General features: G+C 73.5%; 54 protein-coding genes and 1 rRNA gene (1 of these 55 cut by a window edge). 40 read left to right on the top strand and 15 right to left on the bottom strand.

Annotation, left to right across the window (positions count from 1 at the left end; all coding sequences use genetic code 11):
* Positions 1–652 carry the 5' portion of a HipA family kinase gene (locus ACIQVZ_RS05555; RefSeq protein ID WP_350880293.1) on the bottom strand. The gene continues 242 nt to the left of window position 1, outside the view, so only the first 652 of its 894 coding nucleotides appear in the window; the start codon lies at positions 650–652; its stop codon lies beyond the left edge, outside the window.
* Positions 653–774: 122 nt separating this feature from the next.
* On the opposite strand from ACIQVZ_RS05555, the gene ACIQVZ_RS05550 reads away from it, so the two are divergent.
* The 9 genes from ACIQVZ_RS05550 (at position 775) to ACIQVZ_RS05510 (ending at position 11,613) form a co-directional block, all read left to right on the top strand.
* Positions 775–1,215, top strand: coding sequence for an SRPBCC family protein (locus tag ACIQVZ_RS05550; protein ID WP_402447432.1), 441 nt, complete (start codon positions 775–777; stop codon positions 1,213–1,215).
* A 212-nt stretch (positions 1,216–1,427) separates the two neighbouring features.
* A complete protein-coding gene (locus tag ACIQVZ_RS05545; protein WP_402447430.1) occupies positions 1,428–2,582 on the top strand; it encodes a glycosyltransferase in 1,155 nt (384 codons plus the stop codon).
* Between the two features lie 378 nt (positions 2,583–2,960).
* Positions 2,961–4,484, top strand: coding sequence for a sugar transferase (locus ACIQVZ_RS05540; protein WP_402447428.1), 1,524 nt, complete (start codon positions 2,961–2,963; stop codon positions 4,482–4,484).
* 5 nt (positions 4,485–4,489) lie between these two features.
* Positions 4,490–5,803 (top strand): O-antigen ligase family protein, encoded by a 1,314-nt coding sequence (locus ACIQVZ_RS05535; RefSeq protein ID WP_350880285.1) that lies wholly within the window; start codon positions 4,490–4,492, stop codon positions 5,801–5,803.
* Positions 5,800–7,539, top strand: coding sequence for a lipid II flippase MurJ (locus ACIQVZ_RS05530; RefSeq protein ID WP_402447427.1), 1,740 nt, complete (start codon positions 5,800–5,802; stop codon positions 7,537–7,539). The genes ACIQVZ_RS05535 and ACIQVZ_RS05530 overlap by 4 nt, the downstream gene beginning before the upstream one ends.
* Positions 7,529–8,443, top strand: coding sequence for a polysaccharide deacetylase family protein (locus ACIQVZ_RS05525; RefSeq protein WP_402447425.1), 915 nt, complete (start codon positions 7,529–7,531; stop codon positions 8,441–8,443). The genes ACIQVZ_RS05530 and ACIQVZ_RS05525 overlap by 11 nt, the downstream gene beginning before the upstream one ends.
* Positions 8,440–9,555 (top strand): glycosyltransferase, encoded by a 1,116-nt coding sequence (locus tag ACIQVZ_RS05520; protein ID WP_350880279.1) that lies wholly within the window; start codon positions 8,440–8,442, stop codon positions 9,553–9,555. Before ACIQVZ_RS05525 ends, ACIQVZ_RS05520 begins: the two co-directional genes overlap by 4 nt.
* Before the next feature lie 49 nt (positions 9,556–9,604).
* A complete protein-coding gene (locus ACIQVZ_RS05515; protein ID WP_402447424.1) occupies positions 9,605–10,456 on the top strand; it encodes a Wzz/FepE/Etk N-terminal domain-containing protein in 852 nt (283 codons plus the stop codon).
* Positions 10,453–11,613, top strand: a complete 1,161-nt coding sequence (locus ACIQVZ_RS05510) for a GNAT family N-acetyltransferase (protein WP_402447422.1) — start codon at positions 10,453–10,455, stop codon at positions 11,611–11,613. Before ACIQVZ_RS05515 ends, ACIQVZ_RS05510 begins: the two co-directional genes overlap by 4 nt.
* Before the next feature lie 40 nt (positions 11,614–11,653).
* Here the strand turns inward: ACIQVZ_RS05510 and ACIQVZ_RS05505 are convergent, their stop codons facing one another.
* Complete coding sequence (locus ACIQVZ_RS05505) at positions 11,654–12,913, bottom strand: glycoside hydrolase family 26 protein (RefSeq protein ID WP_402447420.1); 1,260 nt, start codon at positions 12,911–12,913, stop codon at positions 11,654–11,656.
* Positions 12,914–13,273: 360 nt separating this feature from the next.
* On the opposite strand from ACIQVZ_RS05505, the gene ACIQVZ_RS05500 reads away from it, so the two are divergent.
* From ACIQVZ_RS05500 to ACIQVZ_RS05460, 9 genes are all read left to right on the top strand, one after another.
* Positions 13,274–14,290: a hypothetical protein gene (locus tag ACIQVZ_RS05500; RefSeq protein WP_402447418.1), complete on the top strand. Its 1,017-nt coding sequence runs from the start codon at positions 13,274–13,276 to the stop codon at positions 14,288–14,290.
* Positions 14,291–14,496: 206 nt separating this feature from the next.
* Positions 14,497–16,095 carry a ribosomal protection-like ABC-F family protein gene (gene abc-f, locus ACIQVZ_RS05495; protein WP_350880269.1) on the top strand — a complete coding sequence of 533 codons (1,599 nt, stop codon included), beginning with the start codon at positions 14,497–14,499 and terminating at the stop codon, positions 16,093–16,095.
* 327 nt (positions 16,096–16,422) lie between these two features.
* A complete protein-coding gene (locus tag ACIQVZ_RS05490) occupies positions 16,423–16,656 on the top strand; it encodes a helix-turn-helix domain-containing protein (RefSeq protein WP_030059940.1) in 234 nt (77 codons plus the stop codon).
* A gap of 232 nt (positions 16,657–16,888) precedes the next feature.
* Complete coding sequence (locus tag ACIQVZ_RS05485; RefSeq protein WP_402447415.1) at positions 16,889–17,695, top strand: enoyl-CoA hydratase/isomerase family protein; 807 nt, start codon at positions 16,889–16,891, stop codon at positions 17,693–17,695.
* Positions 17,696–17,901: 206 nt separating this feature from the next.
* Positions 17,902–18,420 (top strand): Asp23/Gls24 family envelope stress response protein, encoded by a 519-nt coding sequence (locus tag ACIQVZ_RS05480; protein WP_402447706.1) that lies wholly within the window; start codon positions 17,902–17,904, stop codon positions 18,418–18,420.
* Positions 18,421–18,472: 52 nt separating this feature from the next.
* Positions 18,473–18,664: a hypothetical protein gene (locus tag ACIQVZ_RS05475; RefSeq protein ID WP_063349611.1), complete on the top strand. Its 192-nt coding sequence runs from the start codon at positions 18,473–18,475 to the stop codon at positions 18,662–18,664.
* The gene (locus tag ACIQVZ_RS05470) at positions 18,664–19,011 is read left to right on the top strand and encodes an Asp23/Gls24 family envelope stress response protein (RefSeq protein ID WP_350880263.1); all 348 of its coding nucleotides are present in this window, start codon (positions 18,664–18,666) and stop codon (positions 19,009–19,011) included. Before ACIQVZ_RS05475 ends, ACIQVZ_RS05470 begins: the two co-directional genes overlap by 1 nt.
* Complete coding sequence (locus ACIQVZ_RS05465; protein WP_402447413.1) at positions 19,008–19,625, top strand: DUF6286 domain-containing protein; 618 nt, start codon at positions 19,008–19,010, stop codon at positions 19,623–19,625. The genes ACIQVZ_RS05470 and ACIQVZ_RS05465 overlap by 4 nt, the downstream gene beginning before the upstream one ends.
* The gene (locus ACIQVZ_RS05460; protein WP_350880259.1) at positions 19,622–20,263 is read left to right on the top strand and encodes an alkaline shock response membrane anchor protein AmaP; all 642 of its coding nucleotides are present in this window, start codon (positions 19,622–19,624) and stop codon (positions 20,261–20,263) included. Before ACIQVZ_RS05465 ends, ACIQVZ_RS05460 begins: the two co-directional genes overlap by 4 nt.
* 38 nt (positions 20,264–20,301) lie before the next feature.
* On the opposite strand, the gene ACIQVZ_RS05455 is transcribed toward ACIQVZ_RS05460, so the two are convergent.
* Positions 20,302–21,072: an SDR family oxidoreductase gene (locus tag ACIQVZ_RS05455; RefSeq protein WP_402447410.1), complete on the bottom strand. Its 771-nt coding sequence runs from the start codon at positions 21,070–21,072 to the stop codon at positions 20,302–20,304.
* Between the two features lie 181 nt (positions 21,073–21,253).
* Between ACIQVZ_RS05455 and ACIQVZ_RS05450 the strand changes: the two genes are divergently transcribed.
* Positions 21,254–21,679: a MerR family transcriptional regulator gene (locus tag ACIQVZ_RS05450; RefSeq protein ID WP_350880255.1), complete on the top strand. Its 426-nt coding sequence runs from the start codon at positions 21,254–21,256 to the stop codon at positions 21,677–21,679.
* 3 nt (positions 21,680–21,682) lie between these two features.
* The gene (gene trxA / locus ACIQVZ_RS05445) at positions 21,683–22,015 is read left to right on the top strand and encodes a thioredoxin (protein ID WP_063349617.1); all 333 of its coding nucleotides are present in this window, start codon (positions 21,683–21,685) and stop codon (positions 22,013–22,015) included.
* Between the two features lie 48 nt (positions 22,016–22,063).
* On the opposite strand, the gene ACIQVZ_RS05440 is transcribed toward trxA, so the two are convergent.
* A complete protein-coding gene (locus tag ACIQVZ_RS05440) occupies positions 22,064–22,870 on the bottom strand; it encodes an SURF1 family cytochrome oxidase biogenesis protein (RefSeq protein WP_350880253.1) in 807 nt (268 codons plus the stop codon).
* A gap of 31 nt (positions 22,871–22,901) precedes the next feature.
* Positions 22,902–23,897: a DEDDh family exonuclease gene (locus tag ACIQVZ_RS05435; RefSeq protein ID WP_402447408.1), complete on the bottom strand. Its 996-nt coding sequence runs from the start codon at positions 23,895–23,897 to the stop codon at positions 22,902–22,904.
* A gap of 158 nt (positions 23,898–24,055) precedes the next feature.
* On the opposite strand from ACIQVZ_RS05435, the gene ACIQVZ_RS05430 reads away from it, so the two are divergent.
* From ACIQVZ_RS05430 to moaA, 4 genes are all read left to right on the top strand, one after another.
* Positions 24,056–25,099 (top strand): zinc-dependent alcohol dehydrogenase family protein, encoded by a 1,044-nt coding sequence (locus tag ACIQVZ_RS05430; RefSeq protein WP_350880249.1) that lies wholly within the window; start codon positions 24,056–24,058, stop codon positions 25,097–25,099.
* Positions 25,100–25,360: 261 nt separating this feature from the next.
* Positions 25,361–25,717, top strand: coding sequence for a DUF485 domain-containing protein (locus tag ACIQVZ_RS05425; protein ID WP_063349620.1), 357 nt, complete (start codon positions 25,361–25,363; stop codon positions 25,715–25,717).
* Complete coding sequence (locus ACIQVZ_RS05420; protein ID WP_402447405.1) at positions 25,714–27,324, top strand: cation acetate symporter; 1,611 nt, start codon at positions 25,714–25,716, stop codon at positions 27,322–27,324. The genes ACIQVZ_RS05425 and ACIQVZ_RS05420 overlap by 4 nt, the downstream gene beginning before the upstream one ends.
* 92 nt (positions 27,325–27,416) lie before the next feature.
* Positions 27,417–28,406, top strand: a complete 990-nt coding sequence (gene moaA, locus ACIQVZ_RS05415; RefSeq protein WP_402447403.1) for a GTP 3',8-cyclase MoaA — start codon at positions 27,417–27,419, stop codon at positions 28,404–28,406.
* Positions 28,407–28,465: 59 nt separating this feature from the next.
* Here the strand turns inward: moaA and ACIQVZ_RS05410 are convergent, their stop codons facing one another.
* The 6 genes from ACIQVZ_RS05410 to ACIQVZ_RS05385 form a co-directional block, all read right to left on the bottom strand.
* A complete protein-coding gene (locus ACIQVZ_RS05410) occupies positions 28,466–28,684 on the bottom strand; it encodes a hypothetical protein (protein ID WP_350887676.1) in 219 nt (72 codons plus the stop codon).
* A gap of 277 nt (positions 28,685–28,961) precedes the next feature.
* Positions 28,962–29,357: a DUF3099 domain-containing protein gene (locus ACIQVZ_RS05405; protein ID WP_402447401.1), complete on the bottom strand. Its 396-nt coding sequence runs from the start codon at positions 29,355–29,357 to the stop codon at positions 28,962–28,964.
* A gap of 182 nt (positions 29,358–29,539) precedes the next feature.
* A complete protein-coding gene (locus tag ACIQVZ_RS05400; RefSeq protein WP_350887685.1) occupies positions 29,540–30,088 on the bottom strand; it encodes an RNA 2'-phosphotransferase in 549 nt (182 codons plus the stop codon).
* Positions 30,089–30,120: 32 nt separating this feature from the next.
* A complete protein-coding gene (locus ACIQVZ_RS05395) occupies positions 30,121–31,518 on the bottom strand; it encodes a metallopeptidase TldD-related protein (protein WP_350887670.1) in 1,398 nt (465 codons plus the stop codon).
* Positions 31,518–33,119 carry a TldD/PmbA family protein gene (locus ACIQVZ_RS05390; RefSeq protein WP_402447399.1) on the bottom strand — a complete coding sequence of 534 codons (1,602 nt, stop codon included), beginning with the start codon at positions 33,117–33,119 and terminating at the stop codon, positions 31,518–31,520. The genes ACIQVZ_RS05395 and ACIQVZ_RS05390 overlap by 1 nt, the downstream gene beginning before the upstream one ends.
* Positions 33,120–33,246: 127 nt before the next feature.
* Positions 33,247–34,392: an MBL fold metallo-hydrolase gene (locus tag ACIQVZ_RS05385; protein ID WP_350887668.1), complete on the bottom strand. Its 1,146-nt coding sequence runs from the start codon at positions 34,390–34,392 to the stop codon at positions 33,247–33,249.
* A 315-nt stretch (positions 34,393–34,707) separates the two neighbouring features.
* On the opposite strand from ACIQVZ_RS05385, the gene fabG reads away from it, so the two are divergent.
* Positions 34,708–35,427 carry a 3-oxoacyl-[acyl-carrier-protein] reductase gene (fabG, locus tag ACIQVZ_RS05380; RefSeq protein WP_350887665.1) on the top strand — a complete coding sequence of 240 codons (720 nt, stop codon included), beginning with the start codon at positions 34,708–34,710 and terminating at the stop codon, positions 35,425–35,427.
* Positions 35,428–35,429: 2 nt separating this feature from the next.
* Positions 35,430–36,197, top strand: a complete 768-nt coding sequence (fabI, locus tag ACIQVZ_RS05375; RefSeq protein WP_350887662.1) for an enoyl-ACP reductase FabI — start codon at positions 35,430–35,432, stop codon at positions 36,195–36,197.
* Positions 36,198–36,282: 85 nt separating this feature from the next.
* Here the strand turns inward: fabI and ACIQVZ_RS05370 are convergent, their stop codons facing one another.
* Positions 36,283–36,957 (bottom strand): FadR/GntR family transcriptional regulator, encoded by a 675-nt coding sequence (locus tag ACIQVZ_RS05370; protein WP_350887659.1) that lies wholly within the window; start codon positions 36,955–36,957, stop codon positions 36,283–36,285.
* A 135-nt stretch (positions 36,958–37,092) separates the two neighbouring features.
* Here ACIQVZ_RS05370 and ACIQVZ_RS05365 point away from each other — a divergent pair, with 135 nt between their 5' ends.
* From ACIQVZ_RS05365 to ACIQVZ_RS05355, 3 genes are all read left to right on the top strand, one after another.
* Positions 37,093–38,379 (top strand): MFS transporter, encoded by a 1,287-nt coding sequence (locus ACIQVZ_RS05365; protein WP_350887656.1) that lies wholly within the window; start codon positions 37,093–37,095, stop codon positions 38,377–38,379.
* A gap of 67 nt (positions 38,380–38,446) precedes the next feature.
* A complete protein-coding gene (locus ACIQVZ_RS05360) occupies positions 38,447–38,569 on the top strand; it encodes an SGM_5486 family transporter-associated protein (RefSeq protein WP_279634939.1) in 123 nt (40 codons plus the stop codon).
* Between the two features lie 169 nt (positions 38,570–38,738).
* Positions 38,739–39,266 (top strand): histidine phosphatase family protein, encoded by a 528-nt coding sequence (locus ACIQVZ_RS05355; RefSeq protein ID WP_350887652.1) that lies wholly within the window; start codon positions 38,739–38,741, stop codon positions 39,264–39,266.
* Between the two features lie 108 nt (positions 39,267–39,374).
* Here the strand turns inward: ACIQVZ_RS05355 and serB are convergent, their stop codons facing one another.
* Positions 39,375–40,631 (bottom strand): phosphoserine phosphatase SerB, encoded by a 1,257-nt coding sequence (gene serB, locus ACIQVZ_RS05350; protein ID WP_402447397.1) that lies wholly within the window; start codon positions 40,629–40,631, stop codon positions 39,375–39,377.
* A 212-nt stretch (positions 40,632–40,843) separates the two neighbouring features.
* Here serB and ACIQVZ_RS05345 point away from each other — a divergent pair, with 212 nt between their 5' ends.
* From ACIQVZ_RS05345 to ACIQVZ_RS05335, 3 genes are all read left to right on the top strand, one after another.
* Positions 40,844–43,426, top strand: a complete 2,583-nt coding sequence (locus tag ACIQVZ_RS05345) for an FHA domain-containing protein (protein WP_402447395.1) — start codon at positions 40,844–40,846, stop codon at positions 43,424–43,426.
* 237 nt (positions 43,427–43,663) lie between these two features.
* The gene (locus ACIQVZ_RS05340; RefSeq protein WP_363589454.1) at positions 43,664–44,821 is read left to right on the top strand and encodes a GAF domain-containing sensor histidine kinase; all 1,158 of its coding nucleotides are present in this window, start codon (positions 43,664–43,666) and stop codon (positions 44,819–44,821) included.
* Entirely contained in the window at positions 44,814–45,491 is a 678-nt protein-coding gene (locus ACIQVZ_RS05335) for a response regulator transcription factor (protein ID WP_350887561.1), read from the top strand. Before ACIQVZ_RS05340 ends, ACIQVZ_RS05335 begins: the two co-directional genes overlap by 8 nt.
* A gap of 34 nt (positions 45,492–45,525) precedes the next feature.
* Here ACIQVZ_RS05335 and ACIQVZ_RS05330 read toward each other — a convergent pair whose 3' ends face one another.
* A complete protein-coding gene (locus tag ACIQVZ_RS05330) occupies positions 45,526–46,329 on the bottom strand; it encodes a hypothetical protein (RefSeq protein WP_350887563.1) in 804 nt (267 codons plus the stop codon).
* 148 nt (positions 46,330–46,477) lie between these two features.
* On the opposite strand from ACIQVZ_RS05330, the gene ACIQVZ_RS05325 reads away from it, so the two are divergent.
* The 6 genes from ACIQVZ_RS05325 (at position 46,478) to ACIQVZ_RS05300 (ending at position 52,370) form a co-directional block, all read left to right on the top strand.
* Entirely contained in the window at positions 46,478–47,269 is a 792-nt protein-coding gene (locus tag ACIQVZ_RS05325) for an ABC transporter ATP-binding protein (RefSeq protein WP_063349636.1), read from the top strand.
* A gap of 155 nt (positions 47,270–47,424) precedes the next feature.
* On the top strand, positions 47,425–47,835 hold the full coding sequence (locus tag ACIQVZ_RS05320) for an NfeD family protein (RefSeq protein WP_350887590.1): 411 nt from the start codon (positions 47,425–47,427) through the stop codon (positions 47,833–47,835).
* A 10-nt stretch (positions 47,836–47,845) separates the two neighbouring features.
* Positions 47,846–48,895, top strand: coding sequence for an SPFH domain-containing protein (locus ACIQVZ_RS05315; protein WP_350887568.1), 1,050 nt, complete (start codon positions 47,846–47,848; stop codon positions 48,893–48,895).
* 176 nt (positions 48,896–49,071) lie between these two features.
* Positions 49,072–49,830, top strand: coding sequence for a sulfite exporter TauE/SafE family protein (locus ACIQVZ_RS05310; protein ID WP_402447392.1), 759 nt, complete (start codon positions 49,072–49,074; stop codon positions 49,828–49,830).
* A 160-nt stretch (positions 49,831–49,990) separates the two neighbouring features.
* Positions 49,991–50,296, top strand: coding sequence for a 4a-hydroxytetrahydrobiopterin dehydratase (locus ACIQVZ_RS05305; protein ID WP_350887574.1), 306 nt, complete (start codon positions 49,991–49,993; stop codon positions 50,294–50,296).
* A 94-nt stretch (positions 50,297–50,390) separates the two neighbouring features.
* Positions 50,391–52,370, top strand: coding sequence for a PQQ-binding-like beta-propeller repeat protein (locus tag ACIQVZ_RS05300; RefSeq protein WP_402447390.1), 1,980 nt, complete (start codon positions 50,391–50,393; stop codon positions 52,368–52,370).
* Between the two features lie 34 nt (positions 52,371–52,404).
* On the opposite strand, the gene ACIQVZ_RS05295 is transcribed toward ACIQVZ_RS05300, so the two are convergent.
* Positions 52,405–52,947, bottom strand: a complete 543-nt coding sequence (locus ACIQVZ_RS05295; protein ID WP_350887581.1) for an HNH endonuclease — start codon at positions 52,945–52,947, stop codon at positions 52,405–52,407.
* Between the two features lie 290 nt (positions 52,948–53,237).
* On the opposite strand from ACIQVZ_RS05295, the gene tyrS reads away from it, so the two are divergent.
* A complete protein-coding gene (gene tyrS / locus ACIQVZ_RS05290; RefSeq protein ID WP_350887592.1) occupies positions 53,238–54,509 on the top strand; it encodes a tyrosine--tRNA ligase in 1,272 nt (423 codons plus the stop codon).
* Between the two features lie 594 nt (positions 54,510–55,103).
* A 16S ribosomal RNA gene (locus ACIQVZ_RS05285) occupies positions 55,104–55,186 on the top strand; the annotation flags it as partial.

Below are 55,186 nucleotides of genomic sequence, written 5' to 3'. Positions count from 1 at the left end.
CGGCCAGCCACTCGTCCGGGACGAGCGCCAGCACCTCCTCCAGCAGGCCGACGGTGACCAGCGGGCCGAGCTCCTCGTCGGCCAGCCGGACGTCCGGGGCCGAGCCGCCCAGCGCGTGCGCGCTGAGGTCGTAGCGCTTGCCGACCGCCGCCTCGGCGGTGGCCCAGCGGTGGTGGAAGATCAGCGCGGCGCCGTTGTCGATCAGCCAGAGCCGCCCGTGCCAGACCACCAGGTTGGGGTTGTGGACGGTGCGGTCGACGTTGCCGGTGAGGGCGTCCAGCCAGACCACCCGCCCGGCCTCGGCGGAGTCCACCGGGATCATGCCCGGCCGGTAGTCCCGCGCGCCGGGCAGCAGGTCCATCCCGAGGTTGAGGCCGCCGCTGGCCTTGAGCATGTCCTGGATCTCGGCGTCGGGCTCGTCCGCGGCGACGGCCGGATCGAAGTCCACCAGCCGCAGTTCGGGGACGCGCAGGCCGAGCCGCCGGGCCAGCTCGCCGACGATCACCTCCGCGACCAGCGCCTTGCGGCCCTGCGCGGCGCCGGTGAACTTGACCACGTAGGTTCCCAGGTCGTCGGTCTCCACCACGCCGGGGACGGAGCCGCCGGACCGCAGCGGGTCGACGTAGCGCACTGCTGTCACCAGATCGAGCACACCGGCCACCCTATCCCGGCGCCCCGCCACCGCCGCGGGCCGTCCGGTCGGCCTGCGCCCCCGGCGCTGTGATTGGCTTGCCGGTGACAATCGGAAGACCACCGGACGAGGAGAGCAAGGCCATGGGACAGGTGCAGGCCACCACCGAGCGGGACTACGACGCCGCCCCCGAGCGGGTGTACGAGGCGCTGGCCGACTACCAGGTGACCCGCCCGAAGCTGCTGCCCCCGCAGTACAGCGAGTACGAGGTCCGGGTCGGCGGCACCGGCGCCGGCACCCAGGTGCACTGGAAGCTGCAGGCCACCGAGAAGCGCGTGCGGGACTGCCTGTTCACCGTCTCGGCGCCCTCGCCCGACCAGTTGGTGGAGAAGGACGCCAACTCCAGCATGGTGATCACCTGGACCGTCTCGGCGGCCGGTGAGGGCCGGTCGAAGGTCACCGTCTCGGCCACCTGGCAGGGCGCGGGCGGCATCGGCGGCTTCTTCGAGCGCACCTTCGCCCCGAAGGGCCTGAACCGGATCCACGACCAGGTGCTGGCCAACCTGGCCGCCGAGGTCCGCTGAGGTCCGCTGAGTCCGCGAGCTCACTGAGTCCGCGAGCTCACCGAGCTCACCGAGCTCACCGAGTTCGCCTTTCCCGCGGCAATTCGCCCGGGAATTCGAGCGGCCCGCCCACCCGTACGAGCGGAAAGCCGTACGGGTGGACGGCCCGCCCCCCTCCGGGTGACGAGGGCCGCCCGGCGCGGGGGAGCCACCCTAGGCTCGCCGCCGTGCATATGACGATCCTTCACATTTCACAGCCCGTGGACGGCGGAGTCGCCCGCGTCGTCGCCGATCTGGTCCGGGGGCAGCGCGAGGCCGGTCACCGGGTGCTGGTCGCCTGCCCGAGCGGCGGCCGGCTGGCCGAGGAGGCCGCCGCCGTGGGCGCGCTGGTCCATGACTGGCCCGCCGGGCGCTCGCCGGGCCCGGGCACCGCCGCCGAGGCGTGGCGGTTGCGCCGGATCGTCCGGGCGGCCGCGCCCGACGTGGTCCACCTGCACAGCGCCAAGGCCGGACTGGCCGGCCGGCTGGCGGTGCGCGGCGCGGTGCCGACCGTCTTCCAGCCGCACGCCTGGTCCTTCGCCGCCGTCGAGGGCCCGCTGGCCACCGCCACCCTGCACTGGGAGCGCTTCGCCAGCCGCTGGGCGCACCGCCTGCTCTGCGTCAGCGTCCAGGAGCGGGCCGACGGCGTCGCCGCCGGGGTGAGCGCGGACTGGGCGGTGGTGCCCAACGGTGTGGACGTGCGCCACTACGCACCCGCCGACCGCCGGGCGGCCCGGATCGCGCTGGGCCTGGACCTGGACGCCCCGCTCGCGGTCTGCGTCGGCCGGCTGTGCCGCCAGAAGGGCCAGGACGTGCTGCTGGCGGCCTGGCCGGAGGTGCTGCGGGCGGTGCCGCAGGCCCGGCTGGTGCTGGTCGGCGGCGGTCCCGAGGAGAACCGGCTGGCGGACCTGGTCCGGGAGTCGGCCGAGCCGTCCCGGGTCCGGTTGGTCGGGGACGTGCCCGACCCGAGGCCGTGGCTGGCGGCGGCCGATCTGGTGGTGCTGCCCTCGCGCTGGGAGGGCATGGCGCTGGCCCCGCTGGAGGCGATGGCGGTGGCCCGTCCGGTGCTGCTGACCGACGTGCCGGGCGCCCGGGAGTGCCTGCCCCAGGCCGAGCGGGGGCGGGCGGTGGTGCCGCCCGACGACGTGACCGCGCTCGCCACCCGAATGGCGGAAGCGCTGTCCGATTCGATCGAGTGTGAACGGCGCGGGGCGAGGTTGCGCGATCACGTGGTCGCCCGGCACGACGTCCGCACGGTGGTCGAACAGGTGGACGCGCTGTACCGCCATCTGCTGGGTGCCGGTCCGGCGGCCGGGCGGCGCCGGGCCCGTGTCCCAGAGCGGATCTGATCGTTTCACATGCCGTGAATGCCCGCCGGTCCGGCGCCGTCGTATTCGCACCCTCAACCGGATAGGGACGAGGCGTCAAATCCGAAATACCTATTAATGGGCGGCTGGAATGAAACGGCAAGTCAACTTCCAGCCTACGCAGCCAGGTTATGTATTGTCGGATTTCGCCTGCTTCGTTTCGATTTCATGCCGGGAATTCGCGACCGAGCCCTTCATGGCCGCGCCCCGCGCGGCCGGGCCCGGTGCGAGAGGACCGAAAGCCGCCAGCGGTAGCAGGTGCTGTCAGGACCGCGCCCACCGGGCCGGGACGGCCGCTCCGCGCCATCCGGTGCCGGGGCGCCGTCACCCCGGGCACACAGCAGGGGAGTTCGTGCGCTGATGACCATTGACCACGACAGCGTGCCGCGATCCGGTCGGCCCCTGTCCGGCCCGCGGCGGCCCGGCACCGGGCTGCTCGACCGCCCGGCCGGATCCGCCCGGACCCGGACGGTGCCGCCGCCCCGCCGGCACCGCGGGGCGGTCCGATCCCGGCTCGCCCTGCCGCTCGCGCTGGTCCAGGTCGACGCGATCGCGCTGTGCACCGCCACCGGCCTCGCCAACCGGGCCGTCGACCCGGCCGTCCCGCTCGCGCCGCTGCTCGGTGCCGCCGCCGTCCTGCCCCTGCTGCTCGTGCTCAACCTGGTCGGCGGCCTCTACCGCACCCGGCTCACCCTCTCCGTCCTGGACGAACTGCCCGCGCTGGCCGTCCGGGCCGTCGTCGCCACCGCCTTCGCCGTCACCCTGGCCGGCTGCCTGGACGGCCGCTGGCCCGACTGCGGCCCGGCCACCCCGGCCCGGCTCACCGTCCTGCTCGGCGTCCAGCTGCTGATCGCCGCCGTCGGCCGTTCCGTGCTCTACCACCTGGTCCGGCGGATCCGCCGCAGCCGCCCCAACCCCGTCCTGGTACTCGGCGCCGGCCGCCTCGGCCGCCGGGTCGCCGCCGCCCTCAGCGAGCGCGGCGAGTACGGGATGCGCCCGGTCGGCTTCCTCGACGCCGACCCGCCGCTGCTCGCCGGCGACACCGACCTGCCCGTCCTCGGCGGCCGCGAGGTGCTGGAGCGCGAGGTCCGCCGGCACCGGATCCACCACGTGGTCGCCACCGCCGGCGCCGCCGACGAGGCCGAGACCGCCGCCGCCCTGCGCGACGCCGCCCGGCTCGGCTGCCAGGTCTGGCTGGTGCCCGCGCTGCGCGAGCACGGCTCGCTGCCCGCCGGCCCGCTGGCCGGAGCCGACCACCTGTGGGGCTTCCCCTGCCTGCGGGTCGGCAGCCCGGCGATGCGCCGCCCCGGTTGGGCCGCCAAGCGCGCCCTGGACGTCACCGCCGCCGGGCTCGGCCTGCTGCTGCTCGCCCCCGTCCTGGTGCTCTGCGCGCTGGCCGTCCGCTTCGACACCGGCCCCGGCGTGCTCTTCCGCCAGCAGCGCACCGGGCTCGACGGCAAGGTCTTCACCGTCCTCAAGTTCCGCACCCTGCGCCCGAGCAACGAACACGAGTCGGCGACCCGCTGGAACATCTCCCAGGACCACCGGATGGGCGCCGTCGGCCGACTGCTGCGCCGCAGCTCGCTGGACGAGCTGCCGCAGCTGTGGAACGTGCTGTGCGGCGACATGAGCCTGGTCGGCCCGCGCCCGGAACGCCCCTACTTCGTCATGCGGTTCGGCCAGGCCTACCCCGAGTACGCCGACCGCCACCGCGTCCCGGTCGGCCTGACCGGCCTCGCCCAGGTCAACGGCCTGCGCGGGGACACCTCGATCGAGGACCGGGCCCGGTTCGACAACCGCTACATCGAGAGCTGGAGCCTCTGGCAGGACATCAAGATCCTGTGCCGCACCGCGGTCCTGATGCTCCACCCGGACGGGAGCTGACCCGCGTGGCCCTGACCCTTCCCGCCGTCCCGCGGCTCGCGTTACGCAAGGCGCTGCCCGCGCTCGCGGACCGGCCCAGCCTGCTCGCCGCGGCGACCGTCCTGCTGGTCTGCGTTCCCACCGGCGAGAAGGACGTCGCCGCCGCCGTCCACGTCACCGCCGCCGACGTGGCCTCGCTCGCTCTGGTCGCCCTCACCGCGCTCGACCTGCTGCGCGGGCGGCTGCCCGCCGTCAGCCGCGCCACCTGCGTGCTGTTCGGCGGCATCGTGGTCGCCGCCGCCGTCGCCACCGTCGGCTCGATCGACCCGGCCACCAGCCTCACCGGCTTCGTCCGGCTCACCCAGGTGTTCGTCCTGGTGCCGGCCGGGGTGCTCTGCTCGCTGCGCGACCGCGTCGACCAGCGGCTGGTCCTCGGCTCCTTCGTGCTCGCCGCGCTGATCCAGGGCGTGGTCGGCGCGCACCAGTACCTCACCCGGACCGGCGCCTCCTACACCGGCCAGCCGATCCGGGCCGTCGGCACCTTCGGCGCCCTCGACATCATGGCGATGTCCACGGTCGTCAGCTACGGGCTGCTCGCCGCCCTGGCCCTGGCGCTCGCCGAGCGCCGCCCCGGCGGCGACGTCCGGCTGCGCCGCGCCATGTTCGCGACCGCCGCCTTCCTGGCCTTCCCGCTCGCCGTCTCGTTCAGCCGCGGCAGCTGGATCGCCACCGCCGCCGCGGCCACCGTGCTGCTGCTGCGCGCTGATGCCCGGCTCGCCGTCCGCGGCGCCGTCCTCGGCCTGGCCGCCGCGGTCGTCCTGGTCGGCGGCCTCGGCCTCGGCGCCTCCGGCGTCACCGAGCGGCTCAGCTCGATCGGCTCCGTCTCCGCCGCCCCCGACCAGTCCGTCTCCGACCGCTACGACCTGTGGTCCACCGCCGGGCGGATCTGGCAGGACCACCCCGTCCACGGCGCCGGCCCCAAGGCCTTCCAGCAACTGCGCGACAGCCACGCCCCGCTGCGGCTCTCCTCCGGCAGCGACGCCGCCGACCCCACCATCGGCTTCCAGCGCGAACCGCTGCTCTCCCCGCACAACATGTACTTCCTGGTGCTCAGCGAGCAGGGTCTGATCGGCATCGTCGCCTACGCCGCGCTCTTCCTCGGTCTGCTGCTCGGCTGCCTGCGCCACTCCCGCGGCCCGGCCCTCGCCGCCCTGGCCCTGCTCACCTGGGTGCTGGTCGACTTCCTGTACGCGGACATCGGTGGCACCACCACCGTGCTGACCTCCGTCGTCCTCGGCCTCGCGGCCCGGGCCTGCGTCGCGGAGGCCGACCCGCGATGACCACCGACCAGCCGGCCCTCGCCTCCGCCGTGCCCGCCCCGCGCGGCGCCACCGCCGGCGGCCCGCCGCCCGGGTCCGGCCCGGCCCCCCGGCGCGGCTTCCTCGCCAAGGCCTTCGGCATCACCGCCGTCCTCAGTGCCGCCGGATCCGGCCTCGGCCTGCTGCGCGACCTCCTGCTGGCCCGCTACTTCGGCGCCAACCAGGGCACCGACGCCTTCCTGGTCGCCTGGACCGTCCCGGAGACGGCCGCGCCGCTGCTGATCGAGGACGCCATGTCCTTCCTCATGGTGCCCGCCTTCGCGCTCGCCCTGGTGCTGCGCGAGGAGGACCCGGACGCCCCCGACCCGGTCCGCCAACTGGTCCGCGCCACCCTGCCCTGGCTGCTGCTCGCGCTCAGCGGGCTCGCGCTGGCTGCCGCCCTCGGCGCCCCGCAGCTGGTCGAGCTGCTCGCCCCCGGCCTGGCCAACCCCGGCCTCGCCGTCACCTGCACCCGGATCACCGCGATCACCGTGCTGCCGTTCGGCGTGGTCGGCTACCTCGCCGCCGCGCTGCGCGCCCACCACTGCTTCACCGCGCCGGCCGGCATCTACGTCGCCTACAACGTCGGCATCCTCGCCGTGCTGCTCGGCTGCCAGTCCTTCCTGGGCGTGCGCTCCGCCGCCCTCGGCGTCGCGCTCGGCAGCCTGCTGATGGCCGGTCTGCTGGTCGCCCCGTTCCTGCGCCGGCTGCGCCAGGGCGCGGGCCCGGGACCGCAGTCCGGCGCGGGCCGCGCCCGCCGCTCCCGCAAGGCGCTGGTGTTGATGCCGTTCGCTCTGCTGCCGGTGGCCGCGTTCACCCTGACCCGCCAGTCGCAGGTCTTCGTCGAGCGCTACCTCGGCTCGGCGCTGCCGCCCGGCACCATCTCGCACCTCAACTACGCCGCCAAGGTCTCCCAACTGGCCATGACGGCCGGCATCCTGATCTGCACCGTCACCTTCCCGCTGGTCGCCCGGGCACTGGCCGCCGGGGACCTCGCCGCCGCCCGGGACCGGGTCGAGAAGGACCTCGGCCAGGCCGCGGCGGTCGTCCTGGGCGGCACCGCCTTCCTGATGGCCTGCGCCCCCTCGGTGGTCTCGCTGCTCTTCCAGCGCGGCGCCTTCGGCCCGCAGGACACCGCCGCCACCGCCGCCGTCATCCGGGTCTACAGTGTCGGCCTGCCCGCCCAGGCGCTGATCGGCGTGATGATCCGCCCGTACTTCTCGCTGCGCCCGGTGGTCCGCCGGGCCGACGATCCGGGCACCGAGGACGGCGGCCGCCGGCTGCTGGACTGGTTCCCGGTCGCCGCGATGCTGCTCGGCCTCGGCGTCACCGTCGTGGTCAGCCTGCTCGCCACCCCCCGCTTCGGCGCCCTCGGGCTCGCCGCCGGGAACGCGGCCGGCATCACCGCCACCGCCGCGCTGCTGCTGCACGGCCTGGTGCTGCGCGGCATCCCGCTGCGGCTGCGCCGGGTGCTCGGCGGCCACGCCCGGCTGGTGGCCGCCGCCGGCGGCGCCACCGCCCTCGGCGCCGCCGTCGCCGGGCTGGCCACCGGCCCCCTGCTCTCCACCCTCCTCGGGGGCCTCACCGTGGCGCTGGCCTTCGCCGTCCTCGGCACCGGCCTCGGCGCGCGTGAGGTGCGCGGCCCGGTCCTCGCCGTGGCCCGGGCCCTGAACCCGCCAACCGTCGCCGATGAAGGGAAGCTTCCCCATGGACAATGAACGGGGAACCGTCCGTTCGGCCCAGGCGGGCGTCCGCCGCCAGGCCGTACCGGCCGCAGCCGCACCACGCGGCGACCTCCCGTACACCGACCCGGCCGGGCCGGCGGCGCAGCTGCCCAGGAGCCGCCGCCCGCTCGGCGAACCGTCCGGCCCCGGTTCCTCCTCGCCGTGGATCCTGATGTACCACTCGGTGGCGGTCGAGAAGGAGGACCCGTATCAGCTGACCGTCAGCCCCGAGCGGTTCGCCGAGCAGGTCGCCTGGCTGCACCGGCGCGGGCGGCGCGGCGTCTCCGTGCGCGAGCTGATGCGGGCCCGGGCCGTCGGCCGGGACGACGGACTGGTCGGGCTGAGCTTCGACGACGGCTACGCGGACTTCGCGCACCACGCCGTGCCGATCCTCCAGGCGTACGGCTTCACCGCCACCGCGTACGTGGTCGCCGACCTGCTCGGCCGGGACAACGGCTGGGACGCCAAGGGGCCGCGCAAGCAGCTGCTCACCGTCCAGGAGGTCACCGAACTCGCCGCCGCCGGTTGGGAGATCGGCTCGCACGGCCTCGGCCACCAGGCGCTGCCCGGCCTGCCGGCCGACGTCCTGGCGGTGCAGACCCGGGAGAGCCGGCGCCTCCTGGAGGAGGTGGTCGGCGGCCCGGTCACCGGCTTCTGCTACCCGTACGGCGCCGTCGACCTGCCCGCCACCGAGGCCGTCCGCGACGCCGGCTACGACTACGCCTGCGCCATCGCGCACTCCCCGCTCACCGGCCGCTTCGCGCTGCCACGCTGCTACGTCGGCGACCGCGACGGCGCCTGGCGGCTGCGCGCCAAACGCGGCCGGCAGCGGCTGCGCGACGCCGTCACCGAGCTGCGCCGAAGCCCCCTGGTCGCCCGGCGGGGGGCCCGGCCGTGAGGGTCCTGCACATCGTCACCGGCCTCGCCTCGGGCGGCGCCGAGCGCCAACTCCACCTGCTGCTGCGGCACTTGCCCGCACACCAGCAGTGCGAGGTGGTCGCACTGACCAACCCCGGCACGGTCGCCGCCGCGCTGCGCGCCGACGGGGTGACCGTCCACCACCTCGGCATGCGCGGCAACCGCGACCTGGGCGCGCTGCCCCGGCTGGTCCGGCTGGTCCGCTCCGGCCGCTACGACCTGGTGCACACCCACCTGTACCGGGCGCAGCTGTACGGCCGGCTGGCGGCCCGGCTCGCCGGGGTCCGCACGGTGGTCTCCACCGAGCACTCGCTGCACGCCGGGGTGATCGAGGGCCGCCCGGTCACCCGCGGCGTCAAGGGCCTCTACCTGGCGGCCGAACGGCTCGGCAGCACCACCGTCGCGGTCTCCCGGCAGGTCGCTCAGACGCTGCACTCCTGGGGCGTCCCGCCGACCCGGGTCGAGCTGATCCCCAACGGCATCGACACCGCGCGCTACCACCGCCCGGCGGCCGACCGGGCCGCGACCCGCTGCCGGCTGCGGGCCGAACTCGGCCTGCCGGAGGGGAGCTGGGTGGTCGGCGGAGTCGGCCGACTGGTCCCCGGCAAGCGCTTCGAGGTGCTGCTGGAGGCCCTCGCCGCACTCGACCCGGCCGCCCGGCTGGTGCTGGTCGGCGCGGGCCCGGAGCGCGCCGCGCTGGAGCACCGGGCCGCCGAACTCGGCGTCCGGGAAAGGCTGGTGCTCACCGGCGAGCGCGACGACGTGCCCGACCTGCTGACCGCCCTGGACGTGCTGGCCGCCCCCTCCACCGCGGAGACCTTCGGCCTCGGCATCCTGGAGGGCCTCGCGGCCGGCCTGCCGGTGCGGCACAGCGCCTGCCCGGCGCTCGACGAGCTGCCGCCCAGCGCCGCCCCGCAGGCCCGCCGGATCCCGTCCGAGGGCGCCGCGTACGCCGCCGCGCTGCGCGATCTGCGGCACCTGAACGACCACAACTCCGACCCGCTGCCGCACCCCCCGGCGGTCGGCCACTACGACATCGCCCGGGTCGCCGCAGACCTGGGCGCCCTCTACGACCGGCTGGCCCGCGCTTGACCGCCCGCCGCCGCCGGAACCGCCGTCACATACCCAAGGAGTCACACCCATGACCACACCGCGCCGAAGGGCCCGCCACCTGGTCCGCCGCTGGTGGCCGGTGGCACTCGCGGTGCCGCTGGGCGCCGCGGGCGGCGCCGGGTACGCCGTCGTCTCGCACCCCTCGTACGCCGCCAGCGCCTACGTCCTCGTGGTGCCGCAGAACCCGGGGGAGGCCGCCACCGCGACCAACTTCGCCCAGGCGTACGGGCGGTTGGCGGGCCAGCCGCAGGTGCTCGCGGTGGCGGCCGCCGAGACCGGCCACACCCGCGCCGAGCTGGAGTCCCTGGTGCACGGGACCACCTCCCCGGACGCTCCGATGATCGAGATCACCGGCACCGGGACGCGCCCCCAGGAGGCGGCCCAGACCGCCGACGCGGTGGCCCGCTCACTGGTCTCCTTCGCGAACACCAGCAGCAGGGACACCAGCGTCCGGCTGGTGACGCTGGCCCCGGCCGCCGAGCCGGACAGGCCGACCACCCCGTCCGCCACGCTGGACGTCGCGGTCGGCGGCGCGGCCGGGCTGCTGGTGGGGGCCCTGGTGATGATGACCCGCCGCCGGGGCGAGGCCGCCCTGCCGGAGGCCGCCGAGCCCGTCGAGGCCGCCGGGGCCCCGGTGGAGCCGACGACGCCGGCCACCCCCCGCCCGCGCGGCGAGGAGCCGCCTGCCGCCGACCGGGACGGGCGGGCAGACCAGGCAGACCAGGCAGACCGGGCCGACAGGACCGGCCAGGCGGAGGAGACCGGGAAGGCCGCGGAGGCCGAGAAGGCGGAAGGGAAGCCAGGGACGGCCGAGGCCGCGCGGAACAGCGCCGAGGAGCCCCCGGCCAAGGAGAAGGCCGCGGCCGGGAGCGGGCGATGAGCACTGAGACCCGGCACACCGGCCTCCCGGCCCAGCCGGCTGCGCCGGGCTGGACCACCGAGCTGCGCCGGGAGGACGACGCCCTGGACGCCCTCGCCGAGGAGTGGGACGACCTGGCCGCCCGCTGCCGGACCGCCACCTTCTTCCAGGCCGCCGACTGGCAGCGCTCCTGGTGGCGCCACTACGGCAGCCCGGGCAGCCTGCTGGTGGTGCTCGTCCGCCGGGACGGCCTGCTGGTCGGCGCGGGCGCCTTCAGACGCCGCGGTGGCCCGCTCGGTGGGCTGACCGCCCTGGGCGCCGGGCTGGTCGACTACTCCGACGTGCTGCTCGACGACGACTGCGCCGACCGCGCCGCCGCCGAGTTCGCCGCCGCCCTCCCGCTCACCCGCCCGTGGCACTCCCTGGAGCTGCGCGAGGTGCACCCCGAGGCGGCGGTGCAGCGGGTGTACGAGCACTGGCACGGCCGGCGCCGCCGCTACCAGGACTCGCTCTGCCAGTACCTGCCGGCCGTCCCGATGGACCGGCTGCTCAAGCGGGTGCCCGGCAAGACCGCGCAGCGCAGCCGGGTGAAGCTGCGCAAGATCGCCGAGGCCGGGGTGCAGGTCAGCTCGACGCCGGCGGCCGAGGTGCCGGCGGCGCTGGAGGGCCTGCTGCGGCTGCACTTCCTGCAGTGGCAGGAGCGCGGCGTCACCCCGGAGCACCGCACCGAGCGCTTCGCCCGCCACCTGACCGAGTCCACCGTCGGCCTGGTCGCCACCGGCAGGGCGGCCGTCCACCAGTTCCGGCTGAACGGCGAACTGGTCGCGGTGAACCTGCTGCTGCTCTGCCCCTCCTTCGGCGGCCTGTACATGTACGGCGCGCACCCGGTGCTGCGCGAGCGGCTGGACATCGCCGGGCTGCTCTTCAGCGCGGCCCTGGACGAGACGGTCGGCGCGGGCGTCCCGCTGCTCGGCCTGCTGCGCGGCCAGGAGCCGTACAAGCAGCGCTGGCGGCCGGACCAGCTGTCCAACCAGCGCCTGCTGTTCGGTCCGCCCGGTCCGGCGCCGGCGGCCGTCGCCCGGTCCGGCGCGGTGCGCGTCCGCCAGCAGGCGGCGCACGTGCTGCGGACCCGCTTCCCGCGGCTCAAGGAGGCCCTGCTGGCCCGCCGCCGCGGCTGACCGCCCCTGCCCCCCCGCCCCTGCCCCCCCCCGCCCGGGCTCAGCGCCGGGCGGGCGTCCGGGTGGGCGTCCGGGCCGCCGAGGGACTCGCGGACGGGCTCGCCGAGGGGCTCGCCGACGTGGTGGCCGGGGGGCCCGGCGACGGGCTCGCGGACGGGCCGGGCACCACGCTCGGGGCCCCGGGTACGGCCGACGGCCCGGGCGGGTGCGGCGGGACGATCGGCGGGACGGGTGCCTGGGGCGCCGTCGGCACCACCGCCGGCGCCCCCTTCGACCCGGACATCAGCTGCTTGAACCGGGCGGCGGAGCGCGGGTTGCGGTCGCACTCGAAGAAGCCGTGCGGGCAGTAGTCGGTGACGGTCTGGTAGGCGGTGTCGTGGGTGCGCATCCACTCGACCATCCGCTGCACGAACTCCGGGTTGTCGCCGTTGCGGAACAGCCCCCACTCCGGGTAGGAGACCGGCTTGCCGCGCTTGGCGGCGAACTCCACCTGGTCCTGCAGCCCGTACGGCTCGCGCACGTAGTCGTCGAAGGTGCCTCCGGCGGGCTGGTCGTAGTTGTCCATGCCGATGATGTCGACCACGTCGTCGCCGGGGTAGCACTTGGTCCACGGGATGGCGTCCAGGCCCCGGTTCGGGGTGAAGTCGAAGCGGAACCGCTGCCCGGGCACCGAGCGCATCACGCCGACGATCCGCCGCCAGTACGCCTTCCACGCGGCCGGGTCGGGCTTGCAGCGGTGCGTGTAGGTGACGCCGTTCATCTCCCAGCCGAGGGTGAGCACGGTGTCCGCGCCGCCGAGGGAGACCAGCCGGTGCGCGAGCCGCAGGAAGTGCCGGTCGAAGTCCCCGCGCGCGCCCTGGGCGAGCAGCTTGGCGACCTGGCCGTCCGGCACGTTCGCCTCGTTGGGCACCAGCATCGGTACGCCGAGGACGAGCGTCCGGGACGGGTCGGCCAGCCGCCACTGCGACCACATGCCGAGCACCATCAGCTCGCCCTCGACGTCGGCCCAGCTGTTGCCCGCCAGGTAGGTGTGGCCGACTTGCAGGTTGGCATCGCCCAGCCACTGCGCGTACCGGCCGATCTGCGGGATGTAGTCGTCCCAGGAGCCGACGAAGGCGCCGAACGGCGGCTCGTGCTTGGGCCGCTGGACGGGCGGGCGGGGGGCGGCGCCGCGCGGCTCGAAGGCGTCCGAGGAGAGGGTGTGCCGTTCGGTCTGGCTGAGCGGCGACCCGGCCGGGACGCTGGCCGTGGCCATCAGCAGCAGGGCGGCGGCGGCCAGCGTCAGGCGGCCGATTCGCATGGTCTCTCCTCCGGGCGTCGCGGGGCGGGGGCGCACTGGACGGACCGTGGCGCTCCGCTCGCCGACAGTAGGCCCGGCGCGCGTCGGAAAAGCCGAATGTCACCCTAAAGTGGGCGATATTCGAACGCCGTCTGCCGCAACGCCCGGCCGGGCCCCGCCGCGTGTATCAGCTCTGTAACGGTCCGGCCGGGCCCCGGCGCCCGGCCCCGGAGCGGGCGCCGGCCCGGCCGCGGCACCGACGGTGCAGGTGGGCGGGCGGGTGCGCGAGGAGGGCGCGCGCGGCCGGACGCGCGGTCCGAGGGGTGGGGCGGGGGCGATTCCAGGCTGACTCGCGTGCCCGGTGAAAGGTACGCTCCGGCCGTGTCCTGGAAGCCGCTGCGTGTACTGACCCCCCGCTCGACCCTGCCTGCCCTGGCGGTGATGCTGGTCCTTGCGGCCGGTGCGGCGGCGCACGCCAACAAGCCGGTGCCGTTCGGCGACCGGGTGGCGGGGCCGGGCGAGGCGGAGGCGACGCCGGTCAGCACGCAGTCGCTGAGCACGGCCGACCTGGACCTGAAGGTCGGCCCCGGACTGGAGGCCTTCCACCGGCAGAGCGGCGAGCAGGCCTGGTCCTACCGCCGCGAGGGCGCCACCGCGCTGTACCTGTCGATGGCGGGGGACAACGCCATCGTGGTCTGGGACGACGGCCTGGTCACCTCGGTGCGCCCGGGCGACCACGAGGTGCGCTGGCACCGGGCGGTGCCCGGCCTGGCGGACTGGCTGCGCGGCGACGGCGAGCCCGGCGCCGACAAGCGCACCGACGCGCAGCGCAAGGAGCTGGCCCAGGAGCGGGCCGCGGCGGCCCTGCACACCGTCCCGCAGGGCGGCTCCGCCTGGGTGGCCGTGGTGACCCCGAACCTGACCATGGGCCTGCGCGACGCCGACGGCGACCTGCGCTACAACTCCAAGCCGCCCAGCGGCTGCGTCTACGACCCGCTGCGCACGGTCGGCACCGAGTACGCCGTGCTCGTCCCGCGCAGCTGCGCCAACAGCACCGGGCAGGCCGTCTCCGGCGGCATCAACGGGTACCGGCTGGACAGCACCGGCTGGCAGCTGAACACCGGCCCGAGCGCCTCGATCAAGGCGCTGGACGGCAGCCGGGTGCTGATCACCGACGGCCCGATCGTTCCGGCCCGGGTGTTCGACACCAAGGCGGCCGCCCCAGAGGCGGCCTGCGGCAGCCCGTCCGCGCCGTTCGCGGCGGTCCGTCCGCAGGGCGGCTGCACCGACCCGGCGGCGAGCCCGGCCCAGGACGCCCCGGCCGGTCCGGACACCCCGGCGGGTGACCAGCCGCCCGTGCAGCCCGAGGCGCAGCAGCCTCAGCAGTCCCAGCAGTAACGCCGGACCGCCGGTACCCCTGGGTGGTAGCCCCGGGGGTTCCCGCGCGGCCCGGTAGACTTGCCGTCATGGCTGACTTCTCCGGGCAATAGCGGGCGCGCGGCACCGCCCCGTGCGCTGTGCCGACCACCGACGACGCCCCTTCCCGCTGCCCGGCCCCGGGCCCCGTCCGGCCGCCCCCCCACGTCCCAGGAGTAGTTTCCGCCATGATTTCCGCCACCGCCCTTGAGCTGCGCGCCGGTGCCCGAATCCTGATCGAGTCCGCCAACTTCAAGGTCGCCGCCGGCGACCGGATCGGCCTGGTCGGGCGCAACGGCGCCGGCAAGACCACGCTGACCAAGGTACTGGCCGGCGAGGGCATGCCGGCCTCGGGCACGGTGACCCGCTCCGGCGAGGTCGGTTACCTCCCGCAGGACCCGCGCACCGGCGACCTGGACGTCCTCGCCAAGGACCGCATCCTCTCCGCCCGAGGCCTCGACACCGTGCTCAAGAAGATGCGCGAGAACGAGGACCGGATGGCCAACGGCCAGGGCGCCACCCGGGACAACGCGATGAAGAAGTACGCGCGCCTGGAGACCGAGTTCCTCACCAAGGGCGGGTACGCCGCCGAGGCCGAGGCCGCCACCATCGCGGCCGCCCTGGGCCTGCCGGACCGCATCCTGAACCAGGAGCTGCACACCCTCTCCGGTGGTCAGCGCCGCCGCGTCGAGCTCGCCCGGATCCTGTTCTCGGACTCCGACGTGCTGCTGCTCGACGAGCCCACCAACCACCTCGACGCGGACTCGATCGTCTGGCTGCGGGACTTCCTGAAGACCTACAAGGGTGGCTTCATCGTCATCTCGCACGACGTCGAACTGGTCGAGACGGTCGTCAACAAGGTCTTCTACCTGGACGCCAACCGCTCCGCCATCGACGTCTACAACATGGGCTGGAAGCAGTACCAGCAGCAGCGCGAGGACGACGAGAAGCGCCGCAAGCGCGAGCGGGCCAACGCCGAGAAGAAGGCCGCGACCCTCAACTCCCAGGCCGACAAGATGCGGGCCAAGGCGACCAAGACGGTGGCCGCGCAGAACATGGCCCGCCGTGCCGAGAAGCTGCTCTCCGGCCTGGAGCAGGTGCGCCAGAACGACAAGGTCGCCAAGCTGCGCTTCCCGGACCCGGCGCCCTGCGGCAAGACCCCGCTGATGGCCAGCGGGCTCTCCAAGTCCTACGGTTCGCTGGAGATCTTCACCGACGTCGGCCTGGCCATCGACCGCGGTTCGCGGGTCGTCATCCTCGGCTTCAACGGCGCGGGCAAGACCACCCTGCTGCGGATGCTCGCCGGGGTGGAGCAGCCGGACACCGGCGAGGTGATCCCGGGCCACGGTCTGAAGATCGGCTACTACGCCCAGGAGCACGAGACCCTGGACCCGGACCGCACGGTGCTGGAGAACATGCGTTCCTCCGCGCCGGACACCGACCTGGTGCAGATCCGCAAGATCCTCGGCTCCTTCCTGTTCTCCGGCGACGACGTCGACAAGCCGGCCGGGGTCCTCTCCGGCGGCGAGAAGACCCGGCTCGCGCTGGCCTCGCTGGTGGTCTCCAGCGCCAACGTGCTGCTGCTCGACGAGCCCACCAACAACCTCGACCCGGCCAGCCGCGAGGAGATCCTCGGCGCCCTGCGCGAGTTCAGCGGCGCGGTCGTGCTGGTCACCCACGACGAGGGCGCCGTCGAGGCGCTCCAGCCGGAGCGGATCATCCTGCTGCCGGACGGGGTCGAGGACCTCTGGAGCCCGGCGTACGCCGATCTGGTCTCGCTGGCCTGACCGGGTGTAGACGCGATCTCCGCTTTTAGGACCAGAAAAACTAGTACTTACGGCGTGTCCGGGAATGAAGAAAGCCTGGATTCCGTTTAAGGACTTCCTGTCGGCCCGCCACTCGATCGTGGTCGGGCCGACACTGCTGATCAGCCCTTTCTCGGCGGACGGCGGAATCCGCCCGGGGGCGCGCACTCTACGTGAGCGCCCTGATGCGCTCGGATCACCACCGCAGGACCACGCATTCCCGACATCGACCTTGCCGAATGGGTGGCCAGGACGCGATGGATGGGTGATCATGGGAATCTGACCGAGCAACGCTACGAGGAGGCACGGGTGGCCGAGACTCTGAAAAAGGGCAGCCGGGTGACCGGTGCCGCGCGTGAGAAGCTCGCGGCCGATCTCAAGAAGAAGTACGACTCCGGGGCGAGCATTCGCGCTCTCGCGGAGGAGACCGGTCGTTCGTACGGCTTTGTGCACCGGATGCTGAGCGAGTCCGGAGTCATTCTCCGGGGCCGCGGTGGTGCCACGCGTGGCAAGAACAAGGCGACCGCCGGGGCCGGTTCCTGACGGTCCATCAGCTTATCGCTGGATGGCGCGGCGGCAGGGCGCCGGCTGAGGAGACGAGAATCGATCGTCCGCCCTCGGGTCGAGTGGACCGGCCGCCGATCGTCATGTCCGGGGTGTCGTCCGCCCCCCGGTGCCTCCCGTCCGTCGATCTTTCCGGGCCGGCGCCCTGCCGCCGCGCGCCCAGGTTTGTTACTCTCCGGTAGCCAAGCCCCTCGCCACCGGAGGTCCCCGCATGACCGCCCCCGTCACCGACCCGCAGGCCCCGAGCTGGGAGCAGGACGGCGTCCGCCTGGAGATCGACGGCGAGCTCGCCGTCGTCACCCTGTGTCAGCCCAAGCGGCGCAACGCCCAGTCGCCCGCCCTGTGGCGCGCCCTCGCCGCCGCGGGCCGTGACCTGCCCGGCGGCGTCAGGGTGGTCCTGCTGCGTGCGGAGGGCGTCTCCTTCTCGGCGGGCCTGGACCGGGCCATGTTCACCCCCGAGGGCATCCCCGGCGAGCCCACCTTCCTCCAGCTCGCCGGCGCCCCCGACCAGAAGCTCGACGACACCATCGCCTCCTACCAGGAGGCCTTCACCTGGTGGCGCCGCCCCGACCTGGTCTCCATCGCCGCCGTCCAGGGCCATGCCGTCGGCGCGGGCTTCCAGCTCGCCCTCGGCTGCGACCTGCGCGTCGTCGCCAACGACGTCCAGTTCGCCATGAAGGAGACCTCGCTCGGCCTCGTCCCTGACCTGGCCGGCACCAAGCCGCTCACCGAACTCGTCGGCTACGCCCGGGCGCTGGAGATCTGCGCCACCGGCCGCTGGGTCGGCGCCGAGGAGGCCGCCGCCATCGGGCTGGCCAACCTGGCCGTCCCCGGTGCGGAGCTGGAGGCCGCCGCCCGCGACCTCGCCGCCGCCCTGCTGGCCGCGCCGCGCAACGCCGTCATCGAGACCAAGGCCCTGCTCCAGGGCGCCGCCGGCCGCTCCTTCGACGAGCAGCGCTCGGCCGAACGGGCGGCGCAGGCCCGCCGCCTGCGGGACCTCGCCGGGATCGGCGACTAGGTCCTGTCCGGCTGCGTCGGGTGAACGGGCCCGGCCCGGGGAGTGCTCCCCGGGCCGGGCCTTCGGCGTTCCCGGAGGCGTCCCGGTGGCCCTCCCCGGCGGGCGCGGAACGTGGCGAAATGCCAGAGTTATGGAGATTTGCGATATAGCTGGAGCCGTACGACGGGAGATGCGCCCCCATGCCTGACACTCCGACGCCCGCCACCATGCACAAGAACCCCGGCCACGCCGCGGCCGCCGGCTCCGCCGCCGCTCACACACCGTCCTCGCCGTCCACGGCCTCCGCCGCAACCGACGCCGGCAAGCCGACCGGCGAGCGCGGCCGCACGGCGCTGGCCGTCGGCGTGGTCGAGAAGATCGCCGGGATGGCCGCCCGCGAGGTCACCGGCATCCACGCCCTCGGCTCCGGCCTCGCCCGCACCTTCGGCGCGATGCGCGACCGGGTGCCGGGCGGCAAGTCCGGCGTCGGGCGCGGCATCAAGGCCGAGGTCGGCGAGAAGCAGACCGCCATCGACATCGCCCTGGTCGTCGAGTACGGCGTGGTCATCCCCGAACTCGCCCGCCAGGTACGGGAGAACATCATCGACGCGGTCGAGCGGATGACCGGCCTGGAAGTCGTCGAGGTCAACATCGCGGTCAACGACGTCCACCTCCCCGACGAGCCGGACGTCGAGGAGGAGGAAGAGGAGACGGTCGTCACGGGGCAGCGGCCCAAGCTCAAGTAGCGAGCCCACGAAGCGCCCGGCGGCGGGCGGCAGCGAGGACGAGGAGTAGCGGATGAACCTGGCCATCGTCGGCCTGGTGGTGGGCATGGCCCTCGGCTTCGCCGGGTACTTCGGCGGCTTCGCGGCGTTCCTGCTGGTCGCCGCGCTCGGGCTGGTCGGCTTCGTGGCCGGCCGCCTGCTGGAGGGCGACATCGAGCTGGGCGACCTCGGCGACCTGCTCCGCGGCCGCGACCGGCGCCGTTGATGGCGGCCCCCACCACCAGTGCCCGCCGCGAACCCGCCGCCCGGGGCCGGCTCCGGATCGCCGACCGCGTCTACGCCCGCATCGCCGCCCGGGCCGCCCGCGAGGCCCTCGCCGACGCCTGGACCGGCCGCACCGCCAAGGGCGCACCGCCCGCCGTCTCGGTGGCGGCGCCCGGCAGCACCGTGACCGTCCGGGTCGCCGTCGCGCTGCCCTTCCCCGCCGACCTCGCGGCGCTCGCCCGGGCCGTCCGCGAACGCGTCGCCGCGCAGGTCGCCGGGTTCACCGGGACCAGGGTGTCCGAGGTGGTCGTCGTCGTGGAGCGGCTGGTGACCGGGGGAGTGTCATGAGTGCGGGGGGCGAACCGGCGCCCGGCGAGGCGGCGACGCGGGCCGGGGGAGCGGCGACGGCGGCCGGGGACGGGCCCCAGCCGGGGAAGGTGCGGCGGCCGCGGGCGACGCGGGCCGTCGTCGCGGCGATCGTCGCCACCGTGCTGCTGGTGCTCGCGGGCGCGCTGCTGTACGACGTGATCGCCGTCCGCGCCGGGTACCCGACCCGCCGGTGGCGCGCCCGGATCGCCGAGGAACTGGCCACCCGTCACCTCGACTACCTGTGGGCGCTGGTGGGTGCCGGCGCCGCCGTCCTTCTCGGCGGGGTGCTGCTCTGGCTGGCCCTCGCCCCCGGTCTCGGCCGCTGGCTCCCGCTGCGCCCGCACGGCGACACCGGCGCCGCCATCGACCGGGCCGGGATCGGACACCTGCTCGCCGACCGCGTCGCCGGACTCCAGGGCATCGACCAGCTGCGGATCCGGATCAGCCGCCGGCGCGTCCGGGTCACCCTCATCGGGGCGGTGGACCCGGTGTCGGTCCAGCGCCAACTGCGCGACGAGCTGGCACGGGTGACGCTGGCCCGGCCGCTGCGCCTGGACGTGCGGGCGGCGCCCGGGGCGGGGGCGGCGGGATGAGGCGGACGGTCGTCAACCGGGTGCTGCTGGGGGTGGTCGGAGCGGTACTGCTGGCCGCCGGTGTGCTGGTGCTGGCCGGCGGGTTCGACCTGTACCGGCGGCTCGGCGTCGACCCGCCCGGCTGGTGGCCGCTCACCTCCCCGGACCAGCCGGTGCTCAGTGCCCGCTCGCGCACCCGCTGGGCGGATTCGGCCTGGTGGTGGCCCACTGTCATCGGCGGGCTGGCCGTGGTGGTCGGGGGCACCGCCTGGTGGCTGGTGGCGCAGCTGCGGCGCAACGGTCCGGCCGGCCTCGTCGTGCCGACGCCCGGCGCCACCGGACTCCGCCTGCGGGTCCGCACCCGGGCGCTGGAGGAGGCGCTGGAGGCAGGGACGGCCACGCTCCCCGAAGTCGAGCGCGCGGGCGTACGCCTGGTGCGCGCACCCGGGCACCCGCGGCTGCGGGGCACTGTCCGGCTCACCCCTGGTGGCGATCCGGCGGCCCTGGTGGAGCACTTCGACACCGGCCCGCGAACCGACGCCCGGACCAGCCTGGGCCTCCCGGAACTCCCCGCGGACCTGCGGATCCGGGTCCTCCAGGCCGCCCCGCCCGAGTCGCGACGGCGCCGCGGGCGGCGCAGGCCCCGGCGGGTGGAGTGAACCGGGGGCGGGCGGAACCGGACGCCCGCCCCCACGCTCTAGAGGGGCCGCAGGGCGCCGCCGTCGACGGGGATCATCACACCGGTCAGGTAGGAGGCGGCGGGGGAGAGCAGGAAGGCCGCGACCTTGCCGAACTCCTCCGGGGTGCCGTAGCGGCCGAGCGGGATGGTCGCGACGGCCTGGGCGCGGGCGCCGTTCGGGTCGCCGCCCAGGGAGTCCAGCTCGCGCACCCGGTCGGTGTCGATCCGGGCCGGGAGCAGGCCCACCACCCGGATGCCGCGCGGGCCGAGCTCGTCGGCGAGGGACTTGGCGGCCATCGCCAGCCCCGGGCGCAGGCCGTTGGAGATGCCCAGGCCGGGGATCGGCTGGCGCACCGAGCCGGAGAGCACGAAGCCGATCACACCGCCCTCGCCGAGGGCTGCGGCGGCGGCGCGGGCGAGCCGCAGCGCGCCGAGGAAGACCGACTCGAACGCGTCGCGCCAGGCCTCCTCGGGGGCGGTGGCCACCGGGCCAGCCTGGGGGCCGCCGACGCTGATCAGAATGCCGTCGAGCCGGCCGAAGTGCCCGGTCGCCTCGGCGATCAGCCGTTCGGCGGTCGCCGGGTCGGCGTTGTCGGCGGCCAGACCGTGGGCCGTCCCGGCGCCGCCGATGGCGTCCAGCTCGGCGACGGCGGCGGCCACGGACTCCTTGCCGCGCCCGCTGACCAGCACCCGGGCTCCGTCGGCGGCCAGCTCCCGGGCGGCGGCGAAGCCGAGGCCCCGGGTGGCGCCGGTGGCCACGTACACCTTGTCCTTCAGTCCAAGATCCATGGGGACCATCCTGCCGGGTGGCGGGCGCGAGGGGGAGGGCTCTGGGGGCTGGGACGGGGTGACGTGGCGCCGGGGGCCGAGGGGCGGCGGGGCCGGGGGCGGGCTGGCGTTGACGTCCGGGTCAAGGTCTACCGTCGGTCCCGGCGGCGTGCGGAGGCGGGCCGGGAGAGCGGGTGCGGGGATGCGGATCGGGGAGCTGGCGGAGCGGGCGGGGACGACCACCCGGGCGCTGCGGTACTACGAGCAGCTCGGTCTGCTGCCGGCCCGCCGGGCGGGCAACGGCTACCGGGCGTACGACGAGGAGGACCTGCGGCTGCTGCGGCAGATCCGGACGCTGCAGGACTTCGGGTTCGGCCTGGAGGAGACCCGCCCGTTCGTGGAGTGCCTCCAGGCGGGCCACCCCGAGGGCGACTCCTGCCCGGCCTCGCTGGAGGTGTACCGGCGCAAGCTCGCCGAACTGGACGAGTGCATCGCCCGGCTGCAGGACGTCCGGGCCCGGGTGGCCGGGCAGTTCGACCGGGCGGTACGGGCCCGGGACGGGCTGGCGGCCGAGCCCTCCGGACAGCCGCCGCGCTGTGAACTGGCGAACGAATGGGCGAAGGAGTAGACGATGGTGCAGATCCCAGGGGTGCCCGCGGTGACGGACGACACGTTCGCCGCGGAGGTGCTGGCGGCCGAAGGGCCGGTGCTGGTGGACTTCACGGCGGACTGGTGCCCGCCGTGCCGGATGATGGCGCCGGTGCTGGCGGACGTCGCCCGCGAGGAGGCGCACCGGCTGCGGGTGGTCAGCGTGGACGTGGACCGCAATCCGCGTACCCAGGCGGCGTACGGGGTGCTGTCGATGCCGACGCTGATGGTGTTCCGCGGCGGCGAGCCGGTGCGCTCGGTGGTCGGCGCCCGCGCCAAGGCGCGGCTGCTGCGCGAGCTGGAGGACGTGCTGTAGGCGGTACCCCGGGGCGTTCCCCGGGGCCGGGGCCTCGGGCCGGGGCCCTCAGGCCGCCGGTACGGCCTCGACCGGCACCTCGGCCTCGGCGGCCTGCTTGGCCCGGTCCTTGGCCTCGCGGCGGGCCAGCACCCCGACCCCGACCGGGATCATCGCGGTGAACAGCCACCACTGGATCGCGTACGCCATGTGCGGGCCGATGTCGGAGTGGTTGGGCTCGGGGATCAGCTCGGGCTGGTCGGCGGGGGCCGGGGTGGTGGCGGTGAGCTCCAGGTAGCCGCCGAGCACGGTGGTGACGCCGGTCTCCTTGGCCTGCTGCTCGGTGTTGATCAGGTTGAACTGCCGGTCGGGCAGGCCGGCGCGGTCCTTGATGCCGCTGCTGCCCGTGGTCTCGTCGGCACGCATCCGACCGGTGAGGGAGACCTCGCCGGTCGGGGCGGCCGGGACCGTCGGGTAGGCGGTGGCGCCGCCGTCGCCGGCCACCCAGCCGCGGTTGACCAGGATGCTGCCCCTGCCGTCGGAGAGTTCGAGCGGGGTGATGACGAAGTACCCGATCGTGTCCCCGCTGGAGTCGGTCCGCTTGCGGACGACGAACTCGTGCGCCGTGTCGTACTGCCCGGTCGCCGTCACCGGGTGCCAGATGAGGTCCTTGGGCACCGCGAAGCCGGGGGCCGACGACACGGTGTCGAACGGCACCGGCGCGACGGTGAGGGCCTTGCCGATCAGATCGTTCCGGGCCACCCGCGCCTCGTGGCGGTGCAGCTGCCAGAAGCCCAGCTCGATCGTCGCGGGGATCAGCAGCAGCGCGATCAGCATGGTGATCAGCCACTGGCGGGTCAGCAGAAAACGGTACACATGGGCACGGTACGCCGACTTCACATCCGGCTCACGCACCGGGGTGCGGGGCGACTTCGCGGAGCAGTTGGAGGAAGGCGTCCTCGCCGACCACCGGCGTGCCGACCTCGCGGGCCCGGCGGGCCTTGCCGCTCCAGCTGTTCGGCTCGTTGGTGACCAGCAGGCTGGTGAGCCGGCTCACCGAGGTGGCGATGTGCAGGCCGGCCTCGGCGGCGCGGTCCTCCAGCAGCTCCCGGTCGGTGGCGGTGTCGCCGGTGAAGGCCACCCGCATGCCCTGCACCAGCGGCTTGCCGTCCTCCCAGCGCCCCGGGTTGGGGTACGGGCAGGGCGGGCGCTTCTTGGCCTGGCGGTAGGCGGCGCCCGTCCAGGAGGCGCGGCCGGGGGTGGCGGGCTCGTCCTCGCCGAGGTCGGTGACGGCCACGCAGGCCTGCATCGGCAGCGGGACGCCGCCCTGGCGGGCCAGGTGCAGGCTGGGGCGGAACGCCTCGGCGAGCACCCGGGCGTCGTCCAGGGCGTTGTGCGCGTGCTGCTGGCGGACGCCGAAGTGGGCGGCGAGCGAGGACAGCTTGCCGTTGGGCAGCGGCAGCCGCAGGTCGCGGGAGAGCACCATGGTGCAGATCCGCTGCTCGACGGGGGCGCGCAGGCCGGCCCGGGAGAACTCGCGCGAGATCATGTTCCAGTCGAAGAGCGCGTTGTGGGCGACCAGGACCCGGCCGTTCAGCCGGTCGGCGAACTCGTCGGCGATCTGCGGGAAGGTCGGGGCGCCGGAGAGCAGCTCCGAGGTGAGGCCGTGGATCCAGACCGGGCCCGGGTCCCGCTGGGGGTTGACCAGGGTGTACCAGTGGTCGGTGACCTCGCCGTCCGGGTCCAGCTGGTAGACGCCCGCCGAGATGACGCGGTCCGAGCGGCCGAGGCCGGTGGTCTCGACGTCGACCACCGCGAAGCCCTCGGCGGGGGCGGCGGTGCGCTGGGCGGGGACCTGGACGGTCCGCGGCGCGCCGTACGTCTCGGGCTGGATCGGTTGCATGGTCCAACAGGATAAGCGCCGCCGGGCCCGCGTCCGGTCGAAATGTTCCGGCCGAGCGACCGGAATAGAGTATTCCGCATAGGCGTCGCCTATCCGGTCGACGCCATCCACCGGCTGTCGACACCCCCCGACGGCCGACTCCGTAAGGACGAACTCCCATGCGCGCCACCGTGATCCACGGCCCCAATGACATCCGGATCGAAGAGGTCCCGGACCCGGTGATCCAGTACCCGACGGACGTCGTGGTGCGGGTGGTGAACGCCTGCATCTGCGGCAGCGACCTGTGGGCGTACCGCGGGGTGGCCCAGCGGGTGGCCGGGCAGCGGATCGGGCACGAGTTCCTGGGCGTGGTCGAGGAGGCGGGCGCCGAGGTGCGCGGCTTCGCGCCGGGCGACCTGGTGGTGGCGCCGTTCGTCTGGTCGGACGGCAGCTGCGACTTCTGCCGGGAGGGCCTGCAGACCTCCTGCCCGCACGGCGGGTTCTGGGGCCAGGTCGGCTCCGACGGCGGCCAGGGCGAGGCGGTGCGGGTGCCGTTCGCGGACGGCACGCTGGTGAAGCTGCCGAAGGAGGCCGCGGGCGACGAGAAGCTGCTGCCGGGGCTGCTGGCGCTGTCCGACGTGATGGCCACCGGGCACCACGCCGCCGTGTCGGCGCGGGTGCGCCCGGGCGTGACGGTTGCCGTGGTCGGCGACGGCGCGGTGGGCCTGTGCGGCGTGCTGGCGGCGCACCGGCTGGGCGCGGACCGCATCATCGCGCTGGGTCGGCACACCGCCCGCACCGACCTGGCCCGGCGCTTCGGCGCGACTGACGTGGTGGCCGAGCGCGGCGAGGCCGCGATCGAGGCGGTGAAGGAGCTGACCGGCGGCCAGGGCGCGCACGCCGTCCTGGAGGCGGTCGGGACCGAGGAGTCGATGCGCACGGCCGTCTCGATCGCCCGGGACGGCGGCGCGGTGGGCTACGTCGGCGTTCCGCACGGCGGCAGCGCGGGCGTCGACATCGGTCAGATGTTCGGCCGAAACGTTTCGCTCAACGGCGGCGTCGCCCCGGCCCGCGCCTACATCCCCGACCTGCTGCCGGACGTCCTCTCCGGGGCCATCGAGCCGGGTCTGGTGTTCGACCGCACGGTGGGCCTGGACGGTGTCCCGGACGGGTACCGGGCGATGGACGACCGCTCGGCGCTGAAGGTCCGGATCGCTTTCTGACGATGCGTCAGAAGGGGCGGCACTGCTGGACGGTGTCGCCCCTTCGGCATGTGGCGGCGGTGTTGTGAAGTGGCACGAGTGGTGGTTTTCGGCCAATTGGATAGCACGAGAGGGTGAACGACTGGCTGATCGCGGTCAACCCCTTTCGGGGCGGGCGCGACGCTCCTAGCATTGCGCGGCGCGCACACGGATTGTGACGCCCCTCACGTCCGATCGTTCCCCGCGTGCGACCGCTACGCCGAAGGAGTGAGGAGAGACAGAGTGGATTCGCCGCCGATCACCACTACCCCTACGGAAGTCCAACTCATCGATGAGAGCGAGGAGTTCCGTACCCTGAGGCGCTCGTTCCGGAGCTTCGCCTTCCCGGTCACCATCGGCTTCGTGCTCTGGTACCTGCTCTACGTGCTGCTCTCCTGCTACGCGCCCGGCCTGATGGGCGCCAAGGTCGTCGGGCACATCAACGTGGCCCTGGTGCTGGGGCTGCTGCAGTTCGTCACCACCTTCGCCATCGCCGCCTGGTACGCCCGCTACGCCGACCGGCGGATCGACCCGACCGCCGCCGCGATCCGCGAGGCCCACGGCGCCGTCGTCCACGCTCCCCGGGAGTCCGCCGAATGAGCCTGCTCGCCAGCTCCGCCACGGAGCACCGCGGCATCACGATGACCCTCTTCGGGCTGTTCGTGCTGGCCACCCTCGCGATCACCGTCTGGGCCGGGCGGCAGACCAAGGACGCGGCCGACTTCTACGCCGGCGGCCGCGGCTTCACCGGATTCCAGAACGGCCTGGCCATCTCCGGCGACTACATGTCCGCCGCGTCCTTCCTCGGCATCGCCGGCGCCATCGCGCTCTCCGGCTACGACGGCTTCCTCTACTCGATCGGCTTCCTGGTCGCCTGGCTGGTCGCGCTGCTGCTGATCGCCGAACCGCTGCGCAACTCCGGCCGCTTCACCATGGCGGACGTCCTCGCGTTCCGGATGCGCCAGCGCCCGGTGCGCACCGCGGCGGGCGTCTCCACCATCGTGGTGTCGATCTTCTACCTGCTCGCCCAGATGGTCGGCGCCGGGACGCTGGTCGCCCTGCTGCTGGGGGTCAACGGGGACGCCGCCAAGCGCTGGACCATCGTCGCGGTCGGCGCGCTGATGGTCGTCTACGTGGTGATAGGAGGCATGAAGGGCACCACCTGGGTGCAGATCGTCAAGGCCGTGCTGCTGATCGCCGGCACCGCGCTGATGACCGTCCTGGTGCTCGCCAAGTACCACTTCAACCCCTCGGAACTGCTCGGCGCCGCCGCCAGCGCGAGCGGCAAGGGCGCGGCCTTCCTCGAACCGGGGCTGAAGTACGGGGCCAGCGACACCAGCAAACTCGACTTCATCAGCCTCGGGATCGCGCTGGTGCTCGGCACCGCCGGCCTGCCGCACATCCTGGTCCGCTTCTACACCGTGCCCACCGCCAAGGCGGCCCGGAAGTCGGTGCTCTGGGCGATCGGCATCATCGGCGTCTTCTACCTGATGACCCTGGCGCTCGGCTTCGGCGCGGCGGCGCTGGTCGGCCCCAAGGCGATCAAGGCGGCCAACGCCTCCGGCAACACGGCGGCCCCGCAGCTGGCCGAGGTGCTCGGCGGAGGCTCCGGCACCACCGGCGGCGCGATCCTGCTCGCGGTGATCTCCGCCGTCGCCTTCGCCACCATCCTGGCCGTGGTCGCCGGACTCACCCTGGCGTCCTCCGCCTCCTTCGCGCACGACCTGTACGCCAACGTGATCCGGCGCGGCAAGGCCACCGAGAAGCAGGAGGTGCTCTCGGCGAAGTGGGCCGCCGTCGCGATCGGCGCGGTGGCCATCGTGCTCAGCCTCTTCGCGGGCAAGCTCAACACCGCGGCCCTGGTCGCCCTGGCCTTCGCGGTGGCCGCCTCGGCGAACCTGCCCACCCTGCTCTACTCGCTGTTCTGGAAGCGCTTCACCACGTCCGGCGCGGTGAGCTCGGTCTACGCCGGTCTGATCAGCTCGGTGGTGCTGGTGGTCTTCTCCCCGGTCGTCTCCGGCGCGAAGACCTCGCTGTTCCCGGACATCGACTTCCACTGGTTTCCGCTGGAGAACCCCGGCCTGGTCTCCATCCCGATCGGCTTCCTGGCCGGGTGGATCGCCACCCTGCTGTCCAAGGACCGACCCGACCCGGCGAAGTACGCTGAACTGGAGGTCCGGGCGCTGACCGGGCTGGGCGCCCACTGACCAGGCGCCCACCGACCGACCGGCGATGACTATGCTGGCCCGGCCCGCCGTGACGGTGGCCGGGCCGGCCGCATTCTCGGGAAGGGACGCACGTGCTGCTCGACACCTTCGGACGCCAGGCCGTCGACCTGCGGGTATCCCTCACCGACCGGTGCAACCTCCGTTGCACCTACTGCATGCCGGAGGAGGGCCTGAGCTGGCTGGCCAAGCCCGAGCTGCTGACCGACGAGGAGATCGTCCGGCTGGTCACCCTCGCGGTGCGCGACCTGGGCGTCCGAGAGGTCCGCTTCACCGGCGGCGAGCCGCTGCTGCGCCCCGGCCTGGTCGCCATCGTCGCCGCCTGCTCGGAGCTGGAGCCGCGCCCCGAGCTGTCCCTCACCACCAACGGCATCGGGCTGGCCCGTACCGCGACGGCGCTGCGCGAGGCCGGGCTCGACCGGGTCAACGTCTCGCTGGACACCCTCGACCCCGAGGTGTTCCACACCCTCACCCGCCGCCACCGCCACCAGGACGTGTTGGCCGGGCTGGCCGCCGCCGAGACCGCCGGGCTGGCGCCGGTCAAGCTGAACGCGGTGCTGATGCGCGGGGTCAACGACCACGAGGCGCCCGACCTGCTGGCCTGGTGCCTGGAGCGCGGCTACGAGCTGCGCTTCATCGAGCAGATGCCGCTGGACGCCCAGCACGGCTGGGACCGCTCCGCGATGGTCACCGCCGAGGAGATCCTCGACCTGCTCGGTGCGCGGTTCGCGCTCACCCCGGAGCCGTCCGCCCGCCGGGGCGCGGCACCCGCCGAACGCTGGCTGGTGGACGGCGGCCCGGCCCAGGTCGGCGTGATCGCCTCCGTCACCCGCCCGTTCTGCCGGGCCTGCGACCGGACCAGGCTGACGGCCGACGGGCAGGTGCGCAACTGCCTGTTCGCGACCGGGGAGACGGACCTGCGCACCGCCCTGCGCTCGGGCGCGGACGACGCCGAGCTGGGCGCGCTGTGGCGGGCGGCGATGTGGGGCAAGAAGGCCGGGGCCGGGATCGACGACCCGGAGTTCCACCAGCCCGAGCGGCCGATGTCGGCGATCGGCGGCTAGCCGGTCCCGCGAGGTCGGGGCGTCTCGGACGACCCGGACGACCCGGACGGCTAGGACGACTAGGACGTCTCCGGGGTCCAGTCGGCGAAGGCGACGACCTCCTTGAGGAAGCCGCGCACGCTCAGGAACTGGGACAGGTGCTCGCGGTGCTCGTCGCAGGCGAGCCAGGTCTTGCGGCGGTCCGGGGTGTGCAGCTTGGGGTTGTTCCACACCAGCACCCAACGGGCGTTCGCCCGGCAGCCCTTGGCGGAGCAGATCGGCGTCTGCGGGGTGTCCATCGGGTCGTCCTCAGCGCTAGGCGGGTGGTCTGCACCGCCAGTGTTTCACGTGCTCCGCGCGGCCCGGAGTGAGCCCGCCCGGATCCGGGCATGGCGACGCCGGGCAGCCACGGGGGGAGCCGCCCGGCGTCGGTCCGTCGCTCCGACGGGGGATGCGGAGCGCGTACGCAGTATGTCACGCCAGGGGCCTCGGTTGGGGAGGTCTTGCATGATTAATCTGAGCTTCTTCTGAGCTTTCTTCGAGCCAGATTTTCTCGAAACGGCGCGAAACGGACGGTCAGTTCGAGCCCTGTGAAGGATCGGTGGCAGCGGTCTTTGCCCCTCCTGTACCAGGGGCCCCATCTGCCCCACCCCTCCCGCCCGTCCCACCGGGGCCGAGCATCAGCGGGGTGTCCAGCGGGATGTCGAAGGTGCTCGGCAGCCCCGGCGCCCGCTCCCGGCCCGCGTTGGCGATCAGGACGGCGAAGTACGGCAGCAGCACGGCGCCGGCCAGCGCCGCGAACGCCAGCCACCGCTGGACGTCCCACAGCACCACGGCGAGCAGCACGCAGACCGTCCGGAGCAGCATCGAGACCACGTAGCGGCGCTGCCGCCCGCGGACGTCCTCGGTGAGGCTGCTCCGCGCTCCCGTGATCCGGTGGACCTGCTGTCCACCGTCGGCGCTCTTGCCCATGTCGTACCGCCCTCGTCCACGCTCCCGCGCGACTCGCCGCGCGGCCTCCTCACGGTACGCCTGGGCAGCGGGGACGACGAGACCGGGTGGGGCGGACCCACCCGGTCGGGTGTGCGAGGGGACTGTCCGGCCGATCGGGACGGGTAATCGGGACGGGTAGTCGCAACGGTGGGGTGAGGGCCTCACGACCGCCGGGAGAGGAACTGCGGCGGGACGGCGTCGGTGAGCCAGACACCGTTGTCGCTGATCCGGAACTCGTGGCCGGCCGCCGCCATCGCGGCCGCGTTCACGGTGAGCACCACCGGGCGGCCGTGCCGGGCACCGACCCGCACCGCCGTCTCGGTGTCCGCGGACAGGTGGACGTCCTGCCGGGCCATCGGGCGCAGGCCCTCCCGGAAGATCGACGCCAGGTGGCGGTCGGCGGTGCCGTGGTAGAGCACCGGGGGCGGCACGGCGGCGGCCAGGCCGAGGTCGACCGCCACCGTGTGGCCCTGGTTGGCGCGGATCGAGAGACCGTCCGCGGAGTAGCCGAAGCGGCGTTTGTTGTTGGTCGCCACCAGGTGGTCCAGATCGGCCCTGGTCAGCCGGTTGCCCTTGGCCGCGAGGGCCGTGAGGAGCACGTCGATCCGGACCCAGCCGGACTCGTCCAGCGTGACGCCCACCCGCTCCGGCTCGTGCCGCAGGATGCGCGACAGCATCTTGCTCGTCTTGACCAGCCGCTTCTCGTCCATCATGTCTCTCGTATCCCCCCGTTGGTCAGTGGCTATGAGGCCTGGCTGACCGAACTCATGTTGAAGTCCGCGACACGCACGGGTGGCATCGCGGTGCGGGTGAAGTAGTCGCTCCACTCGCGGGGCAGGCAGCGCTCGGTGCGGCCCGCCTCGGTGATCCGGTCCAGCAGGTCCACCGGGGACTCGTTGAACCGGAAGTTGTTGACCGCGCCGACTACTTCGCCGTTCTCGACCAGGTAGACGCCGTCCCTGGTCAGACCGGTGAGCAGCATCGTCGCCGGGTCCACCTCGCGGATGTACCAGAGGCAGGTGAGCAGCAGGCCGCGCTCGGTGCGGGCGATCATCTCGTCCAGGGTCGGCGCGGTGTCCTGGCCGGCCGTTTCCAGCACCAGGTTGTCGCCGAACGGGCGCAGCGGCAGGCCGGTGAGTCCGGCGGAGTGGCGGCTGGTGACCAGGTCGGTCAGCACGCCCTCGCGGATCCACTCGGTGGCGTCGATCGGCAGGCCGTTGTCGAAGACCGAGACGTTCCCGCCGGTCGAGTGCGCGAGGACGAACGGCGCCGACTCCAGGCCGGGTTCGGCCGGGTCCGTGCGCAGCGTGAGCGGCAGCCCGGCGAGCTTGTCGCCGATCCGGGTGCCGCCGCCGGGCTTGGAGAAGACGGTGCGGCCCTCGTGGGCGTCGCGGCCGACGGCGGACCAGGCGAGGCAGAGCATCAGGTCGGCGACGGCCGAGGGCGGCAGCAGCGTCTCGTACCGGCCGGCCGGCAGGTCCACCTTGCGGGCGCCCCAGCCGAGGCGCTTGGTCAGCTCGGTGTGCAGGGCGGTGACGTCCACGTCGGAGAAGTCCCGGGTGGCGGCGCCGGCCCAGGCGGAGCCGGACAGGTCGGCGGTCTTGGCGTTGATCTCGACCATGCCGGTCGGCTGGTCGTGGCGCAGCCGCAGGCCGGTGGAGGTGCCCAGGTAGCTGCTGGTCACCTCGTGCCGGGCGAAGCCGTACAGCAGTTCGCCCTGGGCGGCGGCCCGGGCGAAGGCCTCGCCGAGGGCCGGGCCGAAGGCGTCGAACACCGCGATCGAGGTCTCGGCGGGCGGCCGGGTGAAGTCCGGGGAGGACGGTCGGTCGGCCACCAGCGGCTGGGCGTCCTCGGCCGGGCCGGCCGCGCGGGCGGCCTCCTCGGCGGCGCGGACCAGGCCCTCCACCTCGTCCGGGGTGACGGCCTCGCGGGAGACCACACCGGAGGCGGTGCCCTCGGCCCCGGCCACGGTGGCGATCACGGTGAGGCGGCGGCCGCGGGTGACGCCGTTGGTGGTCAGCGAGTTGCCGGCCCAGCGCAGGTTGGCGGTGGACTCCTCGTCGGCGATCACCACGCAGCCGTCGGCGCGGGAGAGGCCGAGTGCCAGCTCGACCAGTTCGTGGGGCTGCATCGCGGTCATCAGTGACCCGCCTCCTGCTGGGTGTTGAGCACGTTGACGTTGCGGAACAGCGCCGACGGGCAGCCGTGGCTGACCGCCGCGATCTGGCCGGGCTGCGCCTTGCCGCAGTTGAAGGCGCCGCCGAGGACGTAGGTCTGCGGGCCGCCGACCGCCGTCATCGAGCCCCAGAAGTCGGTGGTGGTCGCCTGGTAGGCGAAGTCCTTGACCTGGCCGGCGAGTTCGCCGTTCCTGATGGCGTAGGCGCGCTGGCCGGTGAACTGGAAGTTGTAGCGCTGCATGTCGATCGACCAGGAGCGGTCGCCGACGATGTACAGGCCGTTCTCCACCCCGGCGAACAGTCCCTCGGTGTCCGGGCCGCCGGCGGCGGGCTGGAGCGAGACGTTGGCCATCCGCTGCACCGGCACGTGGGCCGGGGAGTCCGCGAAGGCGCAGCCGTTGGAGCGCCCGAAGCCCTTCAGCTCGGCCATGCCGCGGTCGAGCTGGTACCCGACCAGGGTGCCGTCCTTGACGAGGTCCCAGGACTGGGTGGCGACGCCCTCGTCGTCGTAGCCGATCGTGGACAGGCCGTGCTCGGCGGTGCGGTCGCCGGTGACGTGCATCAGCTCGGAGCCGTACCTGAGCGAGCCGAGCTGGTCGAAGGTGGCGAAGGAGGTGCCGGCGTAGGCGGCCTCGTAGCCGAGGGCGCGGTCCAGCTCGGTGGCGTGGCCGATCGACTCGTGGATGGTCAGCCAGAGGTTGGACGGGTCGATGACCAGGTCGTAGCGGCCGGCCCGGACGCTCGGCGCCTTCATCTTCTCGGCCAGCAGGGTGGGCAGTTCGGCGAGTTCGGCGTCCCAGTCCCAGCCCGCCGCGGGCAGGCCCCGGCCGTCGGGGGACGGCCCCCGGACGCCCGTGAGGTACTCGAAGCCGCGCCCGACCGGCGGGGCCAGCGTGCGCATCGAGTCGAAGGCCCCGGTGCGCTCGTCCACCGAGGTGGCCTCCAGCGTGGGGTGCAGCCGGATCCGCTGCTGGGTGGTGACGGTGCCCGCGGTGTCCGCGTAGAACTTGTTCTCCTGGACGGTCAGCAGGCTCGCCTGGACGTGCGAGACGCCCTCGGCGGCCAGCAGCCGCGAACTCCACTCGGCGAGCAGCGCGGTCTTCTCCGCGTCCGGCACCTCGAAGGGGTTCACCTCGTACGAGGAGACCCAGGTGGCGTCCCGGTACACCGGCTCGTCGGCCAGCTCGACCCGCTCGGCGGAGCCGGCGGCCCGGCTGATCCCGCCGGACAGCCGGGCCACCGCGACGGCCTGCTCGGCGACCCGCGCCGCCGCGTCGGTGGTGAGGTCCACCCCGGCGGCGAATCCCCAGGCGCCGTCCAGCAGCACCCGTACGGCGAAACCGAGTTGCACGCTGTCGGAGGTGCCGGCCGGGCGGGCGTCGCGCAGCCGCCAGGAGGCGCTGCGGACCCGCTCCAGGCGGAAGTCGGCGTGGGTGGCCCCGAGTTCGCGGGCCCGGGTGAGGGCGGCGTCGGCGAGGGTGCGCAGCGGGAAGGCGAGGAACAGCGGGTCGACGGCGCGCCCGTGCGGGGCGCCGACGCTGTCGGCCGGAGGGATCGGAGGCAATCGTGCTCCCTGGTCGCGGAGGGTGGCGGTGCGGCGCCACACAGGGGCGCCCGCACCGCATCATGGCCGGTCCAGGGGGTTTCGGCCAGCGCATTTCGGCCGGTGCGCCGCTGTGGTGGCCGGTCGGTCAGCCGACGATCTCCCACCAGCCGTCCAGCTCCGGCGGGTTGTCCACGTCGACCCGCTCGCCGGGGCGCGGCACGGCCAGCGGGACGGCCTGCGCCTTGGCCTCGACCAGCAGCCGCTCGATCGGCTCGGCCCACGGGTGCAGGCCCAGGTTGAAGGTGCACCAGTGCACCGGCACCAGCAGGCCCGCCTGGAGGTCGCGGTGGGCGCGCACGGCGTCCTCGGGCGTCATGTGGATGTCGGCCCAGGCGGCGTCGTAGGCGCCGATCTGCACCAGCGCGGCGTCGAAGGGGCCGTGCCGGTCGCCGATCCGGGCGTAGCCCTCGAAGTAGCCGGAGTCGCCGGTGTAGAAGACCTTGCGGTCGGGGCCGGCGATCACCCAGGAGCCCCACAGGGTGGTGTTGCGGGTCAGGCCGCGGCCGGAGAAGTGGTGCGCCGAGGTGAGGGTGAGCACCAGGTCGCCGAGGGTGCAGGTCTCGTCCCAGTCCAGCTCGATGATGCGGTGCTCCGGGACGCCCCAGCGGCGCAGGTGGCCGCCGATGCCCAGCGGCACCGCGAACGGCGCGGACTGGCTGCGCACCAGGCGCTTGACCGTCGCCATGTCCAGGTGGTCGTAGTGGTCGTGCGAGATCAGCACGGCATCGACCTGCGGCAGCTCCTCCAGTTCCACCGGCACCGGGTGCAGCCGCTTGGGGCCGACGTGCGCGGCGGGGGAGCAGCGCTCGCTCCAGATCGGGTCGAGCAGCACCCGGGAGCCCTCGATCTCCACCAGCGCGGAGGCGTGCCCGTACCAGGTGATCGCCACGCCCTCGGCGGCCGGGCCGGGGCCGCCGGCGGGGCGGACGGTCGGTACGGGGTGGGCGGGGACGCGGCCCTCGCGCTCGAACAGCATCCGGCGGATGGTGCCGCGGTCGATGTCCGGGGCGGTGGTGGCCCGGGCCAGGGTGGAGGGGGCGTTGTGGAAGACGCCGTCGCGGTACTGCGGCGAGTCGCGCACCCGCTCCTCGTGCTCGCCGTCCGGCCGCCGGCCGAACGCCGCCGGCAGGTCGCGCAGCGACCAGGCGGCCGCTCCCAGGCCGGCCGCGAGGGCGGTCAGGGCCAGCAGCCGTCCGTTTCGGTGGGTGCTCCTGGGCCGTGCCTTGGTCATGCGCCCTGCCTTCGTTCCTCGCGGGACCCTTCGGGGGATCGGTACGGCCGGTCCCGGGTCGGCCCACACCACGGGGGCAACGGGTGCGCGGGGCCGTGTTGTTCCCGTACGGCGGCGCCGGCTCGGCTCCGGCGGCGGTTCGGTCGGGGCGGCTGAGCAGGTGCGGGGCGCTGCGGGTACGGATTGTCGGATTGCGACAGTTCCTCCGGTGCGGCGCTGTGGGAGCCCGATGCGCCGACACCGCCGACCGCCCGATAGCGTCACACTGCGTACGCGTTCCGACGTACGTCCGCACACACGGAGAGAGGTGGATCGTTGAGCCGCTCGGTTCTCGTCACCGGAGGAAACCGGGGCATCGGCCTCGCGATCGCCCAGGCCTTCGCCGAGGCGGGTGACAAGGTCGCCATCACCAGCCGCTCGGGCGAGGTGCCCGAGGCCCTGGAGAAGTACGACGTCCTCGCGGTGCGCTGCGACATCACGGACGCCGCGCAGGTCGACGCCGCCTTCACCGAGATCGAGGAGAAGCACGGCGCGGTCCAGGTGCTGGTCGCCAACGCGGGCATCACCAACGACACCCTGCTGCTGCGCATGTCCGAGGAGGACTTCACCTCCGTCCTGGACACCAACCTGACCGGCGCCTTCCGGGTGGTCAAGCGCGCCTCGAAGCTGATGATGCGCGCCCGCAAGGGCCGCGTCGTGCTGATCTCGTCCGTGGTGGGCCTGTCCGGTTCGCCGGGCCAGTCGAACTACGCCGCGTCCAAGGCGGGCCTGGTCGGCTTCGCCCGGTCGCTGGCGCGTGAGCTGGGCCCGCGCAACATCACCGTCAACGTGGTCGCCCCCGGCTTCGTCGACACCGACATGACCGCTGTGCTCAGCGACGAGCGCCGCGCGGAGATCGTCTCGGGCGTGCCGCTGGGCCGCTACGCGTCGCCCGCCGAGGTCGCCTCCACCGTGCGGTTCCTCGGTTCGGACGAGGCCGCGTACATCACCGGAGCCGTCATTCCCGTCGACGGCGGATTGGGCATGGGTCACTGAGCATGACTGGAATCCTCGAGGGCAAGCGCATCCTGATCACGGGTGTGCTGATGGAGTCCTCCATCGCCTTCCACGCCGCCAAGCTCGCCCAGGAGCAGGGTGCGGAGATCATCCTCACCGCGTTCCCGCGCCCGAGCCTGACCGAGCGGATCGCCAAGAAGCTGCCGAAGCCGGTCACCGTCCTGCCGCTGGACGTCTCCAGCGAGGAGGAGCTGGCGGGCATCGCCGACACGGTCCGCGAGCACCTGCCGACCCTGGACGGCATCGTCCACTCGATCGGCTTCGCCCCGCAGGACGCCCTGGGCGGCAACTTCCTGGACACCCCGTGGGAGTCCGTGGCCACCGCGATGAACGTCTCGGCGTTCTCGCTGAAGTCGCTGACCATGGCGCTGCTGCCGCTGATGCAGGACGGCGGCTCGGTCGTCGGCCTCACCTTCGACGCGCAGTTCGCCTGGCCGCAGTACGACTGGATGGGCCCGGCCAAGGCCGCCCTGGAGTCGACCAACCGCTACCTGGCGCGCTACCTGGGCGAGCGGGACATCCGCTGCAACCTGATCTCGGCCGGCCCGCTCGGCTCGATGGCCGCCAAGTCCATCCCGGGCTTCGGCGACCTGGCGGACACCTGGAACCACCGCTCCCCGCTGAAGTGGGACCTGAGCGACCCGGAGCCGGCCGGCCGCGGCATCGTCGCGCTGCTGTCGGACTGGTTCCCGAAGACCACCGGCGAGATCATCCACGTCGACGGCGGTCTGCACGCCATCGGCGCCTGACCGCTCCGCCGCACACCGCTGCCCGGCACCCTCGTGGGGGTGCCGGGCAGCGGCGTTCCGGCGTTCCAGGACTTTCCGGGGCGCCTCAGGCGTCGGCGGGGGTGCACGCGCCGATGGCGCGGCCGGCCTCGACGGAGGCGCGCTGGGCGTCGCCGGCCCGGATGGCGTCGAGGATGGTGGCGTGCCCGATGTAGCGCTCGGCGATCAGCTCGGGGCCGACGTCGTGCCGCAGGTGGGCGCGGGTGACCTCGCCGAGGTCGGCGTAGACGGCGGCCAGCACGTCGTTGTGGGCGGCGGCGACGACGGCCTGGTGGAACGCGGCGTCGGCCTGGATGAAGTCCTCGGCGTCGCCGGAGTGCCAGGCGCTCTCGCGGCGGCCCAGCGCGGCGTCCAGCAGGCCGAGGTCGCGGTCGGTGCGGCGGGCCGCGGCGAGGCCGGCCGCGGAGGTCTCCAGGGCGGCCCGCAGCTCGGCGACCTGCGCCTGGTCGGCGTCGGCGAAGCGGCGGTGCATGACCCCGGCCAGCTCGCTGGTGGCGAGCACGTAGGTGCCGGAGCCCTGGCGGATGTCGAGCAGCCCGTTGTGGGCGAGGGCGCGGACGGCCTCGCGGACGGTGTTGCGGGCGACGCCGAGCTGTTCGACGAGCGCGGCCTCGGTGGGGATACGTGAGCCGACGGGCCACTCCCCGGAGGTGATCTGGGCGCGCAGCTGCGCGATCACCTGGTCGGACAGCGGGGTGCGCCTCGGCGAGGACAGCGCCACGGGTACTCCTTGCGGCTACGGTTCGATGGACGGGGCCGGCGGGTGGGAGGGCCGGCGTCCGGTGGGGGTGCGGGTCGGCACATCATGCCAATTCGAAGGTGCGCCGATTCATCCCATCATTCTATGATGGTGCCCATGCCTCCCGCAGCAGACACCACCGCCTCCCCACGAACCGAGGCCCGGCCGCAGACCGAGCGGCCCTCCACACCCTCCTCCGGCAAGTACCTGGGCTGGCTGTTCGCCGTCGCGATCGCCGCCGCCGCCTTCAACCTGCGCCCCGTGGTCACCAGCCTCGGGCCGCTGCTCGACCAGGTCCGCGCCGACCTCGGGATGAACCCGACGCTCGCCGGGCTGCTCACCGCCGTCCCGTCGCTCTGCTTCGGCCTGTTCGGCTTCGCCGCGCCCTCGATGGCCCGGCGGATCGGCCCGATCGCCGTGATCACCGCCGGCATGGGCGCGATCACCCTGGGCGTGCTCTCCCGCTCCTTCGCCGGCGGTACCGCGGTGTTCCTGCTGCTGACGGCGCTCGCGCTGGCCGGTGTGGCGGTCTCCAACGTGCTGATCCCGGTGGTGATCAAGCGCTACTTCCCGGACAAGGTCGGTCCGATGATCGGCCTGTACTCGATGGCGTTGTCGGCCGGCACCGCGCTGGCCGCCGCCGTCACCGTGCCGATGACCAGTGCGCTCGGCGGCGACTGGCGCTACGGCCTGGGCGTCTGGGCCGGTCTCGCCGCGCTGGCCCTGCTGCTCTGGCTCCCGGTGCTGCTGACCAAGCGCGAGCGCGGCGAACGCGCGGGCGGGGCGGCCGCCGCCAGGCTGCCGATCACCCGCAGCCGGACGGCCTGGGCGATGGCCTGCTTCTTCGGCCTCCAGGCCACCGGCGCCTACGTGGTGATGGGCTGGCTGCCGAAGATCTTCCAGGACGCCGGTGTCGACAAGGGCACCTCCGGGGTGCTGCTCGCGGTGACCATGGTGATCGGCGTGCCGGTCTCCTTCGTGCTGCCCAACCTGGCCGCCCGCCGCGGCGACCAGCGGCTGTTCGTCGTCGTGCTGGCCGCCTGCGGCATCGCCGGGTACGCCGGGCTGGCGCTGGCCCCGGCCGGCGCGTCGTGGCTCTGGGCGGTCCTGGTGGGCCTGTCCAACTGCGCCTTCCCGCTGGTGCTGACGATGATCGGGCTGCGCGCCCGCACCGCCGGCGGCGTCGCCCAGCTCTCCGCGTTCGCCCAGGGCGTCGGCTACCTGATCTCCATCCCCGGCCCGATCCTGATCGGCCGGATCTACCAGATGACCGGCGAGTGGTACGGCCCGCTGGGCTTCCTGGCGCTGCTGCTGGTGCCGCAGATGCTGTTCGGCCTGCGGGCCGCGATGGCCCGGCACATCGAGGACGAGGCGGTCCACCCCGTGGCGCAGGTCAAGGCCTGACCAAGGGACGGCCAACCCCGAGGGGTCGGTGACCGACGGGCGTGTCCGGGGTGGAAGAATCCCGGACATGCCCGTTCTCGATCCCAACCCGACCGACGGCCGCAAGCAGCTCGGACAGATCGCCCTGGCGATCGCCGGCATCGTGGTGCTGGTGGCGATCATCGCCTCCGTCGCCGCCGCCATAGGCTGATCCGGTCCGTTCCCCCCCCCCCCCCCCCGCGTAGCACCGCCGTCCACCGGCCACCACCGTTTATCGGAAGGCCGGACGAACGGCGGATGATGACACCCGCCACCCCTGCGAGTGGCGGCATCCGGGAGCGCCGCGCCCCGGAGCGGCTTTTCTGCCAAGCTTGCTGGGTATGAGCGCCGACACGTCCCGCAGGATCATCGTTCTCCGCCATGCCAAGGCCGACTGGCCCAACGGCGTGGACGACCATGAGCGGCCGTTGGCCGACCGGGGCCGTCACCAGGCCCCGGACGCCGGCCGCTGGCTGGTCGACTCCGGCATCAACCCCGAGTACGTGCTCTGCTCCACCGCGCTGCGCACCCGCGAGACGTGGAAGCTGGCGGCGCACGAGCTGCCGAAGCGGGCCCGCAGGACCGTGTACGAGGACCGGATCTACGAGGCCAGCCCCGGCGAGATCATCGCCGTCCTCCAGGAGACCCCGGAGGAGTACGCGGACGTGGTGCTGGTCGGGCACAACCCCGGCGTGCTGGGCCTGACCCAGATCCTGGCCGGGGACGCGGGCGACCGGGACGCGCTGGAGCGGCTGCGGCTGGGCGGCTTCCCGACGGCGGCGATCGCGGTGCTCAGCTTCAGCGGCTCGTGGAAGGGCGTCGAGCCGGGCGTGGCCGCGCTGGTCTCGTACCACACGCCGCAGGACTGACCCCGTCCGGAGCTCCGGCTTCCGTACGGGCTCCCGGGCTCCGGGCTTCGATGACGACGAGGGGCGCGCGGACTGGGTCCGCGCGCCCCTCTCGTGCGTCTTCGGGCTCTACTCGGTCAGGCTGCCGTCCACCGCGTCGGCCGCCTCGACCTCCTCCCGGGTGATGCCCAGCAGGTACAGCACGGTGTCCAGGAACGGCACGTTGACGGCGGTGTCGGCGGCCTCGCGCACCACCGGCTTGGCGTTGAACGCCACGCCCAGCCCGGCCGCGTTCAGCATGTCCAGGTCGTTGGCGCCGTCGCCGATCGCCACCGTCTGCGACAGCGGCACCTTCGCCTGCTCGGCGAACCGGGCCAGCCAGCGGGCCTTGCCCGCGCGGTCCACGATCTCGCCGACCACCCGGCCGGTGAACTTTCCGTCCACCACCTCCAGGGTGTTGGCGGCCGCGAAGTCCAGCCCCAGCTCCTCGACCAGGTGATCGGTGACCTGGGTGAACCCGCCCGACACCACCGCGACCTGGAAGCCCAGCCGCTGGAGCGTGCGGATCAGGGTGCGCGCCCCCGGCGTGAAACGGACCTCCGCGCGCACCTTCTCGGTCACCGAGGCGTCCAGCCCGGCCAGCAGCGCGACCCGGGCCCGCAGCGACTCGGCGAAGTCCAGCTCGCCGCGCATCGCCTGCGCCGTCACCTCGGCGACCTCCTCCTCGCAGCCCGCGTGGGCCGCGAACAGCTCGATCACCTCGTCCTGGATGAGCGTGGAGTCGACGTCCATCACCACCAGGCGCTTGGCCCGGCGCTCCAGCCCGGCCGCGACCACCGCGACGTCCACCCGCTGGGTGGCCGCCTCCTGGGCCAGCTCGGCCCGCAGCTCGTCGGTGGCCACACCGGACACGGCCAGCTCGACCGCCGTCACCGGGTACTTGGCGAGCCGGAACACACGGTCGATGTTGCCGCCCGCCGCGGTGATCCGGGAGGTGAGCGCGGAGACGGCGGCGGAGGTCAGCGGATTTCCGAGCACGGTGACGTGCGAACGGCCCTCGCGGCGCGGCCGGTTGTCGCCGATGCCGGAGAGGATCTCGGCCTGGAGCTTCTGCTCCTCCGCCCAGCGGTGCACGGTGGCCCGCAGTCCGCCCTCGGCGCCGGGAGCGGTGGGCGGGGTGACCAGTGCGCAGAGCGTGATGCGGCCACGGGTCACGACCTGTTCGATGTCGATCACGTCGACGGCGAAGCCGGCCAGGGTGGCGAAGAGGCCGGCGGTGATGCCGGGGCGGTCCTTGCCGAACACCTTGACGAGCAGGGTGCGCTCGTCCGCGGTCCGGGGCTGGGCGGCGGGGAGGGGCTCAGCGGCCAGGGGCGATGCGTTCATGGTGCCTCCCACGCTACCCGCCGGCCGGCGGGCCCAGAGCACCCGTCCCACGTCGCGGACGGGTACCGGGTAGCAGCCTGGTCACAGACACCCCGGGTGACTTTTATCGGCGGTCAGCAGGCTGGAATGATTCCCCCCGTCAGTTTCGGAAACATCGCACCCCTGGTCGGGGGCACAATTCGGGGGAACCGAGAGAGCGGGGCAGGCGCGCAGTGCCGCAACTCGTCATCGATATCAACGGACAGCAGCGGACTCTGGAGCCCGGGCGGTCCTACACCATCGGGCGCAACCCGCAGTCGGACTTCCCGTTCGACGACGCCAGGGTCTCCTGGAACCACGGGACCATCACCTTCAACGGCAGCGGCTGGCAGCTGGACGACCACGGCAGCACCAACGGCACCTACACGGCCGGTGCCCGCACGATGCAGGCCCAGCTGTTCCCCGGCGCCGTCGTCAACCTCGGCAATCCGGAGAACGGACCCCGGCTCGGCTTCTCCGCGCCCGCCCACGCCGCCCCGCACGCCGCCGCCCCCCAGGCTCCCGCCTGGCACGAGGCCGCCACCAGCCGCGGCGCCGCGCCGACGCCCCAGCCGCCGGCCCCGCAGCAGGGCTGGTCGCCGCAGGCCCCCTACCCGCCGCAGCCCGAGCAGGCCTGGGCGGGCCGGCCCCAGCCGCCGTTCCCACAGCAGCACCCGCCCCAGCCCCAGCCCCAGCAGGGCGGCTTCCCGCAGCAGCAGGCCTTCCCGCCCGCCCCGCAGGACGGCGACGGCCCGCAGCCGACGATCATCCGCAACCTGACCGCCGCCATGCGCACCGTCCGGATCGGCCGCGCTCTCGACAACGACGTCGTGGTCTCCGACCTCCAGGTCTCCCGCCACCACGCCGAGCTGCGCCAGCTCCAGGACGGCCGCTACGAGATCGTCGACCTCGGCAGCCACAACGGGATCTACCTCAACGGCCAGCGGGTGCAGCGCCAGCTGATGGGCCCGCAGGACCGGCTGACCGTCGGCCACTCCAGCTTCGTGCTGGTCGGCGACCAGCTGCAGGAGTTCGTCGACACCGGCGCGGTCTCCTTCTCCGCCCGCCACCTGACCGTCGAGGTCGAGCACAAGGGCGCCAAGAAGATCCTGCTCGACGACGTCAGCTTCGGCGTCCCGGAGAAGTCCCTGGTCGCCGTCATCGGCCCGTCCGGCTCCGGCAAGTCGACCCTGCTGCGCGCCCTCACCGGCTACCGCCCGGCCGACCGCGGCGAGGTCCTGTACGACGGCCGCAACCTCTACAAGCAGTTCGCCGAACTCCGCTCGCGCATCGGCCTGGTGCCGCAGTCCGAGATCCTGCACAAGGAACTCACCGTCCGCACCGGCCTCAAGTACGCGGCCCAGCTGCGTTTCCCCGGCGACACCGAGGCGCGCGAGCGCGCGGCCCGGATCGACGAGGTGCTGTACGAGCTGCGCCTGGACAAGCGCGCCGACAACAAGATCACCGCGCTCTCCGGCGGCCAGCAGAAGCGCGTCTCGGTCGCCCTGGAACTGCTCACCAAGCCGTCGCTGATCTTCCTGGACGAGCCCACCTCGGGCCTCGACCCGGGCATGGACCGCGAGGTCATGCAGATGCTGCGCGGCCTCGCCGACGACGGCCGCACCATCCTGGTCGTCACCCACTCGGTGGCCGAACTCGCGCTCTGCGACCGGCTGCTGGTGATGGCGCCGGGCGGCGCGGTGGCCTACTTCGGCCCGCCGGACGAGGCGCTGCACTTCTTCGGGTACGAGACCTGGGCGGACGTCTTCCAGGCCTTCGAGAACTACCCGGACCACGACTGGGCCGGCCGCTACCGCGGCTCGGTGCACTACCAGCAGTACTCCGCCCCCGACGTGGAGTCGGGCGAGGTGCAGCACGCCCAGGTCGCCCAGGAGGCCGTCCGGCCGCCGAAGCCGCAGAGCTGGGGCTCCCAGCTGTGGACGCTGATGCGCCGCTACATGTCGGTCCTCGCCTCGGACCGCGGCTTCCTGGCGCTGTCGGTGCTGCTGCCCGCCGTCATCGGCGCGGTCAGCGTGCTGGTCCCCAACGGGGCGGGCCTCGCGCCCAACCCGAACACGCAGCTCCACCTCAACAGCGGGGCCGCGACGATCCTCATGATCCTGGCGATCGGAGCCTGCTTCTCCGGAGCGGCCAACTCGGTCCGCGAACTGATCAAGGAACGGGCCATCTACGAACGGGAACGGGCCACCGGGCTCTCCCGCTCGGCGTACATGATGTCCAAGATCATCGTGCTGGGCTTCTTCAGCGTGATCCAGGGCGCCATCGTCGCCGCGGTCGGCTTCCTGCCGCGCAAGCTCCCCGAGCACGGCCTGATCGTCAAGGACCTGCCGATCATCGAGATGACCATCGGCATGATCCTGCTCAGCTTCACCGCGATGATGTTCGGCCTGATGATCTCGGCCCTGGTCAAGACCGCCGAGAAGACCATGCCGCTGCTGGTCATGTTCGCCATCATCCAGGTCGTCTTCACCGGCTGCCTGTTCCAGCTCTTCGGCAAGCCCGGCCTGGAGCAGGCCGCCTGGCTGATGCCGGCCCGCTGGGGCACCGGCATCGTGGCCACCACACTGGACCTTTCCAAGCTCATGGGCCCCTGGAACAAGGACTTCGAGAACCCCCAGTACGACCCGCTGTGGACCGGCAGCGTCGCCCAGTGGGCGATCGACGCGGGCGCGCTGATCGTGATTTCGATCGTCATCGGCGTCATCGTCACCCGGCTCCAGCGCCGCCACGAGCCCGAGGTCATGCAGAAGGGCTGACCCCCTTCGCCCCGCCCGACGAGGGGCGGCTCTCCCATTCACCCAGAGAGCCGCCCCTCGGCCGTTGCGCGGGCCCCGAGACCCGAGGGCCTAGGTCCCCGGACCTGCGCCCACCCCGGCCGCGGACCGACGCGGCCGCGCCCGCGGCGGCGGTAGTTTGGCCGTATGCCCAGCACGCCCAGCGACCACCGGAGCCCGGCCGGCCCGCACCTCGACCTGCACGGCCCGGCCCGCCCGATGCCCGGCTGCGACCCCTGCCTGGCCGGCATCGAGGCGGTCAGCCAGGCGCTGCTCGCGATGAGCCGGCACCTGGAGGTCCGCGAGGTGCTGCGCCGCATCACCGCCTCCGCCCGCGACCTGCTCGGCGCCGAGTACGCGGCCCTGGGCGTGCCCGACGACCACGGCGGCTTCGCCCAGTTCGTCGTCGACGGCGTCACCGACGAGCAGTGGCGGGCGATCGGCCCGCTGCCCCGCCAGCACGGCGTCCTCGCCAAGATGCTGCACGAGACCGGCCCCACCCGGCTCGCCGACGTCCGCAGGGCCCCGGCCTTCGGCGGCTGGCCGGCCGCCCACCCCGAGATGGACGCCTTCCTCGGCATGCCCATCCTGGACGCCGAGGCCGCCGAGGACGAACCGCAGGTCACCGGCGTCATCTTCCTCGCCAACAAGCGCGGCGGCGGCCTGTTCACCGACCACGACGAGGAACTGCTGCGGATACTCGCCGCGCACGCCGCCCTCGCCCTCTCCAACGCCCGCCTGTACGAGCGCAGCCGCGAACTCACCCTGGCCGGCGAACGCGCCCGCATCGCCCACGACCTGCACGACGCCGTCGCGCAGAAGCTCTTCTCGCTGCGGCTCACCGCCAAGGCCGCCGCCACGCTCGTCGACCGCGATCCGGCCCGGGCCCGCGCCGAACTCGCCGAGGTCGCCCGGCTCGCCGCCGAGGCCGCCGACGAACTGCGCGCCGTCGTCGTCGAACTGCGCCCCGCCGCCCTGGAGGAGGACGGGCTGAGCGCCACCCTCGCCTCCCAGGTGCAGGTCCTCGACCGGGCCCACACCGCGGACGTCGCCTTCGCCGCCGACGGTGTCCGCGCCCTGCCGCCCGCGCAGGAGGCCGCGCTGCTGCGGGTCGCCCAGGAGGCGCTGCACAACGCGCTGCGCCATTCCGGCGCGGGCCGCGTCACCGTCACCCTGGCCGGCACGCCCGCGCGGGGAGCCGTGCTGCGGGTGCGCGACGACGGGCACGGCTTCGACCCCGAGTCCGTCCGCCGGGCCGGGCGCCACCTCGGCCTGGCCTCGATGCGCGACCGCGCGGCCGCCGTCGGCGGCACCCTCACCCTGGAGTCCGCCCCCGGCCGGGGGACGCTCGTCGAGATGGAGGTCCCCGGTGCCTGACAACCCGCCTCACGGCACGCCGTCGATCCGCGTCCTGCTGGTCGACGACCACCAGGTGGTCCGCCGCGGGCTGCGCACGTTCCTGGAGGTCCAGGACGACATCGAGGTGGTCGGGGAGGCCGCCGACGGGGCCGAGGGCGTCGAGCGCGCCCGCGAACTCGACCCCGACGTCGTCCTGATGGACCTCAAGATGCCCGGCGTCGACGGCATCGAGGCGCTGCGCACGCTCAAGGGCGAGGGCAGCCGGGCCCGGATCCTGATCGTCACCAGCTTCACCGAGCACCGCACGATGGTCCCCGCGCTGCGGGCCGGCGCCGCCGGGTACGTCTACAAGGACGTCGACCCGGAGGCGCTGGCCGGCGCGATCCGCTCCGTGCACGCCGGCCACGTCCTGCTCCAGCCCGAACTGGCCGAGGCGCTGCTCGCCGACGACGGCCCCCGCGCCCCGCAGGGCCGCGGCGGCACCCTCACCGAACGCGAGCGCGAGGTCCTCGGCCACATCGCCGACGGCCGCTCCAACCGGGAGATCGCCCGCAGCCTGCACCTGTCGGAGAAGACGGTGAAGACCCACGTCTCCAACATCCTGATGAAGCTGGACCTGGCGGACCGCACCCAGGCGGCCCTGTGGGCCGTCCGCAACGGCGAGGCGCGGGCCGACGGCCCGGCCTAGCGGTCCGTAGCGGTCCGCGCGTGTTCCCGGTTGCTCAGCGCTCGTCGCGCTCGTCGACCAGCGCGTTGTACGCCGCCACCTGCGCCCGCCGGGCGGTGCGCCGCAGCGGCGCCAGCACCGCCTGCCGCGCCGCCATCTCGGAGGCGCTGACCGCCGCGCCGTGCCCGCCCGCGGCGATCGCCAGCAGCGCCGACACCTGCCGGGCCGACTCCAGCACCCGCACCGCACGCGGCGGGTACCCGGGCGCCAGCAGTTCGGCGTGCCCGCGCCGGCGGTACGCCTCCAGCGCCCGCAGTGCCTCCGGCCCGGCGCCCGCCACGTCCAGCCGGGTCAGCAGGAGCGTCGCCTCGCGCAGCCCGTCGGCCAGCTCCCGCTCGGCCTCGTGCAGCGACGGGACGTCGGCCGGCGGTGTGTCGTTGGTCTCAAGGCAGCGCCACAGCACCGTCGCCGAACGGTCCCCGGCCGGGCCGAACACCTCCACCTCCGGCACCAGTCCGAGCGGGACTCCCACCGCCAGCACCGCCTCGCCGACGTCCATCGCCCGCTCGTTGAACAGCGCCGGGCCGGTCAGCCCCAGCGGGTGCCCGGCGGACGGCAGAGCCAGTCGCAGGCCCTTCACCCCGAGCACCCGGAGCCGCCCCAGCGCCCAGGTGAGGCCGTGCCGTTCGTCCGGGCCGTCGCCGGGCAGCCCGGTCACCCGGTGGCTCTCGTCGTCGCCCAGGACGGCCGCGGCGGCGTTGTCCGGCGGCACCAGACCGGCCAGCAGGGCGTTGCCCCACGCGGTCAGCCGCCCCGAACGGGGTTCTTCGTACGGATTGTCGGGAGGAGTCGCGAGCATCCGGCCAGCCTACGGAATCGGCGGTCATCCGCGTGGCGTAGGTTTGCCCATGCGTGTGCGGCGCACCCACCCCGTGCCCACCGGCTGCCGGAGTAGGCTCGCCGCCCGCACCGACGGCCGAAATTCTTGTATTGGGGAAGGCGTAGGCATGAGCGACGTGCTGGAGCTGGTGGACGTATCCGTGGTCCGGGAGGGGCGCGCGCTGGTCGACCAGGTCTCGTGGTCCATCTCCGAGGGGGAGCGCTGGGTCATCCTGGGCCCCAACGGCGCCGGGAAGACCACCCTGCTGCAGATCGCCGCCACCTACCTGTTCCCGACCGCGGGCAAGGTGTCGGTGCTGGGCGAGAAGCTGGGCGAGGTCGACGTCTTCGAGCTGCGCTCCCGGATCGGCCTGGCCGGCGCCGCCATGTTCGACAAGCTGCCGGCCGAGCAGACGGTGCTGCAGACCGTGCTGACCGCCGCCTACGGCATGACGGTCAGCTGGCAGGAGACCTACGAGCAGTTCGACGAGTCCCGCGCGCTCGCGCTGCTCGACCGGATGGGCATGTCCAACCTCACCGGCCGCAAGTTCGGCACCCTCTCCGAGGGCGAGCGCAAGCGCACCCTGATCGCCCGCGCCCTGATGACCGACCCCGAGCTGCTGCTGCTCGACGAGCCCGCGGCCGGCCTGGACCTCGGCGGCCGCGAGGACCTCGTCCGCCGGCTCGGCGCGCTCGCCCAGGACGAGTTCGCCCCGGCCATGGCGATGGTCACCCACCACGTCGAGGAGATCGCGCCGGGCTTCACCCACGTCCTGATGATCCGCCAGGGCAAGGTGCTCACCGCCGGTCCGATCGACACCGAGCTGACCGCCCGCAACCTCTCCAAGTGCTTCGGCCTGCCGCTCACCCTGGAGCGCCACGGGGACCGGTGGTCCGCGCAGGGCCTGCCGCTGGGCTGAGGCGCCGTCCGCGCCTCGCACGCACCTCGCACGCTCCGATGTCGTCGGGTTTCCGGGGACCGGTCGCACGCGCGACCGGTTTCCGCCCCTCGACCTGCGGGAACTGTCCGCCTCGAAGGCCCTTCGCTCCCTAGGATGGACACGTGGACAGCTGGATCTGGTGGCTCCTGGCCGCCGTCGGGCTCGGCATACCGCTGGTGCTGACCGCGATGCCGGAGTTCGCCATGTTCGCGATCGGTGCGCTGGCGGCCGCCGGCGTGGCCGGGCTGGGCGGAGGCGCGGTCTGGGAGACGCTGGTCTTCATCGCGGTCTCGGTCTCGCTGCTGGTCTTCGTCCGCCCGATCGCGTACCGGCAACTGCGGCAGGGCCCGCACATCAAGATGGGCATCGAGGCGCTCCAGGGCGCCACCGCGGTCGTCGCGGAAACCGTCGACGGGGAGGGCGGACGGATCAAGCTGAACGGCGAGATCTGGTCGGCCCGAGCGCTCCACCCGGACAGCGTGTACCAACCGGGGCAGCAGGTCGACGTCGTCGAAATCCAGGGCGCGACCGCCCTGGTCGTCTAGGGGAGAGTCCGTGGAACCCGTCCTTATCGTTTTGGTCGTCCTGGTCGTGGTGGCCTTCATCGCGCTGATCAAGACGATCCAGGTCATCCCGCAGGCCAGCGCCGCGATCGTGGAGCGCTTCGGCCGCTACACCCGGACGCTCAACGCAGGCCTGAACATCGTCGTCCCGTTCATCGACCGGGTCCGCAACCGCATCGACCTGCGCGAGCAGGTCGTGCCGTTCCCGCCGCAGCCGGTGATCACCCAGGACAACCTGGTGGTCAACATCGACACGGTGATCTACTACCAGGTCACCGACCCGCGCGCGGCCACCTACGAGGTCGCCAGCTACATCCAGGCCATCGAGCAGCTGACCGTCACCACGCTGCGCAACATCATCGGCTCGATGGACCTCGAATCCACCCTGACCTCGCGCGAGGTCATCAACGCCGGTCTGCGCGGCGTCCTGGACGAGGCCACCGGCAAGTGGGGCATCCGGGTCAACCGCGTCGAGCTGAAGGCGATCGAGCCGCCCACCTCCATCCAGGACTCGATGGAGAAGCAGATGCGCGCCGACCGTGACAAGCGCGCCGCGATCCTCACCGCCGAGGGCCAGCGGCAGGCCCAGATCCTCAAGGCCGAGGGTGAGAAGCAGGCCGACGTGCTCCGGGCCGAGGGTGAGGCGCAGGCCGCGGTGCTGCGCGCCGACGGTGAGGCGGCCGCGATCCGGACGGTCTTCGAGGCCATCCACGACGGCGACGCCGACCAGAAGCTGCTCGCCTACCAGTACCTGCAGACCCTGCCCGAGCTGGCCAAGGGCGACTCCAACAAGCTCTGGATCATCCCCAGCGAGGTCGGCGACGCCCTCAAGGGCCTCGGCGGCGCCTTCGGCGGGCTGACCGGCAATCCCGGCGTCAACGGCGGCGCGGTCGCCGCCCCGAGCGTCCCGCCGGCGGCGCCTGCGGCCACCCAGGTGCCGCTCGACCCGGCGGCCGGCCCGCGCCCGGTGGACACCGAGAAGGGTGCCGCCCGCCCCCGGGTGGACCCGGCCCGCGAGTACCGCAAGATCGACCCGGAGTGACCGGCTGAACCGTCCGGCCCGAGGGCCCGCCACCGCACGGTGGCGGGCCCTCGGCGTGTGGCGGTCGTGGTGTGTGGCGGTCGTGGCGCGTGTCCCGAATCGTGGGCGGCCCTGGTCCGACCGGCGGGCCGTCCGGCATGATCGCCCCCGGACAGGACCGAGAGGAGAGGTGACCCATGACGTTCTGGGAGGGCATCGCCGTCCTGGTGGCGGGCGTCGGCGCCGGGATGATCAACGTGATCGTCGGCTCCGGCACGCTGATCACGTTCCCAGTGCTGCTCGCCATCGGGATTCCGCCGGTCACCGCCAACGTCTCCAACACCTTCGGCCTGGTGCCCGGTTCGCTCAGCGGCGTGATCGGCTACCGCCGCGAGCTGGCCGGCCAGGGCCACCGGCTGCTGCGCCTGGGCACCGCCTCGCTGCTCGGCGGACTGGTCGGCGCGCTGCTGCTGATCAGACTGCCGAAAGGCGCCTTCGACGCGATCGTCCCGGTACTGATCCTGCTCGCCCTCGTCCTGGTGGTGATCCAGCCCAGGGTAGCCAAGGCGGTCGCCGCCCGCCGCCGCCCCGACGGGGACCCGGACGGCGGCCTGCTGCTGTTCGTCGGCGTCTTCCTCACCGGCATCTACGGCGGCTACTTCGGCGCCGCGCAGGGCGTCCTGCTGCTGGCGCTCATGGGCATGCTGCTCCAGGAGGACCTGCAGCGGATCAACGCCGTGAAGAACGCGCTGGCGATGGTCGTCAACGGCGTCGCCGCGCTGTTCTTCCTGTTCACCTCCACCGTCAACTGGGCGGCCGCCGGCCTGATCGCGGCGGGCTCGCTGGTCGGCGGCCTGCTCGGCGCCAAGGTCGGCCGCCGCCTGCCGCCGGCCGCGCTGCGCGGGATCATCGTGGTGGTCGGCCTCGTCGCGGTCACCAAACTGCTGCTGAGCTGATGAGCCGAGCAGCCGTCGGGGGACGTCGGCCGGGGGGCTGCCGCCCATCGGGGGGCTGTCCGGCAGCGGCTGTGTCGTCCGGTGCGGAGGGCCCCGGCTCGGTATGTTCCTCGCAGTGCACGCCTGACCGGCCGACGAGACGACGAACGGAAGAGCTTCGATGAGCAGCAGGGCACGGCTGAGCGAGGACGAGATCACGGCGGCCCTGGCCGCACTGCCGCGGTGGACCAGGGAGGGCGACAGCATCGTCCGCGCCGCCGACGCCCCCGACTTCCCGGCGGCGATCCGGGTGGTCGTCGCCGTCGCCGAACAGGCCGAGGCGCTCGACCACCACCCCGACGTCGACATCCGGTGGCGCACCCTGCGCTTCGTCCTCTCCACCCACAGCGCGGGCGGGCTGACCGGCCTGGACTTCACCCTGGCCGCCCGCATCGACGAGGCGCTGAACGCCGAGTCCGCGGGCTGACCTCCCCGACCCCCCGAGGCCGGGGCGGCGCGCTCGAACGGGCGTGAGATGCTGACTGCCGCATCGGCAGGCGGCTCGGGAGGGACGGGAACGGATGGCGCAGGAGCCCTTCGGAGACGCCCAGCAGCAGCCGTGGTACCCCCAGGGCCAGCAGGCCTGGCCGGTCGGCGGGCACCAGGAGCCGCAGCCGCAGGACCACCCGCAGCAGGAGTACTGGCAGACGGCGGCGGGCTACGGCCAGGGCGGGGGGTACGGGCAGGACCTGCCGTACCCGCTGCAGCAGCAGGACGGACAGGGCTCGCCGTACGGACAGGACTCGCAGTACGGGCAGACCGGCTACGCCCAGACCGGGTACGCCGAGGGCGGCTACGTCCAGGGCGGCTACGCCGAAGGGCAGTACCAGCAGTACCAGCAGCACCAGCCGTACCCGGACCACGGGCAGCAGCAGTACGCGCCGTACGCCGTCCCGCAGCAGCCTGCGGGGGAGGGGCTGTACGTCCCGGTGGGGGCGGAGTACTCGGCCGACGGGTACGTGCACATCGAGGACGCCGAGCCCGCTCCGGTGGAGCCGTCCACGGAGCCGGAGCCCGAGCCGGACACGACGCCCGAGGCCGCGCCCGTCGCGCGGTCGCGGGCTGCCGCCCGTCGGGGCAGGTCCCCGAAGGGCGGCTCCCCGAAGACGGGCTCGCCGAAGGCAGGCTCCTCGACGGCGGGCTCTTCGCTCTCGGCCAGGGCCCGCGCCGCCGCCGGTGCGGTGCTCACCGGCGAGCACGTGCCCGACCGGCGGACCCTGCTGGTGCGCACCGCCGCCGGGGTGGTCGCGCTGGGGGTGCTGGGCGCGGCGGGTCTGATGGTCGGGGCCGAGGGCGGCGGCAGCGCGGTCGCGAGCAGTGGCGGGGAGCCCGGTTTCGCCGTCGCGCACACCAAGGTGTGGTCCGCCCAGCCCGCCGCGTCCGGGTCGTCGGGTGACGACACACTGGTCGGCAGCTGGCTGCTGGCGGATGCGGTGGTCCGCGCCGACGCCGCCGGCGTGCGGGCCTACGACCTCGCGGCCGGCAAGCCCGTCTGGTCGGTCGAGCCGCCGGCCGCCGGGGCCGTCCCGTGCGGGCTGTCGGCGGGGGTGAACCAGGCGGGGCTGGGCGCGGTGCTGTTCCGGGCCCAGGCCGACCCGAAGAGCCCCTGCACGCTGGTCGCCGCCGTGGACACGAAGACCGGCAAGACCGCGTGGACGAAGACCGTCTCGGACGCCAAGGGCGCGTACGGCGCGCGGATCGGCGTCACCGAGGACAAGGTGATCGCGGTCGGCGACGACCGGGCGATCGCCTGGGAGTCCGCGGACGGCAAGGACGTCTGGCAGTACACCGGTCAGGGCAAGTTCTGCACCCTGTCCGGCGGCGTGACCGGCAAGACCGTGCTGGTTGCCTCCTCCTGCGCCGACTCCACCCCCGCCGACCAGGCCGTCGCACTGAACACGGCGGACGGCAAGGTCAGTTGGTGGCGCGGCCTGAACAACCGCCCGAAGACGGTGACCGTGCTGTCCGCCGAGCCGTCCGTCGTCCTCACCACGGGCGAGAAGCCGGAGGACGACCGGGTGTTCTCCTGGGGCGCGGGCGGGGACCCGGCCGCCGAGATCCCGGTGGTCGGCGAGGGAGGCCGGCTGGACGTCGGCCACGGCACGTTCTCGGCCACTCCCGAGGCGTTCTTCCAGAACCGCACGATGGTCACCACGCTCGTCCCGGCGAACGGCGGCGGACCGGTCGCGGCGGTCGGTTACGACCTCGACACCGGCAAGCAGCGCTGGAAGGCGCCGACCGCCGCCAAGGGCACCGTCCGGGCGGTCGGCGTCGACGGCGGCGCGCTGGTGCTCGCCGCCGACGAACGCCGCGACCAGCCCGCCCGCCTCAGCCGGTTCCCGCTGGCCGGCGGCCAGGAGGCGACCGGCGGCAACTTCCCGCAGGGCACCGGTTCGCTGCTGGTCTCCGGGCGGGTGCTGATCGGCGGCGGACGGGTGGTCGTGATGCCCGAACACTCGGCCAACTACGGCACGGCGGCGGGCTACCAGGCGAAGGGTTAGCGCGGGCCTCGTCGGGCGCGGCTCGCGGCGGCGCTCACGCCGCCGGGACGGCCGCCGGAACGGGCTGGCCCGGCACGGCCGGCAGCCAGTCGGCCAGCTCCCGGGCCTCCGAGCCGCGCAGGCCGAGCGCCAGCATGAGGGTGGCCTGCGGGGTCGGCACGAACGGCCGGCGCAGCAGCCTCATCCCGGCCTGTTCGGGTGTCCGGTCCGCCTTGCGCTGGTTGTCCTCCGGGCACGCGGCCACGGTGTTCAACCAGCTGTCCTCCCCGCCGCGCGACCTGGGCTGCAGGTGGTCCACCGTGGTGGCCCGCCGCCCGCAGTACGCGCACAGGTGCTGGTCCCGGGCCAGGACACCCCGCCGCGACCACGGCGCCTGTTGTCGGAACGGCACTCTCACGTAGCGCTGCAGCCTGATCACCCGGGGCACCGGGATGCTGACGCCCGTCCCCCGGACCGTGCGCAGCGGATGCGCCTGCTCCACCACCGCCTTGTCCTGGAGCACCAGGACGACGGCGCGCTGGAGCGACACCGTCGTCAGGGGCTCGTAGCTCGCGTTCAGAACCAGCGTGTTGCGCACTCGGCACACCCTTCCCTCGGGCGTGCCACGGCGGCACGACCGTCTCCACACACGTCACTGCCGCCGCACGGCGGTGACACCACTCTGAACGGGCCCGCAGCCGACGAACAACGGAATTTCCGGTATCGGGCAGGCGCCGGAGCGGCCGGGGGAGGAGCGCGGCACGACGCTCGGGGAAAACCCGCTGGCCCCGACCGCGTAGGCTCTACCACGCTGGAGTCGTACCGACCCGGGGTCCGAGAGAACGGGCCGCAACCGGGCGGGCGCCCGATCGAAGGAGAAGCGTGACCGTGACGGACATCGTCGACGAGCTGCGGTGGCGGGGGCTGATTGCCCTGTCCACCGACGAGGACGCACTGCGCAAGGCGTTCGCGGACGGCCCGGTCACGTTCTATTGCGGCTTCGACCCGACGGCCCCCAGCCTGCACCTCGGCAACCTCGTGCAGATCCTCACCATGCGCCGCATCCAGCAGGCGGGAAACCTCCCGCTCGGCCTGGTCGGCGGCGCCACGGGCCTCATCGGTGACCCGAAGCCCACCGCCGAGCGCGTCCTCAACGACCCCGAGACGGTGGCCGGCTGGGTCGAGCGGCTGCGGGGCCAGATCTCGCGCTTCCTCGATTTCGAGGGCCCCTACGCGGCGCGCATGGTCAACAACCTGGACTGGACGTCCGGGATGTCGGCCATCAGCCTGCTGCGCGACGTGGGCAAGTACTTCCGCGTCAACAACATGATCGCCAAGGAGGCCGTCGCCCGACGGCTCAACTCCGACGCCGGCATCAGCTACACCGAGTTCAGCTACCAGATCCTGCAGGGCATGGACTACCTGGAGCTGAACCGCCGCTACGGGTGCACCCTGCAGACCGGCGGCAGTGACCAGTGGGGCAACCTGACCGCCGGCACCGACCTGATCCGCAAGGCCGACGCCAAGTCCGTGCACGCGCTGGCCACGCCGCTGATCGTCAAGGCCGACGGCACCAAGTTCGGCAAGACCGAGTCCGGCACGGTCTGGCTCGACCCCGAGCTGACCACCCCGTACGCCTTCTACCAGTTCTGGCTGAACGCGGACGACCGGGACGTCCCCAACTTCCTGCGGATCTTCAGCTTCCGCTCGAAGGAGGAGATCGAGGAACTGGAGCGCGAGACCACCGAGCGCCCCGCCGCCCGCCTCGCCCAGCGAGCCCTCGCCGAGGAGCTCACCACCCTCGTCCACGGCGCCGAGCAGTACGAGCGCGCGGTCGCCGCGTCCAAGGCGCTGTTCGGCCAGGGCGACCTCGCCGACCTGGAGGCGCCGACCCTGGCCGCCGCCCTGGCCGAGGTCCCGAAGACCGAGGTGGCCGAACTCCAGTCGGTGGTCGACCTGTTGGTCGCCGTCGGCCTGGCGCCGAGCCGTTCGGCCGCCCGCCGCACGGTCAAGGAGGGCGGCGCCTACCTCAACAACGTCAAGGTGACGGACGAGGAAGCGGTGCCGGCCGAGGCCGACCTGCTGCACGGCCGCTGGCTCGTGCTGCGCCGAGGCAAGCGCAACCTGGCGGCGGCGGAGCTGGTTCCGGCTACGGCGTGACCGAAACACGACGCTGCTGAGCTGCGGCTTCAACGTACGAGGGCGGGATCCAGCCGGATCCCGCCCTCGGTGTTTGACGATGTCGTCCGGGTGGCCTAGTGTTGAACAAGTCGCTGATAGCGGCCACCCCACTCTGTAGCACCCACCCTCACCTCGACACCCATTCACATGGGTTTGTTGGCGTTCCCGTCAACCGTGGTGAGTGTGAATTTCGGGTAATAACCGAAATGCGCTAATGTGGAGGCCGTCGCGAAAAGCGGCCCGACCAGTTCGGGAAATCGGATGAATGAAACTCCGGAAAACGGAGCGGAAAACATCTGGTAAGCTGGGAACACGAAAGAACGAAGCGCCCGGAGGGCCCGCTGGAAGGCGGTCCGAAGGAAGTGTCCGTTCCTTGAGAACTCAACAGCGTGCCAAAAGTCAACGCCAGATATGTTGACATCCCCGGCCTCAGATTTTTCTGGGGTTGGAGATTCCTTTTGAAGTAAAACACTAGCGAGGACGCAGTGCGCGGGACCGCCCTATTCCGGTGGTTGCCGTGCCGCTCAACGCGGGTGCCGCCCGACGCTTTTAATTAAGCACTGCGGGTAGACATTCACGGAGAGTTTGATCCTGGCTCAGGACGAACGCTGGCGGCGTGCTTAACACATGCAAGTCGAACGGTGAAGCCCTTCGGG

The organism is Kitasatospora sp. NPDC098663, assembly GCF_044760075.1.
Lineage (GTDB): Bacteria > Actinomycetota > Actinomycetes > Streptomycetales > Streptomycetaceae > Kitasatospora.
This window is presented reverse-complemented; position numbering and strand designations above follow the sequence as displayed.

Excerpts from the sequence above, each read along its gene's own strand:
- ACIQVZ_RS05460 (WP_350880259.1), top strand. The coding sequence starts at position 19,622 with ATGAGGCGGACGGTCGTCAACCGGGTGCTGCTGGGGGTGGTCGGAGCG.
- ACIQVZ_RS05530 (WP_402447427.1), top strand. The coding sequence starts at position 5,800 with ATGACCACCGACCAGCCGGCCCTCGCCTCCGCCGTGCCCGCCCCGCGC.
- ACIQVZ_RS05325 (WP_063349636.1), top strand. The coding sequence starts at position 46,478 with ATGAGCGACGTGCTGGAGCTGGTGGACGTATCCGTGGTCCGGGAGGGG.
- ACIQVZ_RS05455 (WP_402447410.1), bottom strand. The coding sequence starts at position 21,072 with ATGGATCTTGGACTGAAGGACAAGGTGTACGTGGCCACCGGCGCCACC.
- ACIQVZ_RS05540 (WP_402447428.1), top strand. The coding sequence starts at position 2,961 with ATGACCATTGACCACGACAGCGTGCCGCGATCCGGTCGGCCCCTGTCC.
- ACIQVZ_RS05420 (WP_402447405.1), top strand. The coding sequence starts at position 25,714 with ATGAGCCTGCTCGCCAGCTCCGCCACGGAGCACCGCGGCATCACGATG.
- ACIQVZ_RS05310 (WP_402447392.1), top strand. The coding sequence starts at position 49,072 with ATGACGTTCTGGGAGGGCATCGCCGTCCTGGTGGCGGGCGTCGGCGCC.
- ACIQVZ_RS05485 (WP_402447415.1), top strand. The coding sequence starts at position 16,889 with ATGACCGCCCCCGTCACCGACCCGCAGGCCCCGAGCTGGGAGCAGGAC.
- ACIQVZ_RS05395 (WP_350887670.1), bottom strand. The coding sequence starts at position 31,518 with ATGACCGCGATGCAGCCCCACGAACTGGTCGAGCTGGCACTCGGCCTC.
- ACIQVZ_RS05430 (WP_350880249.1), top strand. The coding sequence starts at position 24,056 with ATGCGCGCCACCGTGATCCACGGCCCCAATGACATCCGGATCGAAGAG.
- ACIQVZ_RS05505 (WP_402447420.1), bottom strand. The coding sequence starts at position 12,913 with ATGCGAATCGGCCGCCTGACGCTGGCCGCCGCCGCCCTGCTGCTGATG.
- trxA (WP_063349617.1), top strand. The coding sequence starts at position 21,683 with ATGGTGCAGATCCCAGGGGTGCCCGCGGTGACGGACGACACGTTCGCC.
- ACIQVZ_RS05435 (WP_402447408.1), bottom strand. The coding sequence starts at position 23,897 with ATGCAACCGATCCAGCCCGAGACGTACGGCGCGCCGCGGACCGTCCAG.
- ACIQVZ_RS05305 (WP_350887574.1), top strand. The coding sequence starts at position 49,991 with ATGAGCAGCAGGGCACGGCTGAGCGAGGACGAGATCACGGCGGCCCTG.
- ACIQVZ_RS05400 (WP_350887685.1), bottom strand. The coding sequence starts at position 30,088 with ATGGACGAGAAGCGGCTGGTCAAGACGAGCAAGATGCTGTCGCGCATC.
- ACIQVZ_RS05360 (WP_279634939.1), top strand. The coding sequence starts at position 38,447 with ATGCCCGTTCTCGATCCCAACCCGACCGACGGCCGCAAGCAGCTCGGA.
- ACIQVZ_RS05450 (WP_350880255.1), top strand. The coding sequence starts at position 21,254 with ATGCGGATCGGGGAGCTGGCGGAGCGGGCGGGGACGACCACCCGGGCG.
- ACIQVZ_RS05355 (WP_350887652.1), top strand. The coding sequence starts at position 38,739 with ATGAGCGCCGACACGTCCCGCAGGATCATCGTTCTCCGCCATGCCAAG.
- ACIQVZ_RS05340 (WP_363589454.1), top strand. The coding sequence starts at position 43,664 with ATGCCCGGCTGCGACCCCTGCCTGGCCGGCATCGAGGCGGTCAGCCAG.
- ACIQVZ_RS05550 (WP_402447432.1), top strand. The coding sequence starts at position 775 with ATGGGACAGGTGCAGGCCACCACCGAGCGGGACTACGACGCCGCCCCC.
- ACIQVZ_RS05515 (WP_402447424.1), top strand. The coding sequence starts at position 9,605 with ATGACCACACCGCGCCGAAGGGCCCGCCACCTGGTCCGCCGCTGGTGG.
- ACIQVZ_RS05525 (WP_402447425.1), top strand. The coding sequence starts at position 7,529 with ATGGACAATGAACGGGGAACCGTCCGTTCGGCCCAGGCGGGCGTCCGC.
- ACIQVZ_RS05470 (WP_350880263.1), top strand. The coding sequence starts at position 18,664 with ATGGCGGCCCCCACCACCAGTGCCCGCCGCGAACCCGCCGCCCGGGGC.
- ACIQVZ_RS05330 (WP_350887563.1), bottom strand. The coding sequence starts at position 46,329 with ATGCTCGCGACTCCTCCCGACAATCCGTACGAAGAACCCCGTTCGGGG.
- ACIQVZ_RS05480 (WP_402447706.1), top strand. The coding sequence starts at position 17,902 with ATGCACAAGAACCCCGGCCACGCCGCGGCCGCCGGCTCCGCCGCCGCT.
- ACIQVZ_RS05385 (WP_350887668.1), bottom strand. The coding sequence starts at position 34,392 with ATGACCAAGGCACGGCCCAGGAGCACCCACCGAAACGGACGGCTGCTG.
- ACIQVZ_RS05365 (WP_350887656.1), top strand. The coding sequence starts at position 37,093 with ATGCCTCCCGCAGCAGACACCACCGCCTCCCCACGAACCGAGGCCCGG.
- ACIQVZ_RS05410 (WP_350887676.1), bottom strand. The coding sequence starts at position 28,684 with ATGGACACCCCGCAGACGCCGATCTGCTCCGCCAAGGGCTGCCGGGCG.
- ACIQVZ_RS05475 (WP_063349611.1), top strand. The coding sequence starts at position 18,473 with ATGAACCTGGCCATCGTCGGCCTGGTGGTGGGCATGGCCCTCGGCTTC.
- ACIQVZ_RS05465 (WP_402447413.1), top strand. The coding sequence starts at position 19,008 with ATGAGTGCGGGGGGCGAACCGGCGCCCGGCGAGGCGGCGACGCGGGCC.
- abc-f (WP_350880269.1), top strand. The coding sequence starts at position 14,497 with ATGATTTCCGCCACCGCCCTTGAGCTGCGCGCCGGTGCCCGAATCCTG.
- ACIQVZ_RS05510 (WP_402447422.1), top strand. The coding sequence starts at position 10,453 with ATGAGCACTGAGACCCGGCACACCGGCCTCCCGGCCCAGCCGGCTGCG.
- serB (WP_402447397.1), bottom strand. The coding sequence starts at position 40,631 with ATGAACGCATCGCCCCTGGCCGCTGAGCCCCTCCCCGCCGCCCAGCCC.
- ACIQVZ_RS05300 (WP_402447390.1), top strand. The coding sequence starts at position 50,391 with ATGGCGCAGGAGCCCTTCGGAGACGCCCAGCAGCAGCCGTGGTACCCC.
- ACIQVZ_RS05405 (WP_402447401.1), bottom strand. The coding sequence starts at position 29,357 with ATGGGCAAGAGCGCCGACGGTGGACAGCAGGTCCACCGGATCACGGGA.
- fabI (WP_350887662.1), top strand. The coding sequence starts at position 35,430 with ATGACTGGAATCCTCGAGGGCAAGCGCATCCTGATCACGGGTGTGCTG.
- ACIQVZ_RS05545 (WP_402447430.1), top strand. The coding sequence starts at position 1,428 with ATGACGATCCTTCACATTTCACAGCCCGTGGACGGCGGAGTCGCCCGC.